This window comes from Dactylosporangium sp. NPDC000555, from assembly GCF_040300025.1.
Classification (GTDB): domain Bacteria; phylum Actinomycetota; class Actinomycetes; order Mycobacteriales; family Micromonosporaceae; genus Dactylosporangium.
In genome coordinates, this window is the sequence record NZ_JBEPDB010000082.1 from 1 (window position 1) to 41,450 (window position 41,450).

General features: G+C 73.1%; 33 protein-coding genes and 1 pseudogene. 24 read left to right on the plus strand and 10 right to left on the minus strand.

Going from position 1 to position 41,450, the window contains the following annotated elements:
• Positions 1-257: 257 nt before the first annotated feature.
• On the minus strand, positions 258-1,649 hold the full coding sequence (locus tag ABT297_RS34425) for an aminotransferase-like domain-containing protein (RefSeq protein ID WP_350556657.1): 1,392 nt from the start codon (positions 1,647-1,649) through the stop codon (positions 258-260).
• On the opposite strand from ABT297_RS34425, the gene ABT297_RS34430 reads away from it, so the two are divergent.
• Both ABT297_RS34430 and ABT297_RS34435 read left to right on the plus strand, forming a co-directional pair.
• Positions 1,648-2,565, plus strand: coding sequence for a DMT family transporter (locus ABT297_RS34430; protein ID WP_350556658.1), 918 nt, complete (start codon positions 1,648-1,650; stop codon positions 2,563-2,565). The two genes, ABT297_RS34425 and ABT297_RS34430, sit on opposite strands and share 2 nt — an antisense overlap.
• Before the next feature lie 30 nt (positions 2,566-2,595).
• Positions 2,596-3,039: an RpiB/LacA/LacB family sugar-phosphate isomerase gene (locus ABT297_RS34435; RefSeq protein WP_350556659.1), complete on the plus strand. Its 444-nt coding sequence runs from the start codon at positions 2,596-2,598 to the stop codon at positions 3,037-3,039.
• Between the two features lie 43 nt (positions 3,040-3,082).
• Here the strand turns inward: ABT297_RS34435 and ABT297_RS34440 are convergent, their stop codons facing one another.
• On the minus strand, positions 3,083-4,171 hold the full coding sequence (locus tag ABT297_RS34440) for an AOC03_06830 family ribosome hibernation factor (protein ID WP_350556660.1): 1,089 nt from the start codon (positions 4,169-4,171) through the stop codon (positions 3,083-3,085).
• 222 nt (positions 4,172-4,393) lie between these two features.
• On the opposite strand from ABT297_RS34440, the pseudogene ABT297_RS34445 reads away from it, so the two are divergent.
• The 5 genes and pseudogenes from ABT297_RS34445 to ABT297_RS34465 all read left to right on the plus strand — a co-directional run.
• Positions 4,394-4,615 (plus strand): annotated as a pseudogene (locus ABT297_RS34445) (YciI family protein); the annotation flags it as partial.
• The gene (locus ABT297_RS34450; protein WP_350556689.1) at positions 4,607-5,737 is read left to right on the plus strand and encodes an RNA polymerase sigma factor; all 1,131 of its coding nucleotides are present in this window, start codon (positions 4,607-4,609) and stop codon (positions 5,735-5,737) included. The pseudogene ABT297_RS34445 and the gene ABT297_RS34450, both read left to right, overlap by 9 nt.
• Before the next feature lie 108 nt (positions 5,738-5,845).
• The gene (locus tag ABT297_RS34455; RefSeq protein ID WP_350556661.1) at positions 5,846-7,219 is read left to right on the plus strand and encodes an FAD-binding oxidoreductase; all 1,374 of its coding nucleotides are present in this window, start codon (positions 5,846-5,848) and stop codon (positions 7,217-7,219) included.
• Positions 7,216-8,562, plus strand: coding sequence for a class I SAM-dependent methyltransferase (locus ABT297_RS34460; RefSeq protein ID WP_350556662.1), 1,347 nt, complete (start codon positions 7,216-7,218; stop codon positions 8,560-8,562). Before ABT297_RS34455 ends, ABT297_RS34460 begins: the two co-directional genes overlap by 4 nt.
• Positions 8,563-9,490: 928 nt before the next feature.
• Complete coding sequence (locus ABT297_RS34465) at positions 9,491-10,774, plus strand: S1C family serine protease (protein WP_350556663.1); 1,284 nt, start codon at positions 9,491-9,493, stop codon at positions 10,772-10,774.
• 63 nt (positions 10,775-10,837) lie between these two features.
• On the opposite strand, the gene ABT297_RS34470 is transcribed toward ABT297_RS34465, so the two are convergent.
• Positions 10,838-11,758, minus strand: coding sequence for a hypothetical protein (locus tag ABT297_RS34470; RefSeq protein ID WP_350556664.1), 921 nt, complete (start codon positions 11,756-11,758; stop codon positions 10,838-10,840).
• 62 nt (positions 11,759-11,820) lie between these two features.
• On the opposite strand from ABT297_RS34470, the gene ABT297_RS34475 reads away from it, so the two are divergent.
• Entirely contained in the window at positions 11,821-12,414 is a 594-nt protein-coding gene (locus ABT297_RS34475) for a TetR/AcrR family transcriptional regulator (RefSeq protein ID WP_350556665.1), read from the plus strand.
• Between the two features lie 1,123 nt (positions 12,415-13,537).
• Complete coding sequence (locus tag ABT297_RS34480) at positions 13,538-13,696, plus strand: hypothetical protein (RefSeq protein ID WP_350556666.1); 159 nt, start codon at positions 13,538-13,540, stop codon at positions 13,694-13,696.
• A gap of 302 nt (positions 13,697-13,998) precedes the next feature.
• Here ABT297_RS34480 and ABT297_RS34485 read toward each other — a convergent pair whose 3' ends face one another.
• Together ABT297_RS34485 and ABT297_RS34490 are read right to left on the minus strand one after the other, a co-directional pair.
• Entirely contained in the window at positions 13,999-14,136 is a 138-nt protein-coding gene (locus tag ABT297_RS34485) for a hypothetical protein (RefSeq protein ID WP_350556667.1), read from the minus strand.
• Positions 14,137-14,411: 275 nt separating this feature from the next.
• Positions 14,412-16,112, minus strand: a complete 1,701-nt coding sequence (locus ABT297_RS34490) for a SulP family inorganic anion transporter (protein ID WP_350556668.1) — start codon at positions 16,110-16,112, stop codon at positions 14,412-14,414.
• Between the two features lie 111 nt (positions 16,113-16,223).
• Between ABT297_RS34490 and ABT297_RS34495 the strand changes: the two genes are divergently transcribed.
• From ABT297_RS34495 to ABT297_RS34510, 4 genes are all read left to right on the plus strand, one after another.
• A complete protein-coding gene (locus tag ABT297_RS34495; RefSeq protein ID WP_350556669.1) occupies positions 16,224-16,598 on the plus strand; it encodes an Imm32 family immunity protein in 375 nt (124 codons plus the stop codon).
• Positions 16,599-17,369: 771 nt separating this feature from the next.
• Complete coding sequence (locus tag ABT297_RS34500; RefSeq protein ID WP_350556670.1) at positions 17,370-19,628, plus strand: PAS domain S-box protein; 2,259 nt, start codon at positions 17,370-17,372, stop codon at positions 19,626-19,628.
• A 31-nt stretch (positions 19,629-19,659) separates the two neighbouring features.
• On the plus strand, positions 19,660-20,514 hold the full coding sequence (locus ABT297_RS34505; protein ID WP_350556671.1) for a class I SAM-dependent methyltransferase: 855 nt from the start codon (positions 19,660-19,662) through the stop codon (positions 20,512-20,514).
• Entirely contained in the window at positions 20,507-21,115 is a 609-nt protein-coding gene (locus ABT297_RS34510) for a TetR/AcrR family transcriptional regulator (protein WP_350556672.1), read from the plus strand. Before ABT297_RS34505 ends, ABT297_RS34510 begins: the two co-directional genes overlap by 8 nt.
• 266 nt (positions 21,116-21,381) lie before the next feature.
• Here ABT297_RS34510 and ABT297_RS34515 read toward each other — a convergent pair whose 3' ends face one another.
• A complete protein-coding gene (locus ABT297_RS34515; RefSeq protein WP_350556673.1) occupies positions 21,382-22,299 on the minus strand; it encodes a hypothetical protein in 918 nt (305 codons plus the stop codon).
• Positions 22,300-23,088: 789 nt separating this feature from the next.
• Between ABT297_RS34515 and ABT297_RS34520 the strand changes: the two genes are divergently transcribed.
• From ABT297_RS34520 to ABT297_RS34535, 4 genes are all read left to right on the plus strand, one after another.
• Positions 23,089-23,829 carry a hypothetical protein gene (locus ABT297_RS34520; RefSeq protein ID WP_350556674.1) on the plus strand — a complete coding sequence of 247 codons (741 nt, stop codon included), beginning with the start codon at positions 23,089-23,091 and terminating at the stop codon, positions 23,827-23,829.
• The gene (locus ABT297_RS34525; RefSeq protein ID WP_350556675.1) at positions 23,829-26,027 is read left to right on the plus strand and encodes a hypothetical protein; all 2,199 of its coding nucleotides are present in this window, start codon (positions 23,829-23,831) and stop codon (positions 26,025-26,027) included. Before ABT297_RS34520 ends, ABT297_RS34525 begins: the two co-directional genes overlap by 1 nt.
• An 83-nt stretch (positions 26,028-26,110) precedes the next feature.
• Positions 26,111-27,121, plus strand: coding sequence for a hypothetical protein (locus ABT297_RS34530; RefSeq protein ID WP_350556676.1), 1,011 nt, complete (start codon positions 26,111-26,113; stop codon positions 27,119-27,121).
• Entirely contained in the window at positions 27,114-27,371 is a 258-nt protein-coding gene (locus tag ABT297_RS34535; RefSeq protein WP_350556677.1) for a hypothetical protein, read from the plus strand. The genes ABT297_RS34530 and ABT297_RS34535 overlap by 8 nt, the downstream gene beginning before the upstream one ends.
• Positions 27,372-27,407: 36 nt before the next feature.
• Here ABT297_RS34535 and ABT297_RS34540 read toward each other — a convergent pair whose 3' ends face one another.
• Positions 27,408-28,298 (minus strand): EamA family transporter, encoded by an 891-nt coding sequence (locus ABT297_RS34540; RefSeq protein ID WP_350556678.1) that lies wholly within the window; start codon positions 28,296-28,298, stop codon positions 27,408-27,410.
• Positions 28,299-28,353: 55 nt separating this feature from the next.
• Between ABT297_RS34540 and ABT297_RS34545 the strand changes: the two genes are divergently transcribed.
• Positions 28,354-28,842, plus strand: coding sequence for a MarR family winged helix-turn-helix transcriptional regulator (locus ABT297_RS34545; protein ID WP_350556679.1), 489 nt, complete (start codon positions 28,354-28,356; stop codon positions 28,840-28,842).
• Positions 28,839-29,924 carry an XRE family transcriptional regulator gene (locus ABT297_RS34550; protein WP_350556680.1) on the plus strand — a complete coding sequence of 362 codons (1,086 nt, stop codon included), beginning with the start codon at positions 28,839-28,841 and terminating at the stop codon, positions 29,922-29,924. Before ABT297_RS34545 ends, ABT297_RS34550 begins: the two co-directional genes overlap by 4 nt.
• 42 nt (positions 29,925-29,966) lie before the next feature.
• Here ABT297_RS34550 and ABT297_RS34555 read toward each other — a convergent pair whose 3' ends face one another.
• On the minus strand, positions 29,967-30,746 hold the full coding sequence (locus tag ABT297_RS34555) for a hypothetical protein (RefSeq protein ID WP_350556681.1): 780 nt from the start codon (positions 30,744-30,746) through the stop codon (positions 29,967-29,969).
• A gap of 34 nt (positions 30,747-30,780) precedes the next feature.
• On the opposite strand from ABT297_RS34555, the gene ABT297_RS34560 reads away from it, so the two are divergent.
• The 3 genes from ABT297_RS34560 to ABT297_RS34570 all read left to right on the plus strand — a co-directional run bounded on the left by ABT297_RS34560 (position 30,781) and on the right by ABT297_RS34570 (position 37,654).
• Positions 30,781-30,942: a hypothetical protein gene (locus tag ABT297_RS34560; protein ID WP_350556682.1), complete on the plus strand. Its 162-nt coding sequence runs from the start codon at positions 30,781-30,783 to the stop codon at positions 30,940-30,942.
• 114 nt (positions 30,943-31,056) lie between these two features.
• On the plus strand, positions 31,057-36,675 hold the full coding sequence (locus ABT297_RS34565) for a GH92 family glycosyl hydrolase (RefSeq protein ID WP_350556683.1): 5,619 nt from the start codon (positions 31,057-31,059) through the stop codon (positions 36,673-36,675).
• A 175-nt stretch (positions 36,676-36,850) separates the two neighbouring features.
• Positions 36,851-37,654, plus strand: a complete 804-nt coding sequence (locus ABT297_RS34570; RefSeq protein ID WP_350556684.1) for an SGNH/GDSL hydrolase family protein — start codon at positions 36,851-36,853, stop codon at positions 37,652-37,654.
• Positions 37,655-37,723: 69 nt separating this feature from the next.
• Here ABT297_RS34570 and ABT297_RS34575 read toward each other — a convergent pair whose 3' ends face one another.
• Complete coding sequence (locus ABT297_RS34575; protein ID WP_350556685.1) at positions 37,724-38,554, minus strand: hypothetical protein; 831 nt, start codon at positions 38,552-38,554, stop codon at positions 37,724-37,726.
• 17 nt (positions 38,555-38,571) lie between these two features.
• The gene (locus ABT297_RS34580; RefSeq protein ID WP_350556686.1) at positions 38,572-38,931 is read right to left on the minus strand and encodes a PadR family transcriptional regulator; all 360 of its coding nucleotides are present in this window, start codon (positions 38,929-38,931) and stop codon (positions 38,572-38,574) included.
• A 215-nt stretch (positions 38,932-39,146) separates the two neighbouring features.
• Here ABT297_RS34580 and ABT297_RS34585 point away from each other — a divergent pair, with 215 nt between their 5' ends.
• Complete coding sequence (locus ABT297_RS34585) at positions 39,147-40,451, plus strand: condensation domain-containing protein (RefSeq protein ID WP_350556687.1); 1,305 nt, start codon at positions 39,147-39,149, stop codon at positions 40,449-40,451.
• A gap of 72 nt (positions 40,452-40,523) precedes the next feature.
• On the plus strand, positions 40,524-41,336 hold the full coding sequence (locus tag ABT297_RS34590) for a hypothetical protein (RefSeq protein ID WP_350556688.1): 813 nt from the start codon (positions 40,524-40,526) through the stop codon (positions 41,334-41,336).
• The last annotated feature ends 114 nt before the right edge of the window (positions 41,337-41,450 follow it).

The window sequence follows — 41,450 nt, forward strand, 5'->3', positions numbered from 1 at the left end:
GCGCCTGGACACCAGGCGGCCGTCGGCCGCACGGCACCCGGGCCGGGCCGGGCCGCGCGTAGCGCTCGCGCGTCCTTCGCGCGTTGCGGCCGGGCCAGTCGCCGCGCAGCACCTGGACCCGGCGGCCGTCGGCCGCACGTTGCGTCCGGGCCGGGCCGCGCGCACCGTTCCGGCGTCCTTCGCACGTTGCGTTCCGGGGCCGACCGTGCGCGGCGTCGTGGCGTGAGGCGGGCGGCGTCCGGGGGTCGGCCGGCCCGTCAGTCGCGCAGTGCTCGCGCCAGGCGGCGGACGCCCTCGTCGAGCTGGTACGGGGGAGCGGCGGCGAACGTGAGGCGCAGGTATGGCGCGTCGGGCTCGGCGGCGTACCAGGGGCGGCCCGGGAACACCACGACCTGGCGGGCGGCCGCCGCCGTCGTCACGGCCACGTCGTCGGCGCCGTCGGGGAGGCGCAGCCAGGCGTGGAGGCCGCCGCGCGGTACCGGGGGCGGGGGCAGCTCCGGCAGGTGGCGGCGGATCGCGTCGAGCAGTGCGTCACGGCGGGCGCGCAGCTGCGAGCGCAGCGTCCGCAGGTGGCGCGACCACGCCGGGGACGTGACGAAGTCCAGCGCGGCCTGCTGCAGCGGGCCGGCGACGAAGAAGTCGTCCAGGACCCGGGCCGCGCGCAGCCGGGCCCCGGCGGCGCCCCGCGCGCCGATCGCGGCCACCCGCAGGCCGGGGGCCGCGGACTTGGTGAGCGAGCGCAGGTACACCACGTGGCCGTCCGGGTCGCCGGTGACCAACGGCGGCAGGGGGTCGGCGTCGATCGCCAGGTCGCGGGCGTAGTCGTCCTCGATCAGGAAGGCACCGGCGGCGCGGACCTCCGCCATGACCGCCGCGCGGCGCGCGGGTGCCAGCGTGGCGCCGTGCGGGTTGGCGAAGAGTGGCTGGCAGTAGAAGAGCCGGGCGCCCGTGCGGCGCAGGGCGGCGGCCAGCAGGTCGGGGCGCACGCCCTCGGCGTCGGCGGGCACCGGCACGACCCGCAGGCCGGCGGCGCGGGCGGCGGCGAGCGCGCCGAGGTACGTCGGCGACTCGACCAGCACCGCGTCGCCCGGCGCGGCGAGCGCGCGGAACGCTGTCGACAGCGCCGACTGGCCGCCCGGGCAGATCACGACGTCCTCGACCCGCATCGACCCGCCGGCGGTCCGGGCGAACCACGCGCGCAGGTCTTCGCGGCCCTCGACCGGGCCACGCTGCCAGCTCGCCGGGTGCCGGGCCGCCCGGGCGAGCGCCGCGCCGAGGGCGGCGGCCGGCTGGAGGTCGGCGTCGAGGTACCCGCTGGACAGCGCGATCGCGCCCGGGCGCGGGATCGCCAGCAGCGCCTGCATCGCGTCCTCGCCCGCCGGCCGCGGGCCCAGCGCGATCGACTGCCACGACAGGTCCGGCCGGTCGGCGGAGCCCGGCGCCGCGGCGACGTACGTGCCGCGTCCGGGCTGCGTGTCGACCAGGCCCTCCGCGGCCAGGACGCGGATCGCGCGGCTCACCGTGATCGGCGAGGCGCGGTGCCGGGCGGTGAGCTCGCGCACGGTCGGCAGCCGTGTGCCCGCCGCCGACCGGCCCGCCAGCGCGCGAAGATCTTGGATAACGCGAAGCGTTGCGTTATCGTCATTCATGAGAAGCAAGGATAACGTTACTCGGCACGGAGCGATAACGGGCGCGGCCCTCGGTGCGCTCGGGGTGCTCTGCTTCAGCATGTCGCTGCCGGCCACCCGCCTGGCCGTGGCGCACCTCGACGCCTGGTTCGTCGCGTTCGGCCGCGCGGTCGGGGCCGGCCTGCTCGCCGTGGCCTACCTCGCGATCGTCCGCGCCCCGCGCCCGACCTGCGGGCAGCGGCGCCGGCTCGCCGTGGTCGCGCTCGGCGTCGTCGCCGGGTTCCCGTTGTTCACCTCCCTCGCGCTGCAGACGAGCACCGCCGCCCACGGCGCCGTCGTCATCGCCGTGCTGCCCGCGGTCACCGCCGGCTTCGCGGTCCTGCGCGCACGGGAGCGCCCGGCGCCGGCGTTCTGGCTCGCGGGCGCCGCCGGCCTGCTCGCCGTCCTCGCCTTCCTGGCGCTCAGCGGCGCGGTCTCCGGCGCGGCCGGCCCGGCCGACCTGTTCCTGCTGGCCGCGGTCGTGCTGTGCGGCCTGGGGTACGCCGAGGGCGGCGCCCTGTCCCGCGAGCTCGGCGGCGCCCGCACGATCTGCTGGGCGCTCGTGCTCGCGCTGCCGTTCACCACGGCGGTGACGGCGGTCGCGGCGCTGCGCCACCCGCCGCACGCCCCGGCGGTGGCCTGGGCCGGCCTCGGCTACCTCACCGCGGTGTCGATGTTCCTCGGATTCTTCGCGTGGTACGGCGGGCTGGCCCGCGGCGGCGTCGCCCGCGTCGGCCAGATCCAGCTCGCCCAGCCGGTGCTCACCATGGCCTGGTCGGCCCTGCTGCTGCACGAGCGCGTGCCCCCGATCGCGGCCGCCGCCGCGGTGGCCGTGCTCGCCTGCGTCGCCCTGACCCAGCGCCTGCGCACCGCCGCGCCGCCCGCCCTGGCCGGCTGAGCACCGGTCCGGTCGCGGCACAATGGACGCGTGCGTATCGCCTTCGCCGCCGACGACAGCAACGCGACCACCGAGGCTGTGGTCGAGCACCTCGCGTCCGCCGGGCACGAGGTGCTACGCGTCGGCGGGCCGGGCGCGGATCCGGCGGTGGCGTGGCCGGACCTCGGCGCCGGCGTCGGGCGGGCCGTGGTGGAGGGCCGCGCCGACCTCGGCGTGGTCATGTGCTGGACGGGCACGGGCACGGCGATCGCCGCCAACAAGGTGCCCGGGGTGCTCGCCGCCGTCGCGTGGGACCCGTGGGTGGCCCGCGGCGCGCGGCTGTGGAACGACGCCAACGTGCTCGCGATGAGCCTCAAGCGGCTCGCGCCCGACGTCGCGGTCGAGGTGCTGCGGGCGTTTCTGGAGGTACCGTCGCCGGATCCGGATGAGGCGGAGAACATCGCGCTGCTGAGGGGGCTCGACGCCGGGCGGTGACCGGTCCACCGAGATCGCGCCGCTCGACAACGTCCACCGGGAGTCAGTAGCGGACGATCAGGGCGATCCGGCCGTCCGCGGCCAGGCTGTCGTCGCCGACGAAGGTCACGTCGCCACCCTGGCGGGCCACCCGCTCGACGATGTCGTCGACCGCGTCGTCCAGCAGGACGCCCGGGCTGTCGCCGTGCGGCTCCTGGTCCGGGGGGTGCAGGTGGTCCTCGTAGACCCAGGCGGGGCTGTGGTAGCCCTCCTCGACCAGCAGGTGCGCGCCGCGGCCCTGCTGGGCCAGGGACCACACCTCGGGCAGCCCCGCGGCGAACCGGTTGGCGCCGCGCGCGACGTCGAGCGCCTCCAGGGCCGCCACCTGCTCCATCGCCGTGTACGCGGCCAGGCGCGGGGCCAGCAACTGGTACACCTCGTGCGCGCCGGCGTGGTCGTAGTTGCCGGTGACGGTGCCGGCGATGCCGCGGGTCCACTCCTCGGCGAAGAAGGCCAGGTACCGCTCGACGCCCAGCACGAAGACGGGGCGGGTGTCCAGGTTGTCGACCTCGGTCAGGCCGTTGGCGACGTTGCGGAAGAACTGCCGGTGCCGCTCGTCCTCGTGCTTGCTCGGGTCCTGGCCGTAGTCGCGGGGCAGGCCGAGCGCGCCGCCGGGGCCCTCGTGCGTGAACGGGAAGCCGTGCGAGTGGACCTCGACCAGGTCGGCGCCGTCGCCGCTCCACAGGCGGGTCGGCTGCTCGGACAGCACGAGCGCCCAGTACCGGTGCCGGCGGGCGGCGTCGGCGACGATGTCGCGGACCTCGTACGTGTCGGCGATGACGACGCGCTCCTGCACCGGAGTCTCCAGCAGTCGCACGTGGACCTGCCCGGGCGAGGCGAACAGCGCCAGCCCCTCGCCCATGTGCCGCAGGTCGACGCGCTCGGCGGCGGTGGCGATCTCGTCGTACACCTGGTTGGCGACGTCGCGCGGCACCGTCTCGTCGAGATCGAGGCGTCGGCGGGCCTCGGACAGCAGGTTGCGCAGGCGGATCGGGTCCTGCTGGTTGCCCGGCGCCTTGCGATGGGTCGGCATCAGCAGTGAGACCGCCGGGTACCCGGTGGGGGTCAGCGTCGCCAGATCCTTCACCGTCATGCGCCCACCGTGCCCCTGTTGGTCGTCGGCCAGACTCGCCCGCGGAGGATGAGTAGGGTTCGCACGTCGCCGGCCTGCCCGTGTCGGATTCGAGGGGTGTCGTTCGTCGTACGCGTAAAGGCTGACGGGAGCGAACCGATGCGGTATCTGATGATGGTGATCGTCGATGGGGATGTCACCGACGGGCCGGCCGGGCCGGAGATCGAGGCCTGGGTCGCGGAGATGGACGGCAGGGGCGTGCGGCTGTTCGGCAACCGGGTCGTCGCGCCCGCCGAGGCCACCACCGTGCGGGTGCGCGACGGCGAGGTGCTGCTCACCGACGGGCCGTACGACGAGACGACGGAGCAGATGGGCGGCTTCGTCATCATCGAGTGCGCCGATCTCGACCAGGCGATCGAGGTCGCCGCCCAGCATCCGATGGCGCACCGGGGCAGGATCGAGCTCCGCCCGTTCTGGGAGGACGCGGCGGCGCGCCCCGGGAGCGCCGCGCTGACCCGGCTCACCGGCGATCGGGACCTCGCCGAGGAGTGCGCCCAGGACGCGTTCGCGCAGGCGCTGCGCCGCCGTGCCGTCGAGGCGGACAAGCTGCGTGAGGCCGCCATGCTGAGCCCGATCGAGGGCGTGGCGGATCCCGAGGACGAGGCGCCCGCCGTACCGGATGACCGCCTGCGGCTGATGTTCACCTGCTGCCATCCCGCGCTGTCGCTGGAGGCCCAGGTCGCGCTGACGCTGCGCAGCCAGGCGGGGCTGTCGACGGCCGAGATCGCGCGGGTGTTCCTGGTGTCCGAGCCGACGATGTCGCAGCGCCTGGTGCGGGCCGACAACAAGATCCAGCGGTCCCGGATTCCGTTCCGGGTGCCGCCCGCGCACCTGTTGCCGGGGCGGCTCGAGTCGGTACTGACCGTGCTGTACCTGCTGTTCAACGAGGGCTACAGCGGCGGCGGGCGGGTCGACCTCGGGCGCGAGGCGATCCGGCTCGCGCGGGTGCTCGCCGCGCTCATGCCCGACGAGCCGGAGGCGCTCGGGCTGCTCGCGCTGATGCTGCTGCACGACGCGCGCCGCGCCGCCCGGCAGGACGCCGCCGGCGACCTGGTGCCGCTGGAGGAGCAGGACCGCGGCGCCTGGGACCGGGCCGCGATCGCGGAGGGCGCCGAGATCCTCGAGCGCGCGCTGCGCCGCCAGCGCGCCGGGAAATACCAGATCCAGGCGGCGATCGCGGCGTGCCACGCGTGCGCGCCCAGCGTCGCGGAGACCGACTGGCCGCAGATCGCGCAGTTGTACGCCCGGCTCGCCCGCATCGCGCCCGGGCCCGTCGTCGAGCTCAACCGCGCCGTCGCCGTCGCCATGGCCGACGGGCCCGCGGCCGGATTGTCGCTGGTCGATGCGCTGCGCGACGCCGGGGCCCTCGCCGGGTACCACCTGCTGCCCGCCACCCGCGCCGACCTACTGCGCCGGCTCGGCCGCGTCGCCGAGGCCGCCGAGGCCTACCGCGAGGCCCTCGAGTTGTCGGGGAGCGATGCCGAGCGGCGGTACCTCACCCGCAGGCTGGCCTCGCTCACCCCATGACGTCACCCGTAGCGTGAGTTCAGTCACCAGCCGTTGGCTGATCTTGCCACGTGTGCAAGTTTGGCTGAGGCGGGCCTCCACTTAACGGGGAATGGTGAGGTGGTCGAAGTGGAACGCGGTCAACCGGTCGGCTGGGCGGCACACCGCCGTGCTGTAGACGCCCTACGCGCCTCCTACGCCGCGATCCCGCCAGGCGACACCGTGCGGCTGGCGAAGAAGACCTCGAACCTGTTCCGGCCGCGCGCCGACGCCCGTCACGGCCTCGACGTGAGCGGCCTCGGCGGGGTCATCGAGGTCGACGCGGCCGGGCGCACCGCCGAGGTGCAGGGCATGTGCACGTACGAGGACCTGGTCGACGCCACCCTGCCGCACGGGCTGATGCCGCTCGTCGTGCCGCAGCTGCGCACCATCACGCTGGGCGGGGCCGTCACCGGGCTGGGCATCGAGGCCACCTCGTTCCGGCACGGGCTGCCGCACGAGTCGGTGCTGGAGCTGGACATCCTCACCGGCACGGGGGAACTGCTCACCGTGCGGCCCGACAACGAGCACGCCGAGCTGTTCTCGGCGTTCCCCAACTCGCTGGGCAGCCTCGGCTACGCCACCCGGCTGCGTATCGAGCTGATGCCGATCGCCGCCGGGGTGAGCCTGGCCAACCTGCGCTTCGACGACCTCGACGAGCTGCTCGAGGTCGTCGGCGAGGTGATGAAGACCGGCGCGTACGACGGCCGGCACGTCGACGTCATGGACGGCGTCGTGTTCCGTCCCGGCGAGGCGTACCTCGTGCTGGGCACCTTCACCGACGAGCCCGGCGCCACCAGCGACTACACCGGGCAGGCGATCTACTACCAGTCGCTGCGGACGAAGGCCACCGACCGCCTCTCCGCGTACGACTACCTGTGGCGGTGGGACACCGACTGGTTCTGGTGCTCGGCCGCCTTCGGCGCGCAGGTCCCCGCGGTGCGCCGGGTCTGGCCGCGGCGGTACCGCCGCTCCGACGTGTACCACCGCATCGTGCGGTTCGAGAACCGCTACGGCGTCGCCGCGCGCGTCGGCCGGTGGCGCGGGCAGCCCGACAGCGAGCGCGTCGTGCAGGACGTCGAGCTGCCGCTGGAGCGGACCGCCGAGTTCCTGCGATGGTTCGCCCGCGAGGTGCCGATGGCGCCGATCTGGCTCTGCCCGCTGCGTCTGCGGGAGCACGAGTGGCCGCTGTACCCGATGCACGCCGGCGAGGCGTACGTCAACGTCGGGTTCTGGGGCACGGTGCCGATCGAGCCGGGCGCCGCCGACGGCGACGTCAACCGAGCCATCGAGGCCAAGGTGTTCGAGCTCGGCGGCCACAAGTCCCTCTACTCCGACGCCTACTACGACCGGGAGACCTTCGACCGGCTCTACGGCGGCCCCGCATACCGCGCCGCCAAGGACCGCTACGACCCCGGTCACCGATTGACCGACCTCTACGACAAGGTTGTGGGGCGTAAATGACCAGCACCTACCGTTCGAGCAACACGCAAGGATCCGTTCCCGGCCAGCCCCGCCGCCGGCCCCCCGTCCCGACCGTCGCCGACATCGTCCGGGCCGTCACCGCAGGCGAGGTCCAGGTCCACATCACCGCCTACGACGGCAGCGCCGTCGGCCCCGAGGACGCCCCCGTCGGGCTGCACGTCGCCTCCGAGCGCGGCCTGTCGTACGTGCTGACCGCCCCCGGCGACCTGGGCATGGCCCGCGCCTACGTGACCGGCGACCTCGAGGTGCGCGGCGTGCACTCCGGCGACCCGTACGAGGCGCTGCGACAGCTCGCCAACGGCCTGCGGCTGCGGCTGCCCTCGGCCGGCGAGGCCCTGCGCCTGGTGCGCGGCCTGGGCTGGGAACGGCTGCTCCCGCCGCCGCCCCCGCCGCAGGAGGCCACGCCGGCATGGAAGCGCACCCTGGCCGGCCTCGGCCTGCGCCACGCCCGCGGCCGCGACGCCGAGGCGATCCACCACCACTACGACGTGTCGAACCGCTTCTACGAGATGGTGCTCGGCCCGTCCATGACGTACACCTGCGCCGTCTACCGCTCCGAGTCCGACACCCTCGAGCAGGCCCAGGCGAACAAGTACGACCTCGTCGCCGGCAAGCTGGCGCTCAAGCCGGGCCAGCGGCTGCTCGACGTCGGCTGCGGCTGGGGCGGCATGGTCCGCCACGCCGCCCGCGAGTACGGCGTGCGCGCCCTCGGCGTCACCCTGTCCCGCCAGCAGGCCGAGTGGGCGCAGGCCGCGATCGAGCGGGAGGGCCTCGGCCACCTCGCCGAGGTACGCTACCTGGACTACCGCGACGCGCCGCTGGAGCAGTTCGACGCGGTCAGCTCCATCGGCCTCACCGAGCACATCGGGGTCAAGAACTATCCTCGGTACCTCGCGACGCTGCGCGACCGCCTCAAGCCCGGCGGGCGGCTGCTGAACCACTCCATCACCCGCTCCGACAACCGGGCCTCGCACAAGCCCGGCGCGTTCATCGACCGGTACGTGTTCCCCGACGGCGAGCTCGCCTCCCCGGGCCGGCTGGTGGGCGCCGTGCACGACGCGGCGTTCGAGGTGCAGCACGAGGAGAACCTGCGGCTGCACTACGCGCTGACCCTGGCCGGCTGGAACCGCAACCTGGTCGAGCGCTGGGACGAGTGCGTCGCCGAGGTCGGGCTGGGCACCGCCCGCGTGTGGGGCCTGTACATGGCCGGCTCGCGCCTCGCCTTCGAGCGCAACGAGATCCAGCTGCACCAGATCCTCGCCACGAAGACCACCCGGGACGGCGTGTCGTCCTACCCGCTGCGGCCCGACTGGACCGCCTGACAGCTCGTACCGCACAGTTTGCGCAGGGCGCGGCCGGGTTGCGACCGGCCGCGCCCTTGCGGTCCCGGTGACCGATTTGCGGCTCTCGGCTTTCTCCCAGGGAGAATCCAGTTTGGCGGAAGCTGCGGTGTGCAATCTGGACAACATGAGTGACCAGGACCGCCAGGGGAGCGACCCGCAGCACGCTGACACACCCGGCTCCGCGCAACCGTCGTCGCCGTCGCCGTCGGCCTCGGTGGACCCCCCGGCTTCGCCGCAGCTGCCGCCGGCCGCGTCCTGGCCGCCGCCGTCTTCCACTCCTCTCGCGCCATCGTCCGCCGCGCCGCCTTCCGTTCCCGCCGGGCCGCCTTCCGTTCCCGCCGTGCCGTCTTTCGTCGCGCCGCCTTCCGCGTCCGCCGCGTCCGCCGAGTCCGCGGTGCCGTCTTCCGCAGCGCCGTCTCCCGCTTCCGTCGCACCGTCTTCCGCCTTCGTGCCGCCTTCCGCTCCTGCCGCCCCGTCTTTCGTCGCGCCGTCCTCCGCTCCCGTCGCGCCGTCTTCTTCCGCTCCCGTGGTGCCTTCGTCTGCGGCGTCGTCTTCCGTCGCAACGTCCTCCGCTCCCGCGGCGCCGTCTTCTTCCGCCTCCGTGGTGCCTTCGTCTGCGGCGTTGTCTTCCGTCGCGTCGTCTTCCGTTCCCCCGGCGCCGTCTTCGTCCGATCCCGTGGTGCCCTCCTCTGCGGGGCCGTCTTCCGCTCCCGCGGTGCCGTCTCCCGCCCCGCCGGTCGTGAGCGCCCCGGCCGGGCCCCCAGCGTCCCCGGTCTCCCCGGCCGCGGTCTTCCCGGCATCCGGTGCGCCTGACGCGTACGCTCCGGCCTCGGCTCCGCCGGGTCAGTACGTTCCCGCTTCGGCTCCGGGTCAGTACGTTCCGGCCTCGGAGGCACCGGGTCAGTACGTGCCCGCCTCGGGCGTACCGGCCGCCGGGTCGCCGTGGAGCCGGCCGGAGACCAACGGGTATTCACACGTGCCGGCCGCCGGTGAGAACGCGCCGACGCAGCCGCTCGGCACTGTCGCGACCGCTCCCTTCTCGGCACCGCCGCTCCCACCCACCGGATATGTCGGTTACGGGCAGCCGTATGGGCATGGCGCGCAGCCGCCCGGGTTCCCACCGCCCGGACACCCTGGTCAGCCCGCGTACGGGCAGCCGGGCCCCCGGCCGGGGCGCGGCGGGCGGATCGTCGCGCTCGCCGTGTGCGCGATCGTGCTCGCCGCCGGCTCGGCGCTCGGCGGCGGCCTGGTCGCCACCCAGCTGGCCGGCGACAACCCGGCCAGCGGCCCGAGCGTCGTCGCCCGCGACCCGGCGCCCAACCTCGACCGTTCCTCGGTGGGCGCGGTCGCCGAGGCGGTGCTGCCCAGCGTCGTGGACATCAGCTCCGGCGACGGCGAGGGCTCCGGCGTGATCATGACCGCGGACGGTCAGATCGTCACGAACAACCATGTCGTGCAGGGCGCCCAGCAGCTCACCGTGACGTTCAGCAACGGCAAGACGGCGCCCGCGACGGTCGTGGGTACCGACCCGTCCGGCGACATCGCGGTCATCAAGGCCCAGGGCGTCTCCGGCCTCACCCCGGCGAAGTTCGGCGACAGCGACGCGCTGCGCATCGGCGACACCGTCCTGGCCGTCGGCAGCCCGCTGGGCCTGCAGGGCTCGGTCACGGCCGGCATCGTCAGCGCCCTGCACCGTACGATCTCGGGTGATCAGGGCGGCAAGACGATCGCCGACGCGATCCAGACCGACGCCGCGATCAACCCGGGCAACTCCGGCGGCGCGCTGGTCAACCTCAAGGGCGAGGTCGTCGGCATCAACACCGCGATCGCCACCGCGGGGCAGAACAACGGCAACATCGGCGTCGGGTTCGCCATCTCCGCCAACCGCGCCCGGGCCGCCGCCGACCAGCTGGCCAAGGGCGGCAAGGTCAGCCACCCGTACCTCGGGGTGCAGCTCACCGACGGCAACGGTGGCGCGCTCATCGGCGGCGTGGTCGCGGGCGGCCCGGCCGACAAGGCGGGCCTGAAGACCGGCGACACGGTGACCAAGTTCGGCTCGGCGGCCGTCACCGACGCGACCTCGCTCATCAATGCGGTACAGGCGGCGAAGGCCGGCGACCGCGTGCCGGTGACGGTCGGCCGCAACGGCGGCGAGCAGACCGTGACCGTGGCCCTCGGCGAGGCGCCGTAAGACTTCCATTCCCTTTCGCCGCAGCGGCCCGCGTTCGCCACGACGCGGGCCGCTGCGTTGTGCTCAGCGTTGCAGCTGTGCCACGAGGTCCCGGAACACGCCGAACGCGGGCTTGGGCGTGTAGTCGGAGCGGACCAGCCCGAACTGCGACATCGGGTTGTCGTTGCCGCTGTCGGCGTCGCGCAGCGCGAAGTGTTCGTAGGCGGTGACGTTGAGCTCGGCGGCGTTCGCGGCGACGGCCCGCACGACCTGCCCGACGACTTCGGCCTGCCGCTCGTACGTGCGCCCATCGCCCGTCGCCCAGCCGTTCTCGGTCACGTGGATCGGGGTGCTCGCGGGCACGCCGGCCGCGGCCAGGCACCGCTCCCGGAAGGTGCGCAGCACGCCCTCGACCGCGACCGGGAAGTCGGTCACCGGGCGGAACACGCCGGGAAAGAAGTCCAGCCCGGCGTAGTCGATGACGGGCCCGATCTCCCGCAGCGACGCCCAGAACTCCTGCTCCTGGTCGAAGATCGGCGTCGAGTTGCAGCCGATGCGCACGTCCAGGCCGAGCCGGTCGGCCTCGGCGCGGGCGGCCAGCACGCCCTCGACGATTGCCCGCCGTACCGCCGGGAAACCACCGTCGCCGCCCGGCCCGTCATGGTTGGCCTCCTCGCCGACCTGCAGCGTGGCCAGGCACTCCCCGTGCGTGCGGAGCAGGCTGCGCAGGTGGTCCAGCCATCCGCTCAGGTCGTCGCCGGGCTCGCGGAAGCAGGCGACCAGGTCGAGCCGCCGGCCGCGGACGGCGTGCTGCCACGGTGCCGGCGCCGCCTCCATGTGAGCGCCCAGCGCGTCGCTGTAGTGCACATAGCCGCGTACGAGGGCGGGGGAGAGCTCGTCGAGCAGCTCGCTCGTCCGCCCCGCGTCCTCCGGCGGGCCGGGCGTGATGCCACCGTCGGGGTCGGCGCCGAGCCCGCCCGCGTAGATGCCGAATTTCAGAGTCATGCGGCCACGGTACGACAAACTTGGTGTCACACCAAATTTGTGTTGACGCTAGAATTATCCGCATGGCGCTTCGGGCGGAGAAGAAGGCGGCGACGCGGACGGCGATCGCCGACGCGGCGACGGGCCTGTTCATGGAGCGCGGATTCGACCGCGTCACCGTGGCGGAGGTAGCGGAGGCGGCCCGCGTGTCGGTGAACACCGCCTTCAACTACTTCCCGACGAAGGAGGACCTGTTTCTCGACCGCCAGGACGATGTCGTCTCCCGCCTGGCCAATGCCGTGCGGGGCGCCCCCGACCCGGCCGCCGCCGCGCGCGCGCTGTTCCTCGGCGAGCTCGACCGCGACGAGCCGACGCTCGGCCTGCACCCCGACGCGCCGAAGTTCTGGAAGGTCGTCGACGACAGCCCGGCGCTGCAGGCCCGGCTGCGCCTGCTGGGCGAGACCGCCGAGCGGGCCGTCGCCGCGGCCCTGATCGAGTCCGGTCGCCCAGAGCCGGACGCGTGGTGGGCGGCCGCGATCCTGACCGGCGTCGACCGCGCTCTGCACGCCCACATCCGGCGGCTGATGCTCGCGGGGGAGGAGCCGGCCGCCGCCCGGGCCGCGATCCGCGACATCGCCGAGCGCGCGTTCGCCGCCGCCGCCCGCGCACTGTCGTGACCGTTCTCAGCGCTCGGCGGTCCGTAGCAGCGCTGCGACGGCCCGGCCCGCGCCGTCCACGAACGCCCGCAGCTCGATGCAGCCGCTGCCAGCCCGGTGCGATCGTGTCGTGGTCTGGCGACACGCATGCATCGTCCGCCGGGCGGCCGCGCGGGTGGCAGGGCCGCAGGGCCGCGGGCGAGGGCCCCGGACGGCCCTACCTCGTGGTCGCGGTGCCACTGCCGGTAGGCGGGACCGCAGCGGTCTGAATTTGTCGTACCCCTGTTCTAACTAAAAGCATGATTGAGGTGCTGGCAGCGATCGATCCGGCGGAGTGGCGCAACCGGCTGGACTCGATGCTGGACGAGCATCGTCGCCGCCACGCCCGCCGTGCCGCGATCAGGTCGGAGTTCGCCGAGGCGCGCCGCCGCGGCCTGGAGCAGCGCCACGCGGAGCGACTGGCCCGCCTGGACCGCGAGGCCCGCACCGCGGAGATCACTGCCCACTGGGCCGAGCGGGACGCCCGCACGACCGGCCCCCACACTCCAACCGCTCCACCCACGCCTCGCGCAGACGCCGCTCCCACCACCGCTCGGACGTCGCCACCCGCCGCTTCTGCCCCAACTGCTGCGCCGAAGTCTCCGGCCCCTGCCTCTGCTCCCGTCGCCGGCGGTGCTCCAGGGTCGTCGCCCGCGTCGCCTGTTTCGGCGCCTGGTTCCGCGTCGGCTGGTTCCGCGTCGGCTGTCTCTGCTTCGGTCGCCGGCGCTGCTTCGGTGTCGTTGCCTGTGTCGTCTGCTTCGGCGGCTGGTTCCGTGTCGGCTGTCTCTGCTTCTGTTGCGGGCGCTGCTTCGGTGTCGTCGCCCGCGTCGCCTGTTTCAGCGGCCGCGTCCGCGTCTCCGGCCGATACTCCTGTTTCCGCCGCTGGTCCTGTTCCTGTGTCGTCGCCCGCTCCTTCTGCGGGCGCGGCGCCTCGGCGACCTTCCGGTCGTCGCGACGTCGGTTCGGCTCCTGCTCCAGTCGGCGACGGTCGACGTCGAACTCGACCTGCGACGGTGCGTCGCGCTGCGCGTCTCGATCGCTATTGCGGCGCCTGTCGTCGTGCCGCGCGCAGTGTGCCCGGCGGCTTTCCATGTGCTCGACCGCCGTGACCGCCAGGGTGACCCAGCTGAAACACCCGCAGATCGTCATGCTGGATGGGTCATTGCGGACCACCGGCGGCGATGGCGTCGTGGACGTTCTGCCGCTGGAAGAACGAGACGAGCACGTGGTTGCCGACCCCGCGATGAGCCGCTCAGTTCCTTGATCAGGGTCAGTCCGGCATGGAGCCCGGCCGCCGTCACCATGCGCGGGATGTCGACAAGCTCGCCGTCGCGCCGGTGCGGCCGAGCGGTCACCGAGAGGTGGCCGCCGGGCCGCAGCACGGCGGAGCAGCCGACGGCAGGTTTCGGGGCGGTCGCCCCGGTCGGCGTCGAGGCTTGGTGATGCCGTGCGCGATGTCTTGGCGGGTGGCCGTTCGGGTCGTCGACGCTGCGACGGATGCGGAAGAGCTGTTTGGCTCGGCGAAGTTGATTTCGGCGGCGGCGTCGGCGGCCCAGATCTCGCGGATCACAATTCGTGGCCTGCGGTCGTGACTGGACCGAGGTCGTCTGCCTGTCCGCCGAAGAGGTCTTCATCGCCGCGGTCGCCGCCGAGGGCATCGTCGAGACCGTCGATGCTCAGCCGCAGTTTGTCCGGCGCGATCATGTCGTGGTCTGGCTGGCACGCATGCATCGTCCGCTGAGCGGCCGTACGGGTGCCAGGGCCGTGGTCGCAGGGCGTGGGTCGCAGGGTCGCAGGACTGCGGTGGCAGGGTCGCGGGTGGCAGGGTCGCAGGACTGCGGTGGCAGGGTCGCGGGTGGCAGGGTCGCAGGACCGCGGTGGCAGAGTCGCGGGTGGCAGGGGCGCACGGCCATGGCGGGGCCGCAGGACTGCGGGTGGCTGGGGCTGCGGGTAAGGGGACAGGGCTGGCCTACCAGTGGTCAGTCATGGTCGTGGTCGCGCTGCCACTGTCGGTAGGCGGCGACGGCGGTCGGTAGGGTCGGGAAGATGCGGTCCGCGCCGACCGAGGCGGTGAGCCCGAACGCGTCGAGCTCGTCCTGCAGGTCGCGCTTGACGCGGGCCATCGCGAACACCACGCCGCGGGCGGTCAGCTCCCTGCGGACGCCGTCGAGCGCCTCCAGGGCGGTGATGTCGACCTCGACGTTAGCCTCGGCGTTGAGCACGAACCAGCTGGTCGGGGCGCTGTCGGCCGCGGCGAGCGCTCGTCGCCGGAAGTCCTCCGCGTTGGCGAAGAAGAGCGGGGAGTCGTACCGGTACACCAGCAGCCCCGGGATCGTGGTCGCCTGCGGGTAGTCGTCGACGTCGTGCATGCCGGCCAGGTTGGGCACGAGACCCTGGATCGCGTCGTGCGGCCGGGCCACCCGGCGCAGCAGGTCGGCCACGGACAGCCCGATGGCCAGCAGCACGCCGTACAGGATGTCCAGCACGAGGACGCCGGCGCAGGTGGCGAGGGCGAGCAGCAGCTCGCTGCGGCGGAACGCGGCCAGCCGCCGGAAGCCCGCGATGTCGATCAGATGGACCGCGGCGTAGACCACGAGAGCACCGAGCGCCGCGACCGGGAACAGCGCGAGCAGCGGCCCGGCGAACAGCAGCACCGCGACGACCGCGACCAGCGAGACGAGCGAGCCGAGCTGGGTGCGCCCGCCGGCGGCGAAGCCGATCGCGGTACGGCTGCCGCTGCTGCTGATCGGAAAGCCCCGCAGGAAGCCGGTCGCCACGTTCGCCGCGCCGAGGGCGAGCAGTTCCTGGTTGACGTCGATGCGGTAGCCGCCGCGCGCGGCGAACGAGCGCGCGGTGAGCACGGTGTCGGTGTACCCCACGACCATCACCCCGACCGCCGGCAGCACCAGGTCGGTGAGGTCGCCGAGGCCGGGCAGCGAAGGCGCGGGCAGGCCTCCCGGGATCGGGCCGACGACGGCGATGCCCTGCTCCCGGAGGCCGAACACCGCCACCGCCGCCGTGGCGAGGAGCACGGCCAGCAGGGGCCCCGGCAGCCTCGGCCACCGCCACTTCACGACGAACAGGAAGCACAGCACGGCGAGCGAGAACAGCAGCGTCGTCGGCCGGACCCGGCCGAGCTGCCGCGCGGCCGAGAGCACCTGCTCGATGAGCGTGTCGCCGGTCACCGGTATCCCGGTCAGCTTGCCCAGCTGGCTGATGATCATGATGACCGCGACGCCGGCGAGGTAGCCCACCAGGATGGGCTTTGACAGCAGGTCCGCGAGGAAGCCCAGGCGAGCGGCCCACGCGACCAGGCACAGCAGCCCGACGACCACGGCGAGCGTGGCGGCCAGCGCCGCGTACCGCGCGGGGTCGCCGCCGGCGAGCGGGGCGATCACCGTGGCGGTCATCAGCGCGGTGGTCGACTCCGGCCCGACCGACAGGTGGCGGGAGGTGCCGAGCAGAGCGTAGACGGCCAGGGGTGCGATCATCGCCCAGAGCCCCGTCACCGGCGGCAGGCCGGCCACGGTGGCGTACGCCATCACCTGCGGCACCAGGTAGGCGGCGACGGTCACACCGGCCAGCACGTCCCCGCGCCACCAGGACCGGCGGTACCCGCGTATCGCCGCGACGCCCGGCAACAGCGGGATGCTGCGCCGCCCGGCCGGCCCTGTGGTCATCTGATTCCTTCCGTGGATACCCCCACTGGGGGGAGAGGGCCTGACCGTGCGAAATATGGTCAAGCATCACACGCTGGCCAGCGCTAGTTCGGAGTCGGGCAGAATGGCGGCATGGATGATCAGCGGTACTGCCGGCTGCGCGTGATCGGCGAAAACCTCGACCTCGCCGGGTCACCCGCCGCGCTGCGTGCGCTCGCCGCGGTGCTGCGCGGTGCCGGCCCGGCGATCGAGGTGCCGATCCGCAACGGGGCCGTGGCGCAGGAGCGCGCCGCCGGGCCTCTCGCCATCGCCCTGCGCGGCGCGCCCACGCTGCACCTCAGTGGCGACGACGACGGGCTGGCGGCGGTGTGGGCGGCGCTGGAGGCCGTCGCGGACGAGACCGAGACCGCGGAGCCCGGCGGCACGGCGCCGCACCGGCACGTGGAGCCGGACGGCAGCCGGCCGCTCGTCGTCACGGGCGAGCGCGAGGACTCGCTCGGGCTGTAGCGCCGCCGGCGCCGATCCGCGTCACCGGGGGCCGGAACGCCGCGTTACCCGGGGCCGGAACGCCGGATGGGCCTCATCAGGGCCGTCTCGTGCCAGGCCAGGAAGTCCCGGACCAGGGCGGTGACCCGGTCCGGGGGCCTCCAGCAGGAACAGGTGCGAGGTTCCCGGTGGCACCGCCAGTCGCGCGTCGGGCAGGGCGGCCCGCACGATGAGCGTGCGACAGCCGATCCGTGCGAGGTCCGCCAGGGGAGACCTCGGCGTAGCGCGCGACGACCGCCGGGGGCAGCGGCGCGTACGTGCCGCTGCTGATGAGCGCCAGCGCCCGCACCAGGCCGCGCCGTAGCCGCACAGCACCGCCGACCACGCCGGTCAGGTACAACCTGGTAGGCGAGCGCGGCCAGGCTGGTGTCGAAGTCGCGGCTGTCGCTGAAGCCGCCGTGCGGCGCCTCGTCGACTGGCTGGGCCCGCACCGGCGCGGCGAGACCCGCCCGCGCCGCGACCTCGGCCGCGAACCGGGCGAGCACGTCGACGAACGCGAGCCGGACCGAGTCGCGCCACACGGTCAGCTCGGCGGGGTCGCACTCGGGCGGCACACGAGCCCTTCCGGCGCCGGAAAGACAAGGTCAGAATCCCGAGGTCGACGGTGCGGACGCGACGGCGGGCGGTGCACAGGGCGAAGAGCCGAGCATCCGGTAGCAGTACCCGAGCATCGCGATCCAGAAAAACCCGAAGGTCGAAACCGTAAGTCACTGTGACCTTACTGTTGGTGATATGCGGTGGACGGTTCGGCTGGCCGAGGGCCTGCTGGAGGCGACCCCGGACGCCCTGGTGGTGGCCGGCGATGACGGCCGCGTCGCACTGGCCAACGCCGGCGCCCGCGCGCTGTTCGGCCGCGAGGACCTGGTCGGGCAGCCGATCGACGAGCTCGTGCCGCCGGAGACACACCCGCTGCTGCCCCGGCTGCTCGCCTACATGGCCGGCGACCACCCGCTGCGCCGCTCCGGCCAGCCGCTGCGCATGCTCCGCGGCGACGGTACCCAGTTTCTGGCCGACGTCGCGCTCTCGGTGCTCGATGCCGAGGAGGGCCGCTTCGTGTACGCCACGATCCGCGACACCGGCACCGAGGGCTTCGACCCGGCCCAGTCGCTGCTCGCCTCGATCGTGCAGTCCTCGCACGACGCGATCGTCACCACCGACCTCGACGGCCTGGTGCTGTCGTGGAACCCGGGCGCGGAGCGGCTCTACGGGTACACGGCGGGGGAGATGATCGGGCGCTCCAAGGACGTCATCATCCCGCCCGACCGGCGCCCCGACGAGGCCGGGGTCCGCGTGGTTGTCGCCGCCGGCGGGCGCGTCGACCAGTACCGCACCCGGCGCCGCCGACGCGACGGCACCGAGCTGACCGTGTCGATGCTGGTCTCGCCGCTGACCGGGGCCGACGGGCGGACCGTCGGCGTCACCACCATCACCCGCGACATCAGCGAGCGCGAGCGCGCCGAGGCGCAGCGGCAGGCCGTCCTCGACGCCGCGCCCGACCCGCTGCTCGGCGTCGACGAGCGGGACCGGATCGTGCTGGTCAACGCCTCGGCCGAGCGCCTGTTCGGCATCCCGCGCTCCGACCTGACGGACGTGCCCGTACACCACCTGCTGCCCGGCGGGGTGCGCACCGCCCCCGACCGGGCCGGGGCGCAGGACGGCGCGCCGCCCGTGGCGCGGCGCAGGGACGGCACGGAGGTGCCCGTCGACATCACGCTGAGCGCGCTCAACACCGACGACGGCGTGATCACCCTGGCCGGCGTCCGGGACATGACCGAATGGCTGGCCGCCCTCGCCGAGCAGCAGCGGCTGCGGGAGGAGGCGGAGCGGCGCAAGGAGGAGGTACGCCGGCAGCGCACCCAGCGCCTGGAGAGCCTCGGCCAGCTCGCCGGCGGCATCGCGCACGACTTCAACAACCTGCTCGCGGTCATCCTCAACTACGCCGAGTTCATCGTCACCGACGGCGCCGACACCCCGTTCGCCCTCGACGCCGAGCAGATCCTGCGGGCCGGCCGGCGGGGCAGCGAGCTGACCCACCAGCTGCTCGCGTTCGCCCGCCGGGAGGTGATCCGGCCCAAGCCGCTGGACGTCAACCGGGTCATCGCCGAGGTGGAGCAGATGCTCACCCGGGCCATCGGCGAGCACATCTCGCTGGCCGCCGAGCTCGCCGAGCCCCTGCCGTCCGTGGTGGCCGACCCCGGCCAGCTCGAACAGGTCCTCGTCAACCTCGCCGTCAACGCCCGCGACGCGATGCCGGCCGGCGGCCACCTGACCATCGACACCGGGCTGGTCAACGTCTCCGACGAGCACTTCGTGGTCCGCGACGGCCTGCGCCCCGGCCCGTACGTGCGGCTGCGGGTCTCCGACACCGGCACCGGCATGCCCCGTGAGGTCATCGAGCAGGCCTTCGAGCCGTTCTTCACCACCAAGCCCAGCGGCGAGGGTACCGGCCTGGGCCTGGCCACGGTCTACGGCATTGTGGTGCAGGCCGGCGGCACCGTGTACATCTACTCCGAGCCGGGCGTCGGCACCACGATCACGATCCTGCTGCCGGCCAGCGACGTCAAGCCCCGCGCCGACGATCCGAGGCGGGCCGCGCGGCCGCCGGGCCGCGGCCAGACGGTGCTGGTCGCCGAGGACGAGCCGGCGCTGCGCGAGGTCACCACCCGCATCCTGCGCCGCGGCGGCTACACCGTGCTCGCCGCCGAGGACGGCCTGGCCGCGCTGCGGCTGGCCGCTGAGCACGGCGGCCCGATCGACCTGCTGCTCACCGACGTGGTGATGCCGGGCATGCTGGGCCGCATGCTGGCCGAGCGGCTCCAGCTCGCCCGGCCGGCGACCCGGGTCCTGTTCATGTCCGGCTACGCCCAGCCGGTGCTGACGAGCAACGGCACCCTCGATCCCGGCGTACACCTGCTGGAGAAGCCCTTCACCGGCGACGACCTGCTCAACGCCGTCGGCGACCAGCTCGCGGGGGTCGTGCCGCACTTCTAAAAATGGACGTTCATTCATTATTCTCGCTCGCATGGATGGCAGCAGCCGCTCCGCGGAGCACGTGGCGCTCTTCCGTGCCCTGGAGACGAGCCGCCGGCGCGACCGGCTTTTCAGCGACCGGCTCGCGACGCGCATGTTGTCGCCGCGGTACCGCGCGGTCGTCGCCGCGTCGCGCCTGCCGCCGGTGCACCGCTGGATCGAGCGGTACATCGATACCCGCTACGCCGGCGGCCCGCGGGCCTCGGCCGTCGTCCGCACCCGCCTGATTGACGACCTCGTCCGCGCCGCCCTCGACGGTGGCGCCCGGCAACTGGTACTGCTCGGCGCCGGCTTCGACAACCGCGTCCACCGCATCGCCGCGCCCGTCGCGTTCGAGGTCGACCACCCGGCGACCCAGGCCACCAAGCGCCGCCGAGTGCCCGCCGCGCTCGCCGGGCGGGCGCGGTTCGTCCCCGTCGATCTCGCCGCCGACGCGCTCGGCCCGGCCCTGCTCGCCGCCGGGTTCGACCCCGCCGCGCCGGCGGTCGTGGTCTGGGAGGGCGTCACGAACTACCTCACCGCCGAGGCCGTCGACGCGACCCTGCGCGCGCTCGCGGCGCTGCTCGAGGCCGGCGGCCGGATCGTGTTCACCTACGTGGATCGGGCAGCGCTGGACGGCATCGGCGGCTTCGCTGGCGTGGCGGAATGGCACGACGCGGTACGCCGGGGCGGGGAGCCGTGGACGTTCGGCTTCGACCCCGCCGAGCTGCCCGGCTACCTCGCCGAGCGCGGGCTGCGGCTCGCCGAGGACGTCACCACCCGCGACGCCGCGGCGCGATACCTGGCGCCGCTGGGCCGCGACGAGCCGACCGCCGCCTTCTACCGGGTCGCGGTCGCCGATGCCTAAGGTCGCCGAGGAGCACTTCGCGGCGCGGCGGCGGCAGATCCTCGACGCCGCCGCGGCCTGCTTCGCCCGCGAGGGGTTCCACCGTACGTCGATGCAGGACATCGTGCGCGAGTCGGGGATCAGCGCCGGCCTGATCTACCGGTACTTCACCGGCAAGGACGACATGATCGCCGCGATCGTCGCCGAGTGGCACGAGCGGCGCACCTCCCTGCTCGACAACGACCCCGCCGACGGCTTCCTGCAGGTGCTTCGGGCCGTCGGCGACCCGGCCAACCGGGCCGATCTGAGCCTGGCCGTGCAGGTGTGGGCGGAGACGGTCCGCTCGCCGCACATCCGGGACGTGGCCCGCGACAACGTCGACCGCCCGCGCCGCCTCGCCGCCGCGGCGCTTGCGGGCGCCGTGCCCGAGCCGGACGCGCTGGCCCGCGTGCTGATCGCGATCTACCAAGGGCTGGTGCTACAGACCCTCTGGGACGACGGCGTCGACCATGCCGCCTACGCCCGGGCCGTCGCCGCCCTCCTCGCCCCGCTCGGCCCGCTGCCCGCCGATGCGGCCGCGGAGCCCACGGCGGCGCCGCAGGACCTGCAGCGCCCGGGGTAGCCAGGGCGCGATGGCCAGCAGGACCAGGGCCAGGGTCAGCGGCGCCTTCCACAGCGGGCCGACGGCCGCCGGCGGACGGTCCGGCGCCGCGGCCACCCACGGCTCGGCGGTGCGCGCCCAGACCAGGAACGCGTCGCCGATCGGCAGCAGCCCGAGCGCGTAACGCTTGGTGTGCGGGGTGTCCAGCGGCACGCCGGCCAGCTCGCCGTAGCTCGACAGCGCGCCGGCCAGTGCGTCGTCGCCCTCGACCCGCGCCGCGCCGATCGTCACCACCGTCGCCGACAGCGAGACGCCGAGCGGCAGCGGCCCGCTGTCGACGTCGCCGGGCCCGTCGGTGCCCCGCGGGTATTCGCGCACCGCCGGCCCGATCCCCAGCGGCCGCACCACGAACAGCTCCCGGAAGCGCAGGTACTGCTGCCGGGCGAACACCGGGTCGACATCGGCGAGGAAGCGCTGGATGACGCTCTGCGAGGTGGCCCGGGCACCCGCAGCGGCGTCCCGGTGCGCGGGTCGGTCACGTGCGGCAGCAGCCCGGTGGCCGGGTCGAGCCGCTCCCGGGCGCCGTCGAGCCAGCGCCGCACGGTGTCGCCGTACCGCGCCGGCAGCAGCGCGTCGTGCAGCCGCAGCGAGGCGATCGCGACCGTCGAGTCGACCGGCCACGACTGATCCGGGTACGCCTGCAAGAATGGCGTCGCCGACGCGTCGAACGCCGCCGCGAGGTCCCGCGAGTCTCGCTCGAACCGCTCGACCTCCGCCGGGTCGCGCGCGGCGGTATCCTGCAGGCTCAGCATCCCGCCGCGCAGCCAGTTGGTCCACCCGGCGTAGAAGACGCCGTGCCGCGGCGCGAGCCCGGCGCTGAACGGCGCCGTCCCCTGTGGACCGTCCAGCCTGGACAGTGCCCACCGCACCTCGCGCAGCGCCTCGGCGCGATCCGCGCGGTGCCGCCCGACGTCGACCCAGGCGAGCCCGTAGAGGGCGTGCGGGAAGAAGTACCCTTCGGGGAACATCGCCTGCGCCGCGTCGCCGGCCCCGTCGTCGAGCTCGGCGCGCAGGAACCCCAGCTGCCGCACCGCCGCGCCGCCGGGGCCGAGGGTGGGGGAGTGCAGCCGGGCCAGCCCACCCAGCGCGCACACGGTGACGAGCGCGGCGAGGACGAGCCGCAGCACCCGCATGACCCGCCGCACGGCGGCGAGCCTATCCCACCGCGGCTACTTCAGCCGCCCGGCGCTGGGAATTTGGGGGGCGCCCGCAGCCCGCCCGGGTCAGCCGCGCCGCGCCCCCGCCGCGCCCCCGCGGGCCTCGATCGGCTCCGTGTCGAACCGCTCCCGCGCCCGGCCCGGATGCGTTCAGTGACCGGCCCGGGCGACAGCAGGACCGAGCCGACGAGCACGACGGCCGGCTCGGCCTGAACTCGCCCGGGCCGCCACACCGGCCGACGGTCGCCAGCGCGTGCGGGAGGTGCCCGGCGGCCTCCGCCGCGAGCCTGCGGGCGACCGAGGCGCCCTCGTCTACCCCGCGTCTGCCCGCGTTGCCCGTGCCGTCCGCGTCTGCCCGTGTTGCTCGTGCCGGCCAGCGCCGTCCCCACCTGCCCGCGTCTGCCAGCGTCGTCCCCTCCGGCGTCGGCGGCACCGATGACGCCCAGCGCCACCCAGGCCGGTCGGTCGCGGCGACGGCCTCGCGCAGTGCCGAGGTCAGGGCCGCGCCGGGGGCGCTCCGCTGGAGTTCTGGTTCGTGGCGCCCCGCGGAACCGCGCGCGAGGCTGTTGTTACACCCTGCGAGGCATTCCGGCTCGCGGCGAAGCCGGAGCGCATCGTCGAAACAGTGTGACCCGCCGCCAATCATGGGCCCCGGGGTGGCCCTTTGCCGATGACACTCCGTGTGCGGCCTCGATAGCGTCCGGGCAGATCCTGTCGATTGTCGATGTGTGCCGCGCCGGGGCGTTCGCTCGCGCGGCCGCGTGTTTGGAGGCGACTGTGGCGCCGCAGCCACGACACAGTTCACTGCTCGCGGTCGATGTAGAAGCCTACGCGAGCCGCACCGAACCGGGCCAGGAGGCGGTACGGCGGGCCATGTACGCCACCGTGCGGGGCGCCGCGGGCGAGGCCGAGATCCCGTGGGACGAGTGCGTCGTCCAGGACCAAGGCGACTGTATCCTGCTGCTGGTTCCGGCGCACGTGCCGGTGCCCAGCCTCATCGACCCGTTCGTCGCGCGCCTCGACGGACTGCTGCGCCGGCACAACGCGCTCGCCAGCGCCGAGGCGGCCGTGCGGATGCGGGTCGCGGTTCACGCCGGCTACGTCTCGCTCGACGGCGCCGGGTGGGTCGGCACCGCGGTCAACTCGACGGCCCGGCTGCTCGCCGCGCCGGAGTTCAAGGCGGTGCTGGCGGCCAGCCGGCGCGCGCAGACGGCGCTGATCGTCTCGGACGAGGTGTACCGCTCGATCGTCCGCCAGGGCCACGTCGGGCTCGACCCGCAATCCTTCCACCAGGTGCGGGTCCGGCTCAAGGAGCTCGACACGCCGGCCTGGATCCACGTGCCCGGCTACCCGGTGCCGGACGGGCTCGGCGGCGCCGGGCCGGACCGCCCGGCCCCAGCACCGCACCAGCCCGCCGCCGCGCCGGGGCAGCAGTTCGGCGATTACGCGTACAACAAGGGTGTCATCGCCGGCGGGGACATCTCCGTCGGCAACGACCTCGTCATCGGGAGGGACTGATGGCCGACGCCGCGCCGCCGGCCACCGCCGGAGGCGGGGACGCGGAGGCGGGTGCCGGACCCGGCGGCGACCCGGCCCAGGCGGGTGGGGCGGCGCGTGGCGTCGGCGGCGGCGTGCCCGGCAACGTCAGCGCCACCAACGAGCTGCTGCGGACGGCGCAGGCGAGCATGGGCGCCTACGCGTTCAACCGCGGCACCGTCGCCGGGCGCGACATCACCGTCCACTACCACGGCGCCGACAGGCCGGCCCCGGAGCTGTTGCGCCCGCTCGGGGTCGACAGCGCGGACGCGGTGCGCTCCGCGTTCGTGCCGCCGAGCGACTTCGACGGGCTCGTCGCCTCCGTGACCGGCCACCACGTCGTGCTGCTGCGGGCGACGCCGCGCGAGGGCGCGGACACCGCGGGGCTGCGGCTGCTGCTGGAGCTCGGGGCCGGCCCGATGTACCGCCTCGACCCGCACCGGCCCGTCGGCGACCTCGTCGGGGAGCAGCTGGAGCAGGCCGGCGGCTACCTGCTCTCAGCGCTGTCCGACGCCGCGGTACGGTCGCTGAACTGCCTCGACCTGGACGGGCTCGAGGCGCGGCTGCGCCCGCTGGGCGCCCGGCTCGTCGTCATCGTGCCGACCGGCGCCACCCTCACCGACCAGGGCCTGCGCGGCTACGTGCGCACCCTCGGCGCGCCCCCGGCCGCCGCCGACCTGCTCACCGCCCACCTGCGCTGGCGGCTGCGCGCCGTGGCCGCCGCCGACGAGCTGCTGGGGCGGGCCGAGGTCGCCGCGGCGGTGCGCGACTTCCTCGAGGGCGAGCCGAGCTGCCGCGACGTGGCCGACCTCGCCCGGCTGCTGTCGGAATCGCAGCGGTCCGCGGCGGGACTCGACGTCGCGCGGGTGCTGGAGGCGATGCGCCTGCGCGCCGCCGAGAACTTCGACGCCTGGTTCGACCGCCTCGACGACCTTCCGCTGCGCTGCACGGCGATCGCGCTCGCGCTCTTCAACGGGCTGCCGTTCGAGATCGTCACCGCCGCGGCGGCGCGGCTGCGGGTGCGGCTCGAGGAGCCGATGTTCGGGCGGACCACCGATCCCGGCATCCGGCTGGTCAGCCCGCTCGCGCAGCGCCCCGATCCGTTCCGGGAGACCCGTGCGGTGCGGCTGCGGCGGCTGCGTGCCCGGATCACCCACACCACGCTGCCCGCGTGGTTCGGCGACACGCCGGCGCAGGTGATGTCGTACGACGACGCCGACTATGCCCCGGCGGTGATCAACCGGGTCTGGGACGAGTACGACGACGTGCGCCCGGCGCTCGTCGCCTGGTTCGGTGAGCTGGGCGCCGAGCCCTCGGAGCAGGTCCGGGTCTGGGTGGCCACCGCCGTGGGGCTGCTGGCCACCCGCGCGTTCGAGTACATCCTGCACGCCGTCATCCGTCCGTGGGCGGCGAGCGGATCCAAGTTGCAGCGCGAGACCGCGGCCATCGCCCTCGGCGTGCCCGCCACCGTCGGCGGCCTGACCGAGCAGGTCCGGCGGGTGGTCCGGGAGTGGAGCGCGCCCGAGGACGGGAACGAGGCGTCCGCCCTGCGCGCCGCCGCGGCCCGCGTCTACGGCGCGGGGCTCGGCCCGTCGCAGCCGCGGCAGGCGCTGGCCGGGCTGGAGTACCTCGCGGACTCGCCGGACAACGACGTCGCCAACGCCGTCGGACAGAGCCTCGCCGAGCTCATCGACCGCAATGACGAGCTGGTGACGCCGGTGCTGACCGCGATCGTGCGGTGGCTCGGCGACCGGCGGCACCCGGAGCGCATCACCAACGGTCACATCGCCTTCCTGCGAGCGGCGATCGACGTCACGCACAGGGCGGAGCCGATCGGCGAGGACGACGACACGCTTCGCTGGCCGTTGCTGCTGTACCTCGCCGAGACACGACCCCGGCTGGGCCCGACCATCGCCGGGTTGTGGCACGCGACCCTCAACGGGCCGATCCACGAGGACGCGCAGGAGGCGTTGAGCGGCTGGGCGGCGATCGTCGAGCCGGACCGCCGCTCGTGCGAGGCGTTCGGCCGGCTCGCCGGCGAGATCGCGGCGGACGCCCGGACCCAGAAGATCCTGCTCCGGCTGGCGCAGGACTGGACCACCGGCAGGAACCCCGAACCGACGCCGCGCGCGGCGGCGAGTGTCATCACGGCGTTGTCCGAACGGAGTGGAGAGTCATGACGCCCAAGCACCCTCAGGCCCGGCCGGCGCCTTTCGCGCCGCCACCGCAGCACGTGCCGATGTCGCCGGCGCCGAGGTTCGCGATGGCGTCGCCGTTCGCGGGACGTAGCGGCCGGGTCATCCTGCACGAGGAGCGGCTCAACCGGTTCGGCGCGGCGCAGGGAGCCAAGCCGCTGCGCGCGGCCGTGACCGCGGTCTACGCGCGCCCGAACGGCGACCTGGTGGCCCTGGGACGGCCGCTGTACCTGTTCGAGAACCTCGCCCGCGGCTTCCGGTACCGCTACGACGTCGGCACCGCCGACCGCGAGGACGAGTTCCACATCAGCGACGAGCTGCCGAGCAGGGAGGACATCTTCCGCTTCTACGCGCGGCTGCAATTCGGCTTCCGCGTGCACGACCCCGTCGAGGTGGTCCGGCGGCGCGTCCAGGACGGCTTCATGGTCGCCGGCTGGCGGCTCATGGAGCGCATGCGGCGCATCAGCCGGCGCTACACCCCGGAGGAGTGCGCGAACGCCAACGACGAGATCAACGACACGCTCGGTCAGGAACCGATCGAGCTCAGCGAGGGCATCACCGTCTACCGCTTCGCCGCGTTCCTGTCGCTGGACCAGCAGACGCAGGAGGCGATGCGCCGCCGCCGGGCCGTCGAGCAGGCCTATGCGTTCGAGCAGACCTCGCACCGGCTCGACCGGCTGCGCCAGACCAACCAGCAGGAGCTGGAGACCGCGCGGCTGGAGGCCGTGCGCGATGCCATCCACGGCGACCACGGCCTGCTCATGCTGCACATGGCCAAGCACCCCGACGACACCAGGACCGCGCTGGAGATGGTCGCCAAGAGCAACGAGAGCGACCGGCAGGGCCTGTTCAAGCTCCTGGAGAACATGATGGAGAAGAACCTGATCCAGAACATCGACCTGCAGGAGATCCGCGACGAGAACCTCCGGCGCATCCTGCAGACGGTGAAAGAGGATCCGCTCAAGGTGCTGCAGGTGCGTGCCGAGGCCGGCCCGCCGCTGCCCGCGCCGCGACCCGGCCTGACCGAGGGCGTCGAGCCGGTGACCGGCATCCCGATCCCGCCGCCGGCCGATGCCTGAGGCCTCCGTGGCGCCGCCCGTGCCGGTCGGGGCTCCGCGCGAGGAGGCGGATCCGGACCAGGCGTGGCGGACGCTGGGCCTCGTCACCGACTGGATCAGGCACGCCGAGACCAAGATCGAGGCGGTGGTCGCCGGCCGCACCGCGCTGGTCCGGCACCTGGCCCGGCAGGTCCACGCCGACGCGACGATCGCCTGGCGCAGGTACTGCTGGGCCGACCGCGCCGTCCTCGCCGCCATCCGGGCGGCCTGAACCCGGCACGGCTGGTCGGCGCCATGCGGACCAGGGCTACGGCGCGGTCGCGGCCTTCAGCGGCGTCGGCTTGCCGACCTTGGCGCCGGCCACGCCCCAGACCACGGCGGCGAGGACGAGGGCGGCCCCGGCGAGCTGGCCCGCCGACAGCGCCTGGCCCAGCACCAGCCAGCCCAGGGCCGCGGCCACGACCACGCTGAGCAGCCCGAGCAGCGTCACCTGGGCCGGCGGCAGCGTGGTGACGCCGCGGAACCACAGGAAGTACGCCCCGGCGGTGCCGAAGAGCGAAAGGTAGGCGAACCCGGCCGCGTTGGCCCAGTCCAGGGCCGGCGGCGGCCCCTCGGCGAGCAGCGCGGCCGGGGCGAGCAGCAGCCCGCCGGCGGTGAGCTGCCAGCCGGTCAGGGCGAGCAGGGCGGTGCGCCGCTCGGTGAAGCCCTCGGGCACGCCCCAGCGCGACCCGAGCACGGTGGCCAGCGACACCGACAGCATGCCGCCGGCCGCGGCGGCGAGCCCGATCGGGTCCAGGGCGGCGGTCGAGCGCAGCACGACCAGGGCGACCCCGGCCAGCCCGGCGACCCCGGCCCCGAGCACGCGCGCCGCGGGCCGCTGCTTGAACAGGCCGAACGCGAGCCCGGCGACGACGAACGGCCCAAGCGCCCCGAGCACGGCGGCCAGCCCGCCGGGCAGCCGGTATGCCGCCACGAACAGCAGGGCGAAGAACAGCCCGATGTTGAGCGTGCCGAGGACCGCGACGCGCCACCACCAGGCGCCGCGGGGCAGCGCCCGGGCGGCGGCGACGAGCAGGAGCCCGGCGGGCAGCGCGCGCAGGGTCCCGGCCAGCAGCGGGCGGTCGGGCGGCAGCAGCTCGCTGGTCACCAGGTACGTGGTTCCCCACAGCACAGGGGCGATCGCCGTAAGGTTCCTCATGGCTAAGTAGCTTACCACTAAGCTACTTGATAATAAGCGAGTGTTAGGATGTGGCGTGGATGACGTCGACCGGATCGTGGCGCAGTGGGCGCGGGAGCGTCCGGAGCTGCGGACCGAGGCGATGGCCGTGTTCGGCCGGATCTACCGCCTGGCCCGGGCGGTCGGGGACCGCCAGGAGAAGGTGTGCTCTGAGCTGGGCATCAACCGCGGCGAGTTCGACGTGCTGGCGGCCCTGCGCCGCGCGGGCGAGCCGTTCCAGCTCTCCCCGAAGTCGCTCAGCGCGTCGCTGATGCTCACCACCGGCGGGATGACGGGCCGGCTCGACCGCCTGGAGCGCGCCGGCCTGGTGACCCGCTCCCCGGACCCCGGCGACCGCCGTGGCCTGGTCATCACCCTGACCGCGCGCGGCCTCGAGCTCATCGACGAGGCGGTGGTGGCCGGGCTCGACGTCCAGCGCGAGGTTTTCGAGCGTCTCCCGGAGGCCGCCCGCCACCGCCTGTCGGACCTGCTGCGCGACCTCCTGGCCGCGACCGAGCCCCAGTGAGCGTGACGGAGACGCAGTGGCTGCGGACGCGCCGGTTCCTGGAGCGCAACCGGTTCGAGCTCGGCGTGGCGGCGGCCGGCGACTACGGCGATGACGGGCGGTTCTTCGGCACGCCGCTGCTGACGCGGCCGTCGTTCGTGCCGCCGGGCCCGATACCGCTCGACGCGATCGAGCTGACCCTCGACGCGCGTCCGGCCGCGCGGCCCACCAGCCGGGAGTACGGGGCGGTGCTGCCGGCCGGCGAGCGGTACCGCGACTACTCGGACGCCTACCGGGAGCTGGCCGCCCCGCGGGTGTTCGACAACCGCGAGACCTACCGGCTGACGAGCGCGGACCTGGCCACCGCGCCGGGCCGGCTCGGCTTCGGCCTCGGCCGCTACTTCGACGGCATCGACACTGGCGAGGCCGCCGCGCACGCGTTCGCGGCCCGCCGCCGCGGCGAGGATCCGGGCCGGATCCGCGACCGCTTCGCCGATCCCCGCGACCTGTCCGCCCGGCCGGTCAACGTGGCGGTGAGCGCCCTGACGCTGCGGCGCGACGCCTCGACCGGGGACGCCGAGTTCTTCCTGCACTGGCGCGATCCTGAGAAGGTCGGGCACGCGGGCGGGCTGTTCCAGGTCGTGCCCTCCGGCGTGTTCCAGGCCTCCGGGGAGGGCGCGTGGAACCGCGACAACGACTTCTCGCTCGTGCGCTTCCTCGCCCGCGAGTACGCCGAGGAGCTGGGCGGCCGGGCGGAGGAGTACGACAACGGCGACCGCGGGATCGACTACGCCGCGTGGCCGTTCGCCCGGGACTTCCTCGCCCACCTGTCCGGCGGCGGGATCCGCGCCTGGTGCGTCGGGCTCGGGGTGGACCCGCTCACGTACGCCACCGACCTGCTCGCGGTGCTGGTCTTCGACGCCGCCGTGTTCGATTCGCTCTTCGGCGGGGTCGTGAGCGAGAACGACGAGGGCCGGGTGCTGGCCGGCCTGCCGTTCACCGCGGCCGAGGTCACCCGGCTGGTGGCGCGGGAGCGGATGCAGGCCGCCGGCGCGGGCCTGCTGGCCGCGGCGTGGCACCACCGTTCGATCATCCTGGCGTGAGCGCGGCCCGCATCGGGGCGGTCGCCGTCGCGACCCACGTCGTCAGCGCGCCGGCCCGCGGCTGCCGCGAGGTTCGTGGTCGGCGATCGGGCCATCGTGGCTCGCCGATCCATGCTCGCCCGCCCAGCCGGTAACAGCGGTCCTGGGTGATTCCGGGCTGGACGCGCAGCTCGAGCTGACGTAGGCCGAGGCGGTCCAGCATCGGCCGGATGTCCTCGGGCACGAGGAGGGCCGTCGGCGCCGGCGCGGTGAGTTGCCGGATCTGCCGCCGAATTCGAGCGGGCTGAGCGTCAAAGGAACGAGGGTCGTCACGGCGCCCACGGTCAGGACGAGCTCGGGACCGGATGTGTCCCAGGTGACGGCCAGCACCGCGGCGTACAGCAGGGCGTAGGGGATCAGCGTGCCCACCACGCCGGCGATGCTCCGCAGGCGACCGGGCATGAGGGCCGCGCGGGAGCCCATCTCCGCCAGGATCGGCCGGGCGGCGCTGACGCCCGCCTCCTGACAGCAGCCGTCATGGTCCCGCTCGGCCAGGGCCGCACGCATCGCCGCCGGGTCGCTCTCCGCAGCGCGCAGCAGTTCCGCCGCCGGGACTGCTTCTGGGCCCGCTTCGGGGCCGAGGAGCGCGACGAGGAGGTCGACGGTCGTCACCTGGTCGTGGCCGGACGCGCGCGCTTTCCGGATGCCGCGCTCGAGGGCTTCCCTGAGCTCCGCCGCGAAGGGGATCCGCGTGTCATCCTGGTGGTCCGGCCCCGGCGGGAAGAGCGCCGCGCCGGCCTCGCGAAGCCGTTCGGAGCTCAGGCCCCAGCGCGTGCCGTGCACCGCCCTCGGCCTCGGCCAGGCCGAGCAGCAGGTGATGGCTGCCGACCTGCTCGGCGCCGAGGGTGTGGGCCGCTTCGGAAGCCAGCATGACTGCCTGAAGCGCCTGGTCCGTCATCCGCATGATCCGCACCACCTCGGTGCCGGATCGTGCCATACCCGACCGTACCGCGACACCCCGCGCGAAGACCGGGCTTGATTTCCAGGGAGTTACACGAATGTATCTTGACAACGTTGTCAGCCGACGAAACGCTAACGATCTCCATTGGGCGTGCGCACTGGGGCGTGCGTCCATCACCCCCTGGAGTTTCGCATGAAGGTGCCTGGCGGCGATCCCGTCGCTCCCTCTCCGTCACGCCGCCGGTTCGCCGCGGCCGCTGCACTGCTACTGCCGCTCGGCCTGCTCGTCGCCGCGACCACCGCGAGCGCCGCGCCGCCGTCCGGCGATTTCAGCTCCTCATTCGAGTCGAACGACCCACGACCCGCGACGAGTGCCGTCGAAGTCGACACGGCAGGCAGGCCGGTCCAGGCGAATGTGAGCGGATCGAGCCCCAGCGGACTACCCGGCAGCCTGCTCGGCAAGGTCAGCGCGGTGGCCGCGAGCGCTGAGAACCCGCCGAACGAGACCGCGGTGAAGCTCACGGATGGCAATCCGTCGACCAAGTGGCTGGCGTTCAACCCGACCGGCTGGGTCTCCTACCGGCTGACCGAGCCCGCGGTGGTCGTGCGGTACTCGCTGACGTCCGCGGACGACGCGAAGAACCGCGACCCCAAGGACTTCACGGTGCAGGGGTCCAACGACGGCACCACGTGGACCGACCTGGACCGGCAGACGGGACAGAGCTTCAGCGGGCGGTTCGCCACCAACACCTACAGCTTCACCAACACGACCCCCTACGGCTACTACCGGCTGAACATCACCGCCAACTCCGGTGACTCGCTCGTCCAGCTCGCCGACTGGGACATCAGCGACGGCTCGAACGTCCGGCCGCCGGCCACCCCGATGGTCAGCGTCGTGGGGACCGGGCCGGCCAGCGGCTACAACATGAAGCCGGGCGCCGGATTCACCGGGCTGGCCTCGCTGCGGTACGCGGGCGGCGCGGAGGCCGACGGCCGCTCGTACGCGACCAACAAGCTGTTCGACGTGAACATCCCGGTCGGACCGGCGACCCGGCTGTCCTACAAGGTCTTCCCCGAGTTCACCCGGCAGGACGCCCAGTACCCGTCCACCTACGTAGCCGTCGACCTGCACTTCACCGACGGCAGCTACCTCAGCGGGCTTTCGCCGATCGACCAGCACGGGTACCCGCTCACCGCCGCCGGGCAGGGCGCCTCCAAGGTGCTCTACGCCGACCAGTGGAACGCGGTGCAGTCCGACATCGGGGCGGTCGCGAAGGGCAAGACGATCGACCGCGTGCTGCTCGCCTACGACGATCCCCAGGCCACCGCCGCGACCCGTTTCCAGGGCTGGATCGACGACATCACGGTGGCGGCCGCGCCGACGCCGATCGACGGCTCCAGCCTGACCAACTACGTGGACACCCGGCGCGGGACCAACGCGTCCGGATCGTTCTCGCGCGGCAACAACCTGCCGATCTCGGCGGTACCGAACGGCTTCAACTTCTTCACGCCGGTGACCAACGCCACCTCTAACTCGTGGGAGTACGAGTACCAGCGGGCCAACAACGCGGCCAACCTGCCCACGCTGCAGGGACTCGCGATCTCGCACCAGCCGAGCCCGTGGATGGGCGACCGCAACCAGATGTCGGTCATGCCCGTGCCGGCCGGCGGATCCCTCACCGGGACGCCCAGCAGCCGGGCCCTCGCCTTCAGCCACAACGACGAGATCGCGCGGCCGGACCTCTACCGGGTCAGGCTGCAGAACGGCCTGATCGCGCAGATGTCGCCGACCGACCACGGCGGGATCATGCAGTTCACCTTCCCGTCCGGGCCGGCCACCGGAAGCCTCGTCTTCTACAACGGCACGTTCACCATCGGCCGGGACGGCACGTTCACCGGCTGGGTCGACAACGGAAGCGGCCTGTCGGTCGGTCGCAGCCGGATGTTCGTGTCCGGCACCTTCGACCGGGCGCCGACGGCGTCCTCCGCCACGGCCGCCACCTTCGACATCTCGGCGGATCAGCAGGTGACGCTGCGCCTCGCGACGTCGTTCATCTCCGTCGAACAGGCCCGCCGGAACCTCGACCTGGAGGTCACCGGCCGTAGCTTCGAGCAGATCCGCGCCGCCGCGACCGCGGCCTGGAAGGATCGGCTCGGCCGGGTCGAGGTCCGCGGCGCGACCGAGACGCAGCTGGTGACGCTCTACTCGAACCTGTACCGCCTGAACCTGTACCCGAACTCGCAGTCGGAGAACACCGGCACCGCCGCCGCACCGCGCTGGCAGTACGCGAGCCCGGTCTCGCCGCCGACCGGCACCTCGACCGCCACCACGACCGGCGCGAAGATCGTCGACGGGCAGATCTACGTCAACAACGGGTTCTGGGACACCTACCGCACCGTCTGGCCGGCGTACTCGCTGCTGTACCCGGACGTCGCGGCCCGGATCGCCGACGGGTTCGTCCAGCAGTACCGCGACGGCGGGTGGATCGCCCGCTGGTCCTCGCCCGGTTACGCCGATCTGATGACCGGTACCAGCGCGGACGTCGCGCTCGCCGCCGCGTACCTCAACGGCGTCACGCTGCCCGACGCGCTCGGCGCGTACAACGCGGCGGTCAAGGACGCGACGGTCGCGTCCGGGCGCAGCGGTGTCGGCCGCAAGGGCATCGAAACCTCGCTGTTCCTCGGCTACACGCCGACCTCCACGGGCGAGTCGGTGTCGTGGGCGCTGGAAGGCTTCATCAACGACTACGGCATCGGCAACATGGCCGCCGCCCTGGCCAAGGACCCGGCCACGCCGAAGCCGGAGCGGGACCGGCTCAAGGAGGAGTCGCAGTACTTCCTGCAGCGTGCCCGCAACTACGTCAACCTCTTCGACGCGAAGACGAAGTTCTTCCAGGGACGCGACGCCGCCGGCAACTTCCTCGCCGGCAACCCGCTGGACTGGGGCGGCGTCTACACCGAGACCAACGGCTGGAACTTCGCGTTCACCGCGCAGCAGGACGGCCAGGGACTGGCCAACCTGTACGGCGGGCAGCAGGCGCTGAAGCGGAAGCTGGACGAGTTCTTCGCCACGCCGGAGAACGCCGACCGTCCCGGCGGGTACGGCGGCACGATCCACGAGATGCTGGAGGCGCGCGCGGTGCGCATGGGCCAGCTCGGCATGAGCAACCAGCCGTCGCACCACATTCCGTACATGTACAACTTCGTCGGCGCGCCGGCCAAGACGCAGGCGATCGTGCGGGAGATCCTGCAGCGCCTCTACGTCGGCAGCGAGATCGGCCAGGGCTACCTGGGTGACGAGGACAACGGCGAGCTTTCGGCGTGGCACATCCTCAGCTCGCTCGGCATCTACCCGCTGCAGGTCGGCTCGTCCAACTGGGCCATCGGTTCGCCGCAGTTCAGCCAGATGACCGTCCGCCGGCAGAGCGGCGACATCGTCGTCAACGCGGCCGGCAACAGCACGAAGAACGTGTACGTGCAGAGCGTGACGGTCAACGGAAAGAAGCAGAAGGTAACGTCCATCGACTCGTCCGCCCTCGTCCGCGGCGGCACCATCGACTTCCAGATGGGGCCGAACCCGTCGTCGTGGGGCACCGGCAACAACGAAGCACCGCCGTCGCTGACCAACGGCAACGCGGTGCCGAAGCCGCTGCAGGACAGCACCGGCCCCGGGCTCGGCACCGCGACCGCGAGCGGCGGGCAGGACGCGTCGAAGCTCTTCGACGACTCGTCGGCCACGCAGATGACGTTCGCCTCCGACACGCCGCAGATCACCTGGGCGTACCGCGGCGGCAAGCAGGCCCCGACGTACTACACCCTTACCTCGGGTGCGAGCGCGGGCGACCCGGCGGACTGGCAGTTGCAGGGCTCCGGCGACGGGATCACCTGGACCACCGTCGACTCCCGCAGCGGCGAGGTGTTCCCGTGGCGCAACCAGACCAGGCCGTTCCGGATGGCCAATCCGGGGCAGTTCGCGCAGTTCCGCCTGGTCGTGACGAAGACCGCCGGCGCCGCGCGGACGAACCTCGCCGAGATCGAGTTGCTCGCCGGCGGCGACGTCCAGCTCGGTGGCGGCGCCGTCGAGGTCACCGCCGCGGGCACCGTGCACGCGATGTCCGACGTCGCGGTGTCGGTGCCGCTGGCCACCGTCACCGGGGGCACCGCGAGCGCCTACCGGGCCACGATCGACTGGGGTGACGGCTCACCGGTCACCACCGGCACGCCGAGCATGAGCTCGCGGGCCGTGTACGGGATCAGCGGCTCGCACACCTACGCCAAGCCGGGCTACTACCAGGCCGCCGTCACGGTGACCGACGGCACCAGCCAGGCCTCGGCGACGGTCGGCGTCGAGGTGGCCTACGTGCCGAAGTCCAGCCTCACCGCCGCCTTCGACACCGTCTGCATCGGCGACGACGGCGTCCTCGCGGCAAACTGCGACGCCAAGTCGTGGGCGTACTCGCGCTCCGCCCTCGCGGCGGCCGGCGTGACCCAGGGCGAGCGGCGCGGGGTGCCCGGAACGGCGCTGCACTTCACGATGCCCGCCACCCCGGCCGGGCAGCCGGACAACGCGACCGGCAACGGCAGGACGATCGCGCTCAACCTGCCGTCCGACGCGACGAGCATCTCGTTCATCGGCGCCGGCACGCAGGGCAACCAGAGCACCACCGGCACGGCGAGGTTCAGCGACGGCAGCACCGCCGCCATCCCGATCCAGATGAGTGACTGGACGCTGGGCGGCAACGCGAACGGCACGCCGTCCTACGGCAACATCGTCGTCGCCAAGGCCGCGTACCGACTGCTCGGCACGAGCCGGGACGGCGCGCAACCGTTCCTGTTCGCCACCGCGCCGTACCGGATCCCGGCGGGCAAGACGCTCGTCTCGGTGACCCTGCCGACGCAGGCCGGCGACCCCGGCTCGGCGGGCAGGATCCACGTGTTCGCCGTCGCCGACGACGGCACGCCCGCCGCGGCGTTGGCGACGACGGCCCCGAAGGACCAGACGGCCGTCGCCGGGCAGCCGCTCTCCGCCGCCCTCGGTTCGGTGACCGGTGGCGTCACCGGCTCGACCGGCTACCAATCCCGTGTCCAGTGGGGTGACGGCACGGTTCCGCAGGACGCTGCGGTCGGCGCGTCCGGTGCGATCAGCGGACAGCACACGTACGCGCGGGTGGGCACGTATACGGTGCACGTCACCACGTGGGACACGTTGTCGAGCCGCACCGAGACGTTCACCGTGACGGTGGCGGGAGCCGGGTCGCAGCCGGCGATCTCGGTGTCGGAATCCGTCGGTGCCGGGGACGCGATCACCGTCAGCGGCACCGGATTCGCCGCCGGCGAGCAGGTGAGCGTCACGCTCGGCGACGGCGCGGCGGGCAACGTGACCGTCGCGGCCTCCGCGGCGGGAGCGGTGCGTGCGTCGATCGCGGCGCCCCGTGACGCGGAAGCGGGCCGGTATGCCGTCACCGCCGTGGGCGCGTCCTCGCGGACGCCGGCGACCGCCACCGTCGAGATGACCGAGCGGCCGGCCCGGCCGGCGTACCAACCGCAGGTGACGCTGTCGGCCGCCTCGGGGCCGCGCGGTACGGCGATCACCGTCGACGGATCCGGGTTCGCGCGGAACGAGGCTGTCACGATCAGCTTCGGTGACGGCCTCGCCGCCATGACCGTCCACGCGAACGGCGACGGCGTCGTCTCGGGCGTGACCATCAGTGTTCCGGGTGCGGCGGTGCCGGGTCCGACCGGCATCACGCTGGCCGGCGCCGAGTCGGCGGCCCGGGTCGCACTGCCCTTCACGGTCACCGGCCCGAACTGAGCCGAGGGGGGCAAGCCGCCGGTGAGCGAGCCCGCTCACCGGCGGCTTTGCCATACGTTTCAGGGTTTTCGTACCGATAGATCCCTATGGTCATTTGGCGCAAGTAGATCTTCCTTTCGGCATCAATAGCTTGATATCAATCTCCGAACACCACCCTCCACAACAGGAGTGCGACGTGCGGAGATCCCGACTCGTTACCCTCACCCTGAGCCTGGCGGCCGCCCTCGGCGCGACGTTCGCGACCGCGGCGCCTGCCAGCGCCGCCGTCACCGATCGCTACGTCGCCCTCGGCGACTCGTATGCCTCCGGTGTCGGCGCCGACAACTACACCGCCGAGAGCGGTTCGTGCCAGCGCAGCACCAACGCCTACTCCGCCCTGTACAACGCCAACGTCAAGCCCGCCTCGTACCGCTCGGTCGCCTGCTCCGGCGCCACGACGGCCGACGTGATCAACACCCAGCTCTCGGCCCTGTCGTCGACCACCACCCTGGTCAGCGTCACCATCGGCGGCAACGACATCGGGTTCACCAGCATCATGAGCACCTGCGTGCTGTCCGGCGAGACCGAGTGCATCGCCGCCGTGCAGGCCGCCGAGAACAAGGTGCGCAGCCAACTGCCCGCGAAGCTCGCCGGCGTCTACAACGGCATCAAGGGCCGGTCGCCTTCGGCCCGCGTCGTGGTCGTCGGCTACCCGGTCTTCTACCAGCTCGGTACCGTCTGCATCGGCCTGAGCGCGAACTCCCGCGCGAAGATCAACGAGGGTATCAACCTGCTCGACGACGTCACCAGGACAGCAGCCACGGCGGCCGGGTTCAAGTTCGCCGACGTGCGGTCGGTCTTCGTCGGCCACCAGCTCTGCAGCTACGGCGAGAAGTGGCTGCACGCGCTCAACTACGCCAGCCTCGGCATCTCCTACCATCCGACCGCGGCCGGCCAGGCCGGCGGCCTCTACCCGGTCTTCCGCTCCGCCGCCGGCTGACCGGCGCCCGCGCCCGGGCGGGTCCACCCCGCCCGGACGCGTGAGCGGTCCGGCCGCGCTACCGACGAGTCAGAGCCGTGCCAACTGCCGGCTTCTGACATGGCTGGCAAGGAACAGTGCGGCGACCATGGCGAGCAGGACGTAAGACGCCGGCATCGGATGAAAGACGAACCGCGTGCCCGAGCCCTGCGTGTCATCGAATGGCCGGAAGCCAACGGTGCTCTGCAACGCGGCGGCCACCAACAGGCAAGCGGCCGCGATCGGTATCCGCGGATCGAGCGCCACCCCGATCAGGCTCGTGAGCACGAAGCCCGCGACGACCGCCACGGCCACCGGCTCCGGCCCGTGCTGCATCGCCACCACTGCCGGCGCCACCAGCAGCCACTCCACCGAGCGCGGCTGCCGCGCCGATCGGAACCGGACGGCCAGAACGGCAAGCGCGACCACGGCCGTGCCCAACGGCCACGACAGCCAATGATCCGGCAGGAGTGCGGTCAGCCAGGCAGTCGTCAGTACCAGCGCGACGATCCACCGGCTCCGTAACGTTGCGACGATTCCGGGCAGCGCGAGGAGCACCGTGATGCCCGCCTGGACCGACCACACCCGATCCCAGATGAACTCGGAGACGAGCCCGGCCAAGGCGTAACCGAGCAGCAGCAGCGCGCCCATCTGCAAGCCCTCCGACCACACCGCGCCGGGCGTTCGGCACCGGGCGGCGTCGAGCCGCGCGAGCACCCCTTGCGCCAGCATGCTCGCCGCTTCGCGCCCGCTCGGCCAGCGTTGCTCCGGCGACGCGTCGTCAAGCACGGTGCCGAGCAGTTCGTCGCCACGCCGTTCGCGGTACTCGGACGGGTAGGCCAGCAGCAGGAGTCGGTAGCGCCGGGTGAGGACCTCGCCCATACGAGGCTCGGGGCCGCTCATGCCGGCCTCGCGACATTCGTGTCGAGCACGCGCCGGCGCAGCGCCTGGTTGGTCACGATTTTCGCGGCGGTCGCGAGTCGGACGGCCTCCGCCTGCACCGTGTCCGTGCCGTTCGGGGTCAGCGCGTAGTAGCGACGCGCCCGGCCGTTGACGATCTCCTCGCTGACCACCTCAACCAGCCCGGCCTCGGTCAGCCGGTCGAGCACCGCGTAGAGCGAGCCGGCCGCGAGTCGCACCGCCTCACCGGAGAGCGTCTCGACCCGCTTGATGATGACGTAGCCGTGTAGTGGACCGTCGAGCAGCGCGGCCAGCACGAAGTAGCTCGGTGCACTGAGCACCGGACCTCGAATAGTCATGTCAGAAGACTATGAAACAACCTGACATATAGCAATGCCGTGCCGCCTACAGTCCTGGCGCATCGATCGTTCGGGGGCAAATGAGGACTGTTCGGTCGGGAATGGGCCGGCCGGTGCGACGGGTACTATCGACGACCGCAGGCCGACCGACCCGCGGACAGGGGAACGGGATGATCGATACGACGCCGCCGGCCAGGTCGGCGGAGGGTGGGACCGTGACCCGGATCTCCGTCGCGTTCGCCGGCGAGGGATCGGGGGAGGACGAGCTGTCCTGGGGCCAGCGTGAGATCTGGGAGGCACTGGTCGCCCAGCGGAGCTGGATGCCGATGGGCGGCACGCTGCCCCTGCCGCCCGGGCACACTGTCGAGGACACCGTCGAGCGGCTGCGCTACCAGATGTCCCGATACCAGTCGATGCGCACCCGGCTGCGGTTCGCGGCGGACGGCACGCCACGGCAGGTGGTGCACGACTCCGGCGAGATCACCCTGGAGGTCGTCGAGGCCGGCCCGGCGGACCCCTACGAGGTCGCCCTGGCCGTACAACGGCGGTACGAGCAGACCGAATTCGACTTCGCCGGCGAGTGGCCGCTGCGGATGGCCGTGGTGCAGCAGGACGGCACGCCGACGCACCTGGTGGCCATCATGACCCACTTCGTCATGGACGGTGGCGGCGCGGCGATCATGCTGGCCGAGGAGGACCGGCACGAGACCGCCCCGGTGCGGGGGATGCAGGCCCTGGAGCAGGTCCAATGGCAGCGCTCGCCGGCCGGGCAGCGGCTGAGCGGCGCGGCGATTCGCTACTGGGAGGCCACGCTGCGGACCATCCCGGCGCGCCGGTTCGCCGGGGCGAGCGACCCGCGGACACCGCGATACTGGCGGGGCGAGTTCAGCTCGGCGGCGCTCCCGCTCGCCGTGCAGTCGATCGCCGCCCGGACGCAGGTGGACGCGACCACGGTCATGCTGACCGCCTGCGCGGTGGCGTCGGTCCGCGTCTGCGGCGTCAACCCGTTAGCGACCCGGCTGGTGTCGAGCAACCGCTTCCGCCCGGGCCTGGCCGAGATCGTGGGACCGGTGTCGCAGAGCGCGCTGTGTGCGATGGATGTGGCCGGGCTGCCGTTCGACGAGGCTTTGGAGCGGGTCCGGCGCGCGTCGGTGCTGGCATACAAGCACGGGTACTACGACCGGGCCCGGCTGGAGGAGATCAGCGCGGCGATCGCGCGTGAGCGGGGCCCGGAGTTCGACCTCGACTGGTTCTACAACAACCGCCGGGGCCCGGTCGACCCGTCGCCGGTCGACCCGTCGCTGGTGCGGGCGGCGCTGCCGCGCTCGGCGTTCCGCTGGACGATCAAACGCGACGAGGTCTACGCGCGGATGTTCCTCAACGTCGACGACGAGTCGGCGGAGACAGTACGACTGCGCATCGAGATAGACACCCACCATCTGCCGCCGACGGCCGCCGAGGCGCTGCTGCGCGGCATGGAAGAGGTGGCGGTCGAGGCCGCGATCGGGCATGCCGGGTGATCAAAACCGGCACACCGCATGGGTGTCGCGCAGTACGATCTGGCGGACCATCACCCAATCAGGAAGAACTCGATGAAGTTTGCATTGGGACGGGCCGCGGCGCTGATCGTCGCGGCCTCCGTCATGTTCGGGGCCGGTGCTTGTGGCAACAGCGGCGATGACAGCGCCACGCCCGGCGCCCCGTCGACCACCTCCTCCAAGGCGCCGGAGTCGAAGGACGTGCTCCTGGGCTCCCTGTCGGAGTACGACAAGGGTGTGTACGCGGTGGAGTTCTCCGGGCTCGACGGCTCCGGACAGGCCACGGTCGACGCGCCCAAGAAGCAGGCGTACGTCAAGACGATCTCCACAGACCCCGACGCGAAGTTCGCGATGGAGCTGCTGGTGATCGAGCCGGACGCCTACGTGAAGATGGACATGGGTGATCTCGCCAAGCTCCCCGGGATGCAGCAGCTGAACGGTAAGACCTGGATGCACGTCGATCGCACAAAGGTCAAGGACGACGGCAGCGTGATCGTCAAGATCGGCGAGGCCGACCTGCTCGACCTCAAATCGCTGCTGCAGAGCGCGCAGTCGGTGCAGCCGGCCGGCGACCACAAGTACAGCGGCACGCTCGACCTCGCCAAGGGCGAGAACTCGCCGATGACCGACGAGGCCGTCGTCAAGGCGCTGGGGGAGAAGGCGGGCAGCGTGCCGTTCACCGCGACCCTCGACGCCGATGGCCACTTCACCGAACTGCTCATCGACGTTCCGGCCGCGGGCGACAAGAAGGCACACCAGCTCAAGCTGACCCTGTCCAAGTACGGGACCGCGACCGTGCCGGCCAAGCCCACCGGTAAGGCAGTGATCGAGGCTCCGGCCAAGGCGTACGACATCCTCAACGGCTGATTCCACCCGGCCCGGCGGCGCCCGTTCCCAAGCGCGGGGGCCCCCCGCCCCGGGGGGGGGGGCGGGCATACGAAGAGCGAGGGGGTCGGCGAGATTGTTTCGCGAAACGGGTTG

Excerpts from the sequence above, each read along its gene's own strand:
- ABT297_RS34430 (WP_350556658.1), top strand. The coding sequence starts at position 1,648 with ATGAGAAGCAAGGATAACGTTACTCGGCACGGAGCGATAACGGGCGCG.
- ABT297_RS34425 (WP_350556657.1), bottom strand. The coding sequence starts at position 1,649 with ATGAATGACGATAACGCAACGCTTCGCGTTATCCAAGATCTTCGCGCG.
- ABT297_RS34440 (WP_350556660.1), bottom strand. The coding sequence starts at position 4,171 with ATGACGGTGAAGGATCTGGCGACGCTGACCCCCACCGGGTACCCGGCG.
- ABT297_RS34460 (WP_350556662.1), top strand. The coding sequence starts at position 7,216 with ATGACCAGCACCTACCGTTCGAGCAACACGCAAGGATCCGTTCCCGGC.
- ABT297_RS34470 (WP_350556664.1), bottom strand. The coding sequence starts at position 11,758 with ATGACTCTGAAATTCGGCATCTACGCGGGCGGGCTCGGCGCCGACCCC.
- ABT297_RS34475 (WP_350556665.1), top strand. The coding sequence starts at position 11,821 with ATGGCGCTTCGGGCGGAGAAGAAGGCGGCGACGCGGACGGCGATCGCC.
- ABT297_RS34485 (WP_350556667.1), bottom strand. The coding sequence starts at position 14,136 with ATGATCGCGCCGGACAAACTGCGGCTGAGCATCGACGGTCTCGACGAT.
- ABT297_RS34490 (WP_350556668.1), bottom strand. The coding sequence starts at position 16,112 with ATGACCACAGGGCCGGCCGGGCGGCGCAGCATCCCGCTGTTGCCGGGC.
- ABT297_RS34495 (WP_350556669.1), top strand. The coding sequence starts at position 16,224 with ATGGATGATCAGCGGTACTGCCGGCTGCGCGTGATCGGCGAAAACCTC.
- ABT297_RS34500 (WP_350556670.1), top strand. The coding sequence starts at position 17,370 with ATGCGGTGGACGGTTCGGCTGGCCGAGGGCCTGCTGGAGGCGACCCCG.
- ABT297_RS34505 (WP_350556671.1), top strand. The coding sequence starts at position 19,660 with ATGGATGGCAGCAGCCGCTCCGCGGAGCACGTGGCGCTCTTCCGTGCC.
- ABT297_RS34510 (WP_350556672.1), top strand. The coding sequence starts at position 20,507 with ATGCCTAAGGTCGCCGAGGAGCACTTCGCGGCGCGGCGGCGGCAGATC.
- ABT297_RS34525 (WP_350556675.1), top strand. The coding sequence starts at position 23,829 with ATGGCCGACGCCGCGCCGCCGGCCACCGCCGGAGGCGGGGACGCGGAG.
- ABT297_RS34530 (WP_350556676.1), top strand. The coding sequence starts at position 26,111 with ATGGCGTCGCCGTTCGCGGGACGTAGCGGCCGGGTCATCCTGCACGAG.
- ABT297_RS34535 (WP_350556677.1), top strand. The coding sequence starts at position 27,114 with ATGCCTGAGGCCTCCGTGGCGCCGCCCGTGCCGGTCGGGGCTCCGCGC.
- ABT297_RS34540 (WP_350556678.1), bottom strand. The coding sequence starts at position 28,298 with ATGAGGAACCTTACGGCGATCGCCCCTGTGCTGTGGGGAACCACGTAC.
- ABT297_RS34560 (WP_350556682.1), top strand. The coding sequence starts at position 30,781 with ATGGCTGCCGACCTGCTCGGCGCCGAGGGTGTGGGCCGCTTCGGAAGC.
- ABT297_RS34565 (WP_350556683.1), top strand. The coding sequence starts at position 31,057 with ATGAAGGTGCCTGGCGGCGATCCCGTCGCTCCCTCTCCGTCACGCCGC.
- ABT297_RS34575 (WP_350556685.1), bottom strand. The coding sequence starts at position 38,554 with ATGGGCGAGGTCCTCACCCGGCGCTACCGACTCCTGCTGCTGGCCTAC.
- ABT297_RS34580 (WP_350556686.1), bottom strand. The coding sequence starts at position 38,931 with ATGACTATTCGAGGTCCGGTGCTCAGTGCACCGAGCTACTTCGTGCTG.
- ABT297_RS34590 (WP_350556688.1), top strand. The coding sequence starts at position 40,524 with ATGAAGTTTGCATTGGGACGGGCCGCGGCGCTGATCGTCGCGGCCTCC.